The organism is Cellulosimicrobium sp. I38E (assembly GCF_001647255.1).
Taxonomy (GTDB): domain Bacteria; phylum Actinomycetota; class Actinomycetes; order Actinomycetales; family Cellulomonadaceae; genus Cellulosimicrobium; species Cellulosimicrobium cellulans_E.
On sequence record NZ_LUAZ01000001.1, the window covers coordinates 1 to 57671 of the forward strand.

48 protein-coding genes (1 of these 48 running past the window's edge) are annotated in these 57671 nt (G+C 73.7%); 26 read left to right on the forward strand and 22 right to left on the reverse strand.

Annotation, left to right across the window (positions count from 1 at the left end; translation table 11 throughout):
• Positions 1 to 268: 268 nt before the first annotated feature.
• Complete coding sequence (locus tag A0J59_RS00010; RefSeq protein WP_082918607.1) at positions 269 to 1012, reverse strand: response regulator transcription factor; 744 nt, start codon at positions 1010 to 1012, stop codon at positions 269 to 271.
• A complete protein-coding gene (locus A0J59_RS00015; protein ID WP_064314837.1) occupies positions 1009 to 2574 on the reverse strand; it encodes a sensor histidine kinase in 1566 nt (521 codons plus the stop codon). Before A0J59_RS00015 ends, A0J59_RS00010 begins: the two co-directional genes overlap by 4 nt.
• A gap of 105 nt (positions 2575 to 2679) precedes the next feature.
• Between A0J59_RS00015 and A0J59_RS00020 the strand changes: the two genes are divergently transcribed.
• Both A0J59_RS00020 and A0J59_RS00025 read left to right on the forward strand, forming a co-directional pair.
• Positions 2680 to 3363 (forward strand): response regulator transcription factor, encoded by a 684-nt coding sequence (locus A0J59_RS00020; protein ID WP_031316534.1) that lies wholly within the window; start codon positions 2680 to 2682, stop codon positions 3361 to 3363.
• 43 nt (positions 3364 to 3406) lie between these two features.
• Complete coding sequence (locus A0J59_RS00025) at positions 3407 to 4738, forward strand: ATP-binding protein (protein ID WP_047232099.1); 1332 nt, start codon at positions 3407 to 3409, stop codon at positions 4736 to 4738.
• 30 nt (positions 4739 to 4768) lie between these two features.
• Here the strand turns inward: A0J59_RS00025 and A0J59_RS00030 are convergent, their stop codons facing one another.
• Complete coding sequence (locus A0J59_RS00030) at positions 4769 to 5293, reverse strand: GtrA family protein (RefSeq protein WP_231581746.1); 525 nt, start codon at positions 5291 to 5293, stop codon at positions 4769 to 4771.
• Between the two features lie 138 nt (positions 5294 to 5431).
• Here A0J59_RS00030 and A0J59_RS00035 point away from each other — a divergent pair, with 138 nt between their 5' ends.
• Positions 5432 to 6685, forward strand: coding sequence for a 5-(carboxyamino)imidazole ribonucleotide synthase (locus tag A0J59_RS00035; protein ID WP_064314838.1), 1254 nt, complete (start codon positions 5432 to 5434; stop codon positions 6683 to 6685).
• Positions 6682 to 7200, forward strand: a complete 519-nt coding sequence (purE, locus tag A0J59_RS00040) for a 5-(carboxyamino)imidazole ribonucleotide mutase (RefSeq protein WP_064314839.1) — start codon at positions 6682 to 6684, stop codon at positions 7198 to 7200. The genes A0J59_RS00035 and purE overlap by 4 nt, the downstream gene beginning before the upstream one ends.
• 91 nt (positions 7201 to 7291) lie before the next feature.
• Here purE and A0J59_RS21045 read toward each other — a convergent pair whose 3' ends face one another.
• On the reverse strand, positions 7292 to 8740 hold the full coding sequence (locus tag A0J59_RS21045) for an LCP family protein (RefSeq protein WP_082141067.1): 1449 nt from the start codon (positions 8738 to 8740) through the stop codon (positions 7292 to 7294).
• Positions 8741 to 8744: 4 nt separating this feature from the next.
• Entirely contained in the window at positions 8745 to 10031 is a 1287-nt protein-coding gene (locus tag A0J59_RS00050; RefSeq protein WP_082918608.1) for an LCP family protein, read from the reverse strand.
• Positions 10032 to 10237: 206 nt separating this feature from the next.
• Here A0J59_RS00050 and A0J59_RS00055 point away from each other — a divergent pair, with 206 nt between their 5' ends.
• Genes A0J59_RS00055 through A0J59_RS00065 form a run of 3 tightly spaced genes read left to right on the forward strand, consistent with a single transcriptional unit; the run spans position 10238 to position 13537 of the window.
• Positions 10238 to 11716 (forward strand): hypothetical protein, encoded by a 1479-nt coding sequence (locus tag A0J59_RS00055; protein WP_064314840.1) that lies wholly within the window; start codon positions 10238 to 10240, stop codon positions 11714 to 11716.
• Between the two features lie 10 nt (positions 11717 to 11726).
• Positions 11727 to 12710, forward strand: coding sequence for a glycosyltransferase family 2 protein (locus A0J59_RS00060; protein ID WP_064314841.1), 984 nt, complete (start codon positions 11727 to 11729; stop codon positions 12708 to 12710).
• Positions 12707 to 13537 carry a glycosyltransferase gene (locus A0J59_RS00065; RefSeq protein WP_047232103.1) on the forward strand — a complete coding sequence of 277 codons (831 nt, stop codon included), beginning with the start codon at positions 12707 to 12709 and terminating at the stop codon, positions 13535 to 13537. Before A0J59_RS00060 ends, A0J59_RS00065 begins: the two co-directional genes overlap by 4 nt.
• A gap of 15 nt (positions 13538 to 13552) precedes the next feature.
• Here the strand turns inward: A0J59_RS00065 and A0J59_RS00070 are convergent, their stop codons facing one another.
• Both A0J59_RS00070 and A0J59_RS00075 read right to left on the reverse strand, forming a co-directional pair.
• Positions 13553 to 13948, reverse strand: coding sequence for a DUF2304 domain-containing protein (locus A0J59_RS00070; protein WP_053370060.1), 396 nt, complete (start codon positions 13946 to 13948; stop codon positions 13553 to 13555).
• A 16-nt stretch (positions 13949 to 13964) separates the two neighbouring features.
• Complete coding sequence (locus A0J59_RS00075; protein ID WP_064314917.1) at positions 13965 to 14696, reverse strand: glycosyltransferase family 2 protein; 732 nt, start codon at positions 14694 to 14696, stop codon at positions 13965 to 13967.
• A gap of 148 nt (positions 14697 to 14844) precedes the next feature.
• Here A0J59_RS00075 and A0J59_RS00080 point away from each other — a divergent pair, with 148 nt between their 5' ends.
• The gene (locus A0J59_RS00080; RefSeq protein WP_220084414.1) at positions 14845 to 17754 is read left to right on the forward strand and encodes an FG-GAP-like repeat-containing protein; all 2910 of its coding nucleotides are present in this window, start codon (positions 14845 to 14847) and stop codon (positions 17752 to 17754) included.
• Between the two features lie 43 nt (positions 17755 to 17797).
• Here the strand turns inward: A0J59_RS00080 and A0J59_RS00085 are convergent, their stop codons facing one another.
• The gene (locus A0J59_RS00085; RefSeq protein WP_064314843.1) at positions 17798 to 19822 is read right to left on the reverse strand and encodes a SpoIID/LytB domain-containing protein; all 2025 of its coding nucleotides are present in this window, start codon (positions 19820 to 19822) and stop codon (positions 17798 to 17800) included.
• Between the two features lie 168 nt (positions 19823 to 19990).
• On the opposite strand from A0J59_RS00085, the gene A0J59_RS00090 reads away from it, so the two are divergent.
• Entirely contained in the window at positions 19991 to 21052 is a 1062-nt protein-coding gene (locus A0J59_RS00090; RefSeq protein WP_064314844.1) for a hypothetical protein, read from the forward strand.
• Here A0J59_RS00090 and A0J59_RS00095 read toward each other — a convergent pair whose 3' ends face one another.
• From A0J59_RS00095 to pseB, 3 genes are read right to left on the reverse strand one after another with little or no spacing between them, the layout of a single operon-like run.
• Positions 21053 to 22495: a lipopolysaccharide biosynthesis protein gene (locus A0J59_RS00095; RefSeq protein WP_064314845.1), complete on the reverse strand. Its 1443-nt coding sequence runs from the start codon at positions 22493 to 22495 to the stop codon at positions 21053 to 21055.
• The gene (pseC, locus tag A0J59_RS00100) at positions 22492 to 23640 is read right to left on the reverse strand and encodes a UDP-4-amino-4,6-dideoxy-N-acetyl-beta-L-altrosamine transaminase (RefSeq protein ID WP_255364841.1); all 1149 of its coding nucleotides are present in this window, start codon (positions 23638 to 23640) and stop codon (positions 22492 to 22494) included. Before pseC ends, A0J59_RS00095 begins: the two co-directional genes overlap by 4 nt.
• Positions 23637 to 24611 carry a UDP-N-acetylglucosamine 4,6-dehydratase (inverting) gene (pseB, locus tag A0J59_RS00105; RefSeq protein WP_255318725.1) on the reverse strand — a complete coding sequence of 325 codons (975 nt, stop codon included), beginning with the start codon at positions 24609 to 24611 and terminating at the stop codon, positions 23637 to 23639. Before pseB ends, pseC begins: the two co-directional genes overlap by 4 nt.
• A 115-nt stretch (positions 24612 to 24726) precedes the next feature.
• Between pseB and A0J59_RS00110 the strand changes: the two genes are divergently transcribed.
• Both A0J59_RS00110 and A0J59_RS00115 read left to right on the forward strand, forming a co-directional pair.
• Positions 24727 to 25440, forward strand: coding sequence for a cytidylyltransferase domain-containing protein (locus tag A0J59_RS00110; RefSeq protein ID WP_255364842.1), 714 nt, complete (start codon positions 24727 to 24729; stop codon positions 25438 to 25440).
• Positions 25437 to 26918, forward strand: a complete 1482-nt coding sequence (locus A0J59_RS00115; RefSeq protein WP_064314847.1) for a bifunctional UDP-2,4-diacetamido-2,4,6-trideoxy-beta-L-altropyranose hydrolase/GNAT family N-acetyltransferase — start codon at positions 25437 to 25439, stop codon at positions 26916 to 26918. Before A0J59_RS00110 ends, A0J59_RS00115 begins: the two co-directional genes overlap by 4 nt.
• A gap of 57 nt (positions 26919 to 26975) precedes the next feature.
• Here the strand turns inward: A0J59_RS00115 and pseI are convergent, their stop codons facing one another.
• On the reverse strand, positions 26976 to 28040 hold the full coding sequence (pseI, locus tag A0J59_RS00120; RefSeq protein ID WP_064314848.1) for a pseudaminic acid synthase: 1065 nt from the start codon (positions 28038 to 28040) through the stop codon (positions 26976 to 26978).
• A 224-nt stretch (positions 28041 to 28264) separates the two neighbouring features.
• Here pseI and A0J59_RS00125 point away from each other — a divergent pair, with 224 nt between their 5' ends.
• Both A0J59_RS00125 and glf read left to right on the forward strand, forming a co-directional pair.
• Positions 28265 to 30271 (forward strand): DUF6541 family protein, encoded by a 2007-nt coding sequence (locus A0J59_RS00125; protein ID WP_064314849.1) that lies wholly within the window; start codon positions 28265 to 28267, stop codon positions 30269 to 30271.
• Positions 30272 to 30332: 61 nt separating this feature from the next.
• Positions 30333 to 31520, forward strand: coding sequence for a UDP-galactopyranose mutase (gene glf / locus A0J59_RS00130; protein ID WP_064314850.1), 1188 nt, complete (start codon positions 30333 to 30335; stop codon positions 31518 to 31520).
• Positions 31521 to 31588: 68 nt separating this feature from the next.
• On the opposite strand, the gene A0J59_RS00135 is transcribed toward glf, so the two are convergent.
• A complete protein-coding gene (locus tag A0J59_RS00135; RefSeq protein WP_064314920.1) occupies positions 31589 to 32386 on the reverse strand; it encodes a TIGR03089 family protein in 798 nt (265 codons plus the stop codon).
• Between the two features lie 179 nt (positions 32387 to 32565).
• Between A0J59_RS00135 and A0J59_RS00140 the strand changes: the two genes are divergently transcribed.
• The 3 genes from A0J59_RS00140 to A0J59_RS00150 all read left to right on the forward strand — a co-directional run bounded on the left by A0J59_RS00140 (position 32566) and on the right by A0J59_RS00150 (position 38163).
• Positions 32566 to 32895: a WhiB family transcriptional regulator gene (locus A0J59_RS00140; protein ID WP_082141085.1), complete on the forward strand. Its 330-nt coding sequence runs from the start codon at positions 32566 to 32568 to the stop codon at positions 32893 to 32895.
• 131 nt (positions 32896 to 33026) lie between these two features.
• Positions 33027 to 36392 carry a glycosyltransferase gene (locus A0J59_RS00145; RefSeq protein WP_082918611.1) on the forward strand — a complete coding sequence of 1122 codons (3366 nt, stop codon included), beginning with the start codon at positions 33027 to 33029 and terminating at the stop codon, positions 36390 to 36392.
• Positions 36393 to 36396: 4 nt separating this feature from the next.
• Positions 36397 to 38163 carry a DUF5719 family protein gene (locus A0J59_RS00150; protein ID WP_064314851.1) on the forward strand — a complete coding sequence of 589 codons (1767 nt, stop codon included), beginning with the start codon at positions 36397 to 36399 and terminating at the stop codon, positions 38161 to 38163.
• A gap of 14 nt (positions 38164 to 38177) precedes the next feature.
• Here A0J59_RS00150 and A0J59_RS22585 read toward each other — a convergent pair whose 3' ends face one another.
• On the reverse strand, positions 38178 to 38756 hold the full coding sequence (locus A0J59_RS22585; RefSeq protein ID WP_082141074.1) for a metallopeptidase family protein: 579 nt from the start codon (positions 38754 to 38756) through the stop codon (positions 38178 to 38180).
• A gap of 112 nt (positions 38757 to 38868) precedes the next feature.
• Here A0J59_RS22585 and A0J59_RS00160 point away from each other — a divergent pair, with 112 nt between their 5' ends.
• Positions 38869 to 39222: a DUF3499 domain-containing protein gene (locus A0J59_RS00160; RefSeq protein ID WP_047232115.1), complete on the forward strand. Its 354-nt coding sequence runs from the start codon at positions 38869 to 38871 to the stop codon at positions 39220 to 39222.
• 4 nt (positions 39223 to 39226) lie between these two features.
• Here the strand turns inward: A0J59_RS00160 and A0J59_RS00165 are convergent, their stop codons facing one another.
• Positions 39227 to 39844, reverse strand: a complete 618-nt coding sequence (locus tag A0J59_RS00165; protein ID WP_064314852.1) for a dTDP-4-dehydrorhamnose 3,5-epimerase family protein — start codon at positions 39842 to 39844, stop codon at positions 39227 to 39229.
• Positions 39845 to 39881: 37 nt separating this feature from the next.
• On the opposite strand from A0J59_RS00165, the gene rfbD reads away from it, so the two are divergent.
• Complete coding sequence (rfbD, locus tag A0J59_RS00170; protein WP_064314922.1) at positions 39882 to 40784, forward strand: dTDP-4-dehydrorhamnose reductase; 903 nt, start codon at positions 39882 to 39884, stop codon at positions 40782 to 40784.
• Here rfbD and rfbA read toward each other — a convergent pair.
• A complete protein-coding gene (rfbA, locus tag A0J59_RS00175) occupies positions 40757 to 41620 on the reverse strand; it encodes a glucose-1-phosphate thymidylyltransferase RfbA (RefSeq protein ID WP_047232117.1) in 864 nt (287 codons plus the stop codon). The genes rfbD and rfbA overlap by 28 nt on opposite strands.
• 123 nt (positions 41621 to 41743) lie before the next feature.
• Here rfbA and rfbB point away from each other — a divergent pair, with 123 nt between their 5' ends.
• From rfbB to A0J59_RS00195, 4 genes are all read left to right on the forward strand, one after another.
• The gene (gene rfbB / locus A0J59_RS00180) at positions 41744 to 42739 is read left to right on the forward strand and encodes a dTDP-glucose 4,6-dehydratase (RefSeq protein WP_053370046.1); all 996 of its coding nucleotides are present in this window, start codon (positions 41744 to 41746) and stop codon (positions 42737 to 42739) included.
• A gap of 54 nt (positions 42740 to 42793) precedes the next feature.
• The gene (locus A0J59_RS00185) at positions 42794 to 44266 is read left to right on the forward strand and encodes a phosphomannomutase/phosphoglucomutase (protein WP_064314853.1); all 1473 of its coding nucleotides are present in this window, start codon (positions 42794 to 42796) and stop codon (positions 44264 to 44266) included.
• Complete coding sequence (locus A0J59_RS00190) at positions 44263 to 44451, forward strand: Trm112 family protein (RefSeq protein WP_047232120.1); 189 nt, start codon at positions 44263 to 44265, stop codon at positions 44449 to 44451. Before A0J59_RS00185 ends, A0J59_RS00190 begins: the two co-directional genes overlap by 4 nt.
• An 88-nt stretch (positions 44452 to 44539) precedes the next feature.
• Positions 44540 to 45238, forward strand: a complete 699-nt coding sequence (locus A0J59_RS00195; protein WP_255364845.1) for an NTP transferase domain-containing protein — start codon at positions 44540 to 44542, stop codon at positions 45236 to 45238.
• 71 nt (positions 45239 to 45309) lie between these two features.
• Here the strand turns inward: A0J59_RS00195 and A0J59_RS00200 are convergent, their stop codons facing one another.
• The 3 genes from A0J59_RS00200 to A0J59_RS00210 are packed head-to-tail and all read right to left on the reverse strand — an operon-like array spanning position 45310 to position 48111.
• Positions 45310 to 46239 (reverse strand): glycosyltransferase family 2 protein, encoded by a 930-nt coding sequence (locus A0J59_RS00200; RefSeq protein ID WP_047232121.1) that lies wholly within the window; start codon positions 46237 to 46239, stop codon positions 45310 to 45312.
• A 51-nt stretch (positions 46240 to 46290) separates the two neighbouring features.
• Positions 46291 to 46524, reverse strand: a complete 234-nt coding sequence (locus A0J59_RS00205; protein WP_047232122.1) for a DUF6752 domain-containing protein — start codon at positions 46522 to 46524, stop codon at positions 46291 to 46293.
• Between the two features lie 12 nt (positions 46525 to 46536).
• The gene (locus A0J59_RS00210) at positions 46537 to 48111 is read right to left on the reverse strand and encodes a methyltransferase domain-containing protein (protein WP_064314854.1); all 1575 of its coding nucleotides are present in this window, start codon (positions 48109 to 48111) and stop codon (positions 46537 to 46539) included.
• Positions 48112 to 48381: 270 nt separating this feature from the next.
• Here A0J59_RS00210 and A0J59_RS00215 point away from each other — a divergent pair, with 270 nt between their 5' ends.
• The 4 genes from A0J59_RS00215 to A0J59_RS00230 all read left to right on the forward strand — a co-directional run bounded on the left by A0J59_RS00215 (position 48382) and on the right by A0J59_RS00230 (position 54019).
• Complete coding sequence (locus tag A0J59_RS00215; RefSeq protein ID WP_082918613.1) at positions 48382 to 50235, forward strand: glycosyltransferase; 1854 nt, start codon at positions 48382 to 48384, stop codon at positions 50233 to 50235.
• Positions 50236 to 50313: 78 nt separating this feature from the next.
• On the forward strand, positions 50314 to 51132 hold the full coding sequence (locus tag A0J59_RS00220; RefSeq protein ID WP_231581751.1) for an ABC transporter permease: 819 nt from the start codon (positions 50314 to 50316) through the stop codon (positions 51130 to 51132).
• Positions 51132 to 51884 (forward strand): ABC transporter ATP-binding protein, encoded by a 753-nt coding sequence (locus A0J59_RS00225; RefSeq protein WP_172819983.1) that lies wholly within the window; start codon positions 51132 to 51134, stop codon positions 51882 to 51884. The genes A0J59_RS00220 and A0J59_RS00225 overlap by 1 nt, the downstream gene beginning before the upstream one ends.
• 137 nt (positions 51885 to 52021) lie before the next feature.
• Entirely contained in the window at positions 52022 to 54019 is a 1998-nt protein-coding gene (locus A0J59_RS00230) for a hypothetical protein (RefSeq protein WP_064314856.1), read from the forward strand.
• 58 nt (positions 54020 to 54077) lie between these two features.
• On the opposite strand, the gene A0J59_RS00235 is transcribed toward A0J59_RS00230, so the two are convergent.
• The 3 genes from A0J59_RS00235 to A0J59_RS00245 form a co-directional block, all read right to left on the reverse strand.
• Positions 54078 to 56237 carry an acyltransferase family protein gene (locus A0J59_RS00235; RefSeq protein ID WP_172819984.1) on the reverse strand — a complete coding sequence of 720 codons (2160 nt, stop codon included), beginning with the start codon at positions 56235 to 56237 and terminating at the stop codon, positions 54078 to 54080.
• 74 nt (positions 56238 to 56311) lie between these two features.
• Positions 56312 to 57256, reverse strand: coding sequence for a glycine betaine ABC transporter substrate-binding protein (locus A0J59_RS00240; RefSeq protein WP_047232126.1), 945 nt, complete (start codon positions 57254 to 57256; stop codon positions 56312 to 56314).
• 103 nt (positions 57257 to 57359) lie between these two features.
• On the reverse strand, positions 57360 to 57671 hold the final stretch of the coding sequence (locus tag A0J59_RS00245) for a proline/glycine betaine ABC transporter permease (RefSeq protein WP_053370040.1). 558 nt of this gene lie beyond the right edge of the window; only the last 312 of its 870 coding nucleotides appear in the window; its start codon lies beyond the right edge, outside the window — the gene reads right to left on this strand; its stop codon occupies positions 57360 to 57362.

Consider the following 57671-nt stretch of genomic DNA (forward strand, 5'->3'; position numbering starts at 1 on the left):
GCGGTACACGGTCGTGTCCACGGCATCTCCTGGGTACGTCGGGGGTCGTCGTCGGGTCCGTCGCACGCTCACGCCGACCAGGTCGGAGGCGTGCGCCGGGATCGTGGACGACGCTACGGAGCGGGCCCGCCCCGCCGCGTCCGGCGAGGGTCGGGTCCTGCACGGGAGGCGGGTCATCCCGTGGTCGTACCCGGCCCGCGCCGAGGGCTGACACGACGGCGCCCCACGGGTCCGGGGACCGGTGGGGCGCCGACGGGACGGGCGGGAGTCAGGCGCCCGGGCGGACCAGACCCGTCTCGTAGGCCGTGACGACGGCCTGGACGCGGTCGCGCGCGCCGAGCTTGGCGAGGATGCGGCCGACGTGCGTCTTGACCGTCGCCTCGGCGACGAACAGGTCGCTCGCGATCTCGGTGTTGGAGCGGCCGCGCGCCATGAGGACGAGGACCTCGCGCTCGCGCTCGGTGAGGCCCTGGACGGCGGCGTGCGCGGGGGAGTCCTCGACCTGCTCGGCGGGCAGCGCGGTCACCAGGTGCTCGAGCAGGCGCCGCGTGGACGACGGCGCGATGACGGCGTCGCCGCGGTGCACCGTGCGGATCGCCGCGAGCATCTCCTCGGGCGGCGCGTCCTTCAGCAGGAACCCGCTCGCGCCGGACCGGATGGCCTCGAGCACGTACTCGTCGAGGTCGAACGTGGTGAGGACGATGACCTTGGGCGCGTGCCCGCCGTCGGCCGCCGCCGCCGTGAGCCGGGCCGTGGTCTGGAGCCCGTCGAGGTGCGGCATGCGGACGTCCATGAGCACGACGTCGACCGGGTGGTCGGCGAGCAGACGCAGGGCCTGGAGCCCGTCCCCCGCCTCGACCGCGACCGTGAGGTCCGGCTGCGAGTCGATGACCATGCGGAAGCCCGCGCGCACGAGCTGCTGGTCGTCGACGAGCGCGATGCGCACGGGCTCGAGGGGCTCGAGCGGGTCTGCGGCGTACGCCCCGTCGGGGACGGGGAAGGCGTCGGTCATGATGTCCTGTCGGTCGGTCGGTCGAGGGCCGGGTTCGAGGAGTCGGCCCCGACCGGCGGTGGTGGAAGCGGGGGCGTCACGGCGGACGGGCGGCCCGGAGCCATCCTGCCCGACGGCGCGGGCGGCGGTGCGGGGACGGGCTGTCCCGGAGGCCGGGGGACGGCGCCCGGAGCGGGCGCGGCGCCCGGCAGGGCCGGCACGGGGATGCGCAGGTGCACGCGGAAGCCGCCCCCAGGACGCGGACCCACCTGAACGGACCCGCCGAAGAGCGCGGCGCGCTCGCGCATGCCCAGCACGCCGTAGCCGCCGGGCCGGGAGTCCTGGCGCGCCACGGCGGACGTCGACGCGCCCCGCCCGTCGTCCTCGACCTCCAGGTCCAGGGTGGCGGCGCCCCACCGCACGACGACGGTGACCTCCGGGTCGGGACCGGCGTGCTTGAGCACGTTGGTCAGCGCCTCCTGGCACACGCGGTAGACCGTGAGCCCGGCCCCGGGCGGCAGCGGGCGCGCCTGGCCGACGCGGACGAACGACACGCGCATGCCGCTGTCGCGCACCTGCGCGACGAGCGTCTCGAGGTCCGCGGTGTCCGGCTGGGGCGCGCGCTCGAGCGCCGCCGTCGCGGCGCTCGCGGGCGCCGGGTGCCCGGGTGCGGCGGGCCCGTAGGGCGAGCCGTCGGGCGGTGTCCCGGCCGCGCCGCGTCCCGACGGCAGCGCGAGCGTCCCGGCCGGCCCGACGGCGGCGCCCGGGGGCACGACGACGCGCGGCGGCTCCGACCGGAGGACCCCCAGGAGCCGGCGCATGTCCGCCAGCGCCGTGCGACCGGTCTCGGACACGGTCGCGAGCGCGCGCGTCGCGGCCTCGGGGTCGTGGGCGGCGGCGTACCGGCCGCCGTCGGCCTGGGCGATGACGACGGAGAGGGAGTGGGCGACGATGTCGTGCATCTCCCGCGCGATGCGGGCCCGCTCGGCGGCGGTCGCGATCTGCGCCTGCTGGTCGCGCTCGACCTCGAGCCGTTCCGCGCGGTCGACGAGCGCGGCGATCGTCTCGCGCCGGGAGCGGCGGACGAGGCCGAACGCCCACACCGCGAGGAAGGTCATGCCGCCGAACGCGGACGTGAAGAAGACCATCGTCGCGAGGTCGGTGAGGCGGCCCGACAGCAGCCCGAGCGCGATCCCGAGGACGACCGCCCCGACGAGGGAGGCCACGATGGCCGTCCGGTGCGCCCAGCGGGGACCGTAGACCGTCACGGAGTAGAGCGCGACGAGCACCGCGAAGTCGGCGGGGAAGATCACGAGATAGCCGGCGAGCAGGTGCACGAGCGCGACGGAGTACACCGTGATCGCCGACGCGAGCGGGCGGGAGCGGCGCCAGGGCAGCGGGGCGAGGAGCAGCAGCGCCCAGAACGCGGCCCACCCGCCGCTCGTGCCCGTACCGCCCGCGCCCATCGACGTGAACGCCGCGGACGCGGGCACGAACACGACGGCGAGGACGAGCGTGACGGTGAGGTCCACACCGAACCGGTGCTCGTCGGACCACTGCCCGAGGCGCTCGTACCATCCCATGCGTTCCAGCCTAGGCAGAGGGCGGCGACGGGGCGTCCGACCAGGGTCGCAGAGTTCACGAGACACGATGGGACCGAAGTCGTAGTGATGCCCTAGCATGAGCGAATGACCCACGTACTGCTAGCGGAGGACGACCCGGCGATTGCCGAACCTTTGGCGCGCGCACTGACACGTGAGGGTTACAACGTCGTCGTCCAAGGAACTGGTCAAGGGGCGATCGACTCCGCGAGCGGTGCGGACATCGTGGTGCTCGATCTGGGCCTTCCGGACATGGACGGCCTCGACGTCGCGCGCGAGATCCGTCACAAGGGCCTCACCACCCCGGTGCTCGTGCTTACCGCCCGGGCCGACGAGGTGGACCTCGTCGTGGGCCTGGACGCCGGTGCCGACGACTACGTCACGAAGCCGTTCCGGCTCGCCGAGCTGCTCGCCCGGGTACGGGCGCTCCTGCGCCGCTCGCACGGCGAGCAGGTGGACGAGGAGGAGCTCGCCGCGCAGGACGTGCGCATCGACGTCTCCGCGCACCGCGCGTTCCAGGGCGAGCGCGAGCTGCACCTGACCACCAAGGAGTTCGAGCTGCTGCGCGTGCTCGTCGCGAGCGCGGGCTCGGTCGTCGTGCGCGACGCCCTCATGCGCGACGTGTGGGGCTCCGAGCCGGTGGGTTCGACCAAGACGCTCGACATGCACGTGTCGTGGCTGCGCCGCAAGCTCGGCGACGACGCGAACGCGCCGCGCTACATCTCGACGGTCCGCGGTCTCGGTTTCCGTTTCGAGACCGGCGAGAGCTGAGCGACCCCGGCCAGGGGACCAGGACACGGGAGCGAGGAGCAGCGTGCGGCGTCGGATGCTGCAGGCCACGGTGGCGGCCGTGGCCGTCGCCGTCATCCTCCTGGGCTTCCCGCTCGCGTTCTACGGCGCGCGGTTCGTGCTCCAGGGCGAGGTCGACGACGTCACGTCGCGCGTCGAGCGCCTCGCCCGCTCGATCGACGCCCGGCTCGCCGCCGGCGACGACATCCCGGACTACGTCATCGAGGACGCGGTCCAGCCCCGCGCGAGCGACCCGCCGGCCCAGGTCTACGTCACGCTGCCCGACGGCACCGTCCTCACGGCCGGCCCGGAGGTCACCGGGCGCGGGATCGAGCAGCCCCTGCACTCCGAGTCGGGTGCGCTCGTCACGCTCACCGTCTCGTACTGGGACGCCTACCTCCAGGCCGCGCAGGTCGTGCTCCTCGTCGTGGCCGCGGCCATCGTCGCGTTCGCCGCGGGCATCGGCATGGCGGTGTGGCAGGCCAACCGCATCGCCGCGCCCCTCGTCTACCTCGCGGCCTCCGCCGAGCAGCTCGGCTCGGGACAGGTGCGCCCGCGGCTCGAGCCGTCGGGGGTCGAGGAGATCGACCTCGTCGCCGCCGAGCTCGCCCGCAGCTCCGACCGCCTCGCGGGGCGCCTCGCCGCGGAGCGTCAGTTCGCCGCTGACGCCTCCCACCAGCTCCGCACGCCGCTCACGGCGCTCAGCATGCGGCTCGAGGAGATCTCGATGGCCTCGGACGACCCTGCCGTGCAGGAGGAGGCCCGGATCTCGCTCGAGCAGGTCGAGCGCCTGGTCGGCGTCGTCGACGACCTCCTGGCGTCCTCGCGTCGCGCCCAGGGCGGCACGACGGAGGCCGTGAACCTGCTCGACGTCGTGCACCAGCAGGAGGAGGAGTGGGTCCCGACGTTCGCCAAGGCGGGACGCGAGCTCGTCGTCGACGTCCCCGCGGAGTACCAGGTGCTCGCGACGCCCGGGGCGCTCGCACAGGTCCTGGCGACGCTCATCGAGAACTCGCTCAAGCATGGCGGCGGGACGACGACGGTCCGCGCGCGCCCGTCCGGCACGAGCGGCGCGATCGTCACGGAGGTGTCGGACGAGGGCGCCGGCGTCCCCGACGACCTGGCGCCGCGCATCTTCGAGCGCGAGGTGACCTCCGGCGCCGGGACCGGGCTCGGGCTCGCGCTCGCGCGTGACCTCGCGGCGTCCGACGGCGGCCGGCTCGAGCTCGCGCAGCGCCGCCCGGCCGTGTTCGCGCTCTTCCTCGCGGGTGTGCCGCGACGTCTGGACCCGCGCGTCGTCCTGCCCACGGGGGTCGCGGTCTCCGCGCACGGTCGGCGTCGGCGCCGCCGCGGCTGACGCCCCGCCGCGCGTGCTGTGCCGGGCCCGTCAGCGTGCCGCGGCGTCCTGAGGCGCGGTGGGGGCGTCCTGCGCACGGTCGCCCGTGAACACGAGGCGCCGGTAGGCGACGTAGCGGAACGCGGTGCCGAGCGCGAGCCCGACGACGTTCGCCGAGATGTTCTTCGCGAGCGGCGACGTGAGGCCGAGCGCGTACGTGGAGATCGCGAGGCAGCCGACCGCGATGAGCATGCCACCGACGTTGACCACGACGAAGGCCGCGAGCTCGCGACCGCGCGCCTGGGTGCGGCGTGCGGAGAAGGTCCAGTACCGGTTGCCGACCCACGCGACGAGCGTCGCGACCGTGACGGACACGATCTTGGCGGTGAGCGGCTTGTGCCCGAGGAGCTCGCCCGGCCCGAAGCTGAGCAGGTTGAACAGGCCCAGGTCGACCACGTAGGCGACCGCGCCGACGGACCCGAACTTCGCGAGCTCCCGCACCCGGGCGAGGACGCGCTCGCGGCGCGGCAGGGCCGCCGCGTCCGCCTCCGCTCGGCGGTCCAGGTCGCTCGTCACCCCACGAGGCTACCGGGCGCTCCTGAGCGTCGCCCGGGTGCCGTCGTTCGCCACGGGGTGGACCGGCCGACCTCCCGGGCGTCCCGGTACGCGGTCCCGGCGTGGTCCCGTGGCGCCCAGGCACTAGGGTGGGTGCACGTGGCAGCCCCAGTGATCGCCGTGGTCGGCGGAGGACAGCTCGCACGCATGATGGCCCCCGCGGCCGGAGAGCTCGGCGTGCACCTGCGCGTGCTCGTGGAGGCCCCGGACTCGTCCGCGGCCCAGGTCGTGGTCGACGCCCCCGTGGGCGTCGCGTCCGACGAGACCGCGATCCGCTCCCTCATCGCCCCCGCGGGTGCGACCCCGGCGGACGTGCTGACCTTCGAGCACGAGCACGTCCCGAACGCGCTGCTCACGGACCTCCTCGAGCACGGTACGCCCGTGCGTCCCGGACCCGACGCGCTCGTGCACGCGCAGGACAAGATCGTCATGCGCCGGCGGCTCACCGAGCTCGGCGTGCCGTGCCCGCGCTGGGCCGCGCTCCCCACCGCGCCCGACGCCGCCCGCACGGCTCTCGCGGACTTCCTCGCCGAGGTCGGGGGCGAGGCCGTGGTGAAGACGGCGCGCGGCGGGTACGACGGCAAGGGAGTGCGCGTCGTGTCGGTCGCCGAGGGCGGCCCCGAGCAGGTCGCGGAGTGGATCGAGGCGGCCGCCGCGGGCGGCCCCGAGCTGCTCGTCGAGGAGAAGGTGCCCTTCACGCGCGAGCTGGCCGTCCTCGTGGCGCGCCGTCCTTCCGGGGGGATCGACGGTCGGGGTGAGGTCCGGACCTGGCCCGTGGTCGAGTCGATCCAGCGCGACGGCGTGTGCGCCGAGGTGATCGCGCCCGCGCCCGGGCTCACCGACGCCGAGGCGGAGCGCGCGCGCGACGCGGCGGTCCGGATCGCCGAGGGTCTCGGCGTCACGGGTGTGCTCGCCGTCGAGATGTTCGAGGTCGCGGGCGCGGACGGGCCGCGCGTGCTGGTCAACGAGCTCGCGATGCGCCCCCACAACTCCGGGCACTGGACCATCGACGGCGCGGTGACGAGCCAGTTCGAGCAGCACCTGCGCGCGGTGCTGGACCTGCCGCTCGGCGACACGACGGCCAAGGCGCCCTGGACCGTGATGGCGAACGTGCTGGGGTCGACGCTCGTCGAGCTCACCGACGCCCTGCCCGCCGTCCTCGCCACCTTCCCCGACGCGAAGGCGAACCTGTACGGCAAGGGCGTGCGCCCCGGGCGCAAGCTCGGGCACGTGAACGTGAGCGGCGACGACCTGGCCGAGGTCCGGCGTCGGGCCCTGGCCGCGGCCGCGATCCTGCGGGGCGAGCGTCCCGCGAGCACAGACGAGGCCACCGAGAACGAGGAGCGAGCATGAGCGAGAACCCTGTCGTCGGCATCGTCATGGGGTCGGACTCCGACTGGCCGGTCATGGAGGCCGCGGCCGACGCGCTCGCCGAGTTCGGTGTGCCCGTCGAGGTGGACGTCGTCTCCGCGCACCGCATGCCCGTCGAGATGATCGACTACGGCCGCACGGCCGCCGCGCGCGGTCTGCGCGTGATCGTCGCGGGCGCCGGGGGAGCCGCCCACCTGCCGGGCATGCTCGCCGCCGTGACGCCGCTGCCGGTGATCGGCGTCCCCGTGCCCCTGCGACACCTCGACGGCATGGACTCGCTCCTGTCGATCGTCCAGATGCCCGCAGGGGTCCCTGTCGCGACGGTCTCCGTCGGCGGGGCGCGCAACGCAGGCCTGCTCGCCGCGCGCATCCTCGCGGCCGGGACGGACGACGACGCCGCGCGCCTGCGGGACAAGATGGTCGCCTTCCAGGCGGACCTGGGCGACCAGGCGCGCGCCAAGGGTGCACGGCTGCGTGCGTCGCGGTCGGACGCCTAGAACTCCGCCCGTCCCGCGAGATCGGCCCGCACGTCCCGGATCGACCTTCTGACAGCCGACGGACGACCTGCGGGTCGACCTCGTCGCCGGGCTACTGCGGGAGCCCGCCGACCTGCCCCGCGGGCAGGTTGCCGTCCCGGATGTCGACCCAGAACTGGCCCACGGTCTCGGGGTCCAGCTGCACGGTCGACCCGACGTTGCCTCCCGGGCGGTAGTCGGGGTTCGAGATCGGCGGCGTGCCCGTGATGCCCTCCGGGCCGTTGGCCTTGCGGAACGCGAGGGCGAGCCTGCCCAGGTCGATGATGCCGGTGCTCTGGTCGACCGTGAGCGACCCGAGGCCGGAGTCCAGGAGCGAGACCTGGTCGCCGGGGCGGAACAGGATGCTCGGGTTCGCCGCCTTCGAGCTGATCGCGCCGATCACCTGGCGCTGGCGCTCGGCGCGGCCGATGTCGCCCTTCGGGTCGGAGTAGCGCATCCGCGAGAACGCGAGCGCGGTGTGGCCGTCGGCAACGTGGCACCCGGCCGTCCAGACGAGCTCGCTCTTCGGGTCGTCGACGTCGTAGTCGAGGCACAGCTCGACGCCGCCGACGGCGTCGACGATGCCCTCGACCCCGCCGAACCCGACCTCGACGTAGTGGTCGACCGTGAGGCCGGTGAGCTGCTCGACGGTCTGCACGAGCAGCGGCGGGCCGCCCCACGAGTATGCCGAGTTGAGCTTGCTCGCGCCGTTGCCGGGGATCTCCGCGTACGTGTCGCGCGGCAGGCTGATGAGGGCGACGGGGCCGCTGGGCGGGGCGTGCAGGACCATGATCGTGTCCGTGCGCGCGCCCTCGGTGCCGTCCTCGCTGATGCCCTCGCCCCGCGCGTCCGAGCCGGCGAGGAGGTAGGTGTTCCCGGGGGTGCCGGGTGCGCCGGAGAGCGCTTCGACGTGCTGGATCTTGCCGTTGGCCCAGATGAGCAGGCCCACCGGCCAGGCGAGGAGCGCGACGATCACGACGCACGCGACGAGCCCGACGACGCGGCCCTTGCGGACGCGGAAGCCGCCGCTGCCGGTCCGTGGCGCCGCCGTGCCCGACGGCGGTCGCCCGCTCCCACCCCCGGCCCGGCTGCCGCTCGGCCGGGGCGCGGCGCCCGGACGGCTCCGCGGCGTCGCCGGCACGGCCTGGGCACCCCCGTGGGGCGACGACGAGACGCGCGGGGGCGTCGCCGCCGCCTGGCGAGGCTGGCGGGACGGGGCGACCGACGGAGGGAGCGCCGACGCCGCGGCGTCCGCCCGCGGGCGGGTGGCGCGCGCCGGAGGTGCCGGCGGGGGAGTGCCCCTGCGTGCGGGGGTCACGGGGATCTCGCGGGACGACTGGCGCTTGATGCGCGGCTCGAGGCGCACGGCGTCGTCGGGCACGGCGGGGCGGGGGCGCGCCTGGGCGCGCCCGCTGTTGCCCACCGCGATCGCGTCGTCGACGGACGACGGCCGCGGTGCGCGGCCGCCCTGGGGGGTGAAGCTGGGCGGGAGCGACCGGGGGTCGCGCGACGGGTCGGTCATGGCGTCACCCGCACTGCGCGGTCTCGTCGGCGGCGGAGAACGCCTCCTTGCCGGCTTCCTTGGTCTGCACCGGGGCAGGCTCGGAGGACGCGTCGGTCGGCGCGTCCGCGCCGGACGGGGACGGCGGCTCGGCGGCCTCGACGGCGGCGCCGGACCCGCCTGCGGTCCCGTCGGCGGCGGGTGCGGGCGCGACGATCGGCTCGTCGGCGCGCACCTTCGCCCACAGCTCGTCGGCCTCTGACGTCCAGACGACCTTCGCGTCGGGGTCCTGCGGGTCCGGCGCGTTCGGAACGGTCATGAAGGTGATGTTGCCACTGGTCGCGCCCTTGAGGCTGAAGGCGAGCCCGGCGAGGCTCGGGATCGACGAGAGGTTGTCGCTCATGGTGAGCGACTTGGTGCCCGCGTCGACGAACCCGTAGATCTGCCCGAGGTCCGAGAGCACGTTCTTCGAGAGCACCTGGTTCACCGTCGCGGCGAGTAGCTGCTGCTGACGGCCGATGCGACTGAGGTCCGACCCGTCGCCGACGCCGTAGCGGGCCCGCGCGAACCCGAGCGCCTGGGCGCCGTCGAGCGTCTGCATCCCCGCGTCGAGCCTGAGGTCCGCCTTGGGCGAGTCGATCGCCTCGGGGATGCAGATGGGGACGCCCCCGATCGCCGTGACCATGTTCTGGAAGCCGGCGAAGTCGACGACGACGAAGCCGTCGACGAACACGTCGGTGAGGCTCTCGACGGTCGTGATCGTGCACGCAGCCGCTGAGTCGACGTCGCCGCCGACCGTCGCGCCGTTCGCGAACGCGGCGTTGAACCGGGTGTTCGCGGGTGCGGTCGTCCTGCCGCTCGTCGTGTTGCACGCCGGCACGTCGACGCGCGAGTCGCGCGGGATCGAGACCATCTCGACGCGTGAGCGGTCCGCGGAGACGTGCACCAGGATCGTCGTGTCCGAGCGCATGCCCTCGACGCCCTCGACCTCGTGGCCGTTCTCGCCGCCCCGCTCGTCCGAGCCCATCACGAGGATGTTGAGCGGCTTGCCGGCGTTCGGGTCGGTCGGGTCGGGCTGCTCGGGGCGGTCGGTGAGCAGGCCGTCGATGTTCGAGCTGGTGATGTTGCCCTGGATGTTCGACAGCGCCGACGCCCCGCCCACCGCGCCGAACGCGAGCACCGCGGTCGCCACGAGGCCGACCGTCCGAGCGGCGCCGTGCGTACGGAGCGCCCGCGCGTGCGACGGGCCGCGCGACTGCCGGTCGGCAGCCGCGGCACGAGCCTGGGCACGGGAACGAGAGGTCACGGGCATCGAGCATAAGCGGCGCGTGCGGGGCCACGGCGCGGGGGGCGGGCTGGGCGCGTGGAGGAGTTGTGTGAGCAGCCGTCCGGGTGTGGTGACGGGCGTGCGCACGGCCTCTCCTGCGTCGACTATCCTTCGCTTCGTCGGGGGGCGAGGAAGCCCTTCGTTCGTCCCGCCCCATGCTGGAGATGCCGGTGCGCAGTGCTCGTCAGGTCGTGACCACCCTCCGGTCGCTCGCGCACCGCCTCGTCCACGTCGACGAGGTGACGGAGAGGGTCGGCGAGGTGACGCAGAGGATGGAGTCGGCGCTGACCTCCTTGAGCCGGACGACCGACGCGCTGAGGGTCGAGCACGCGGCGCTCCAGCGACGCCTGGACGCCATGGAGCGAGCGACCGCAGAACGCGACCGGCAGGGCGCGCGTGCGGTCTCGGCGCTGAACGACACGGTCAACCTCGTGTCCCGCCGTGGCGCCTTCGTGCGTCCGGTGACGCGCGTCGTCCTCCTCGTCCATCACGTCGAGGCCTGGGACAGTCTCGACGACCTGGTCCGGCTGATGGAGATCTCGGAGGACTTCGACCCGGTGGTGGTCACGATCCCCCGGCACTTCGGCGGCCAGGGGGAGCTGCGGGACGAGGAGCTGGTGCACGAGGGTCTCGCCGCTCGCGGGATCTCGCACCTGCGCGCGACGGCGGACCGCGTCGACGACGTGCTCCGCCTCGTCAAGACCCTCGAGCCGGACGTCGTCGTGCGCCAGTCGCAGTGGGACCAGGACGTCGACCCGCTGTTGTCGACGGCACTGCTCGACTTCGCGCGGCTGTGCGTCGTCCCGTACGAGACCATGAACCTGGTCGTCAACGTCCCTGGCCCCGGCACACCGGGCGTCAACACCGCCGTGGACGCGGGCCTGCACCGGGCGGCGTGGCTCGTGTTCTGCACGAACGCCCAGACCTTGGCCGCTGCCGAGCGGGACGGGGTCCGCGGCGCCGGACACTTCCGGGTGACCGGCCACCCCAAGCTGGACGTGCTGCGGGCCGCCGAGCCCTCCTGGCCGGTCGTCGGGGGAGAGTCGCGGCGCCCCCGCGTCGTGTGGTCGTCGCACCACTCGATCGGCGCGGGCTGGACGAGGTTCGGGCTCTTCCCCGAGCTCGCCGAGGACATGCTGGAGTGGGCGCGCCAGGGCGAGGTGGAGATCGTCTGGATGCCCCACCCCGCACTCGTGCCGTACATGGCGCGCGAGGTGTCCCCCTACACGACGTCGCAGTACGAGGACTGGCTCATGCGCTGGTCCGCGCTCGGGAACACCTCGGTCGTGCAGGGCGGCGGCTACGCGCCCGTGCTCGCCGCCGCTGACGTCATGGTGACCGACGGGCTCAGCATGCTCGCGGAGTTCCAGGTCCGGCGCAAGCCGGTCGTGTTCGTCGAGCGTGACGACCACCGTCCCTTCACGGACCTCGGTGAACGGATCGTGGCCGGTACGCACGTCGTGGGCGACACGGCCGGTGCCCGCGCCGTCGTGGAGCACGTCCTGCGAGACGGGGACGAGCTCGCGCCGGTCCAGGAACGCAACGTCGAAGAGCTGTTCGGGCCGCCCGGCGCGGCTGGCCGGATCCTCGACGTGCTGCGGGCCGAGATCGCCGCCGTGCGCCTCGCAGCGGGCCTTCCCGAGGCGGCCCGCGCACCCCGGCTCGGGTAGCCTGCTCGCCGTGCCAGCAGATCCGAGAACCGCGTCCGAGTTCCCCCGTGTCGTCGCGGTCGTCGTCGCGTACAACCGCCGTGACCTGCTGGTCGAGGCGCTCGACGCCCTGGCGGCGCAGACGCGGCCCGTCGACCAGGTGGTCGTCGTCGACAACCGGTCGGACGACGACTCCGCGGTCGTCGCCGCTGAGCACCCGGTCGGTGCCGACGTCGTCGAGCTGAGCCGGAACACGGGGGGTGCCGGTGGCTTCGCGGTGGGTCTCGCGCACGCCGTCGACGTCCTCGACGCGGATCTCGTCTGGCTCATGGACGACGACACGATCCCCACCCCGGACGCGCTGCGGGCGCTCCTCGAGGCGCGGGACGAGTACCCCGGCCCGGTCGCGCTCCTCGGCAGCCGCGTCGTGTGGCACGACGGACGCGACCACCCGATGAACACGCCCCGGGTCCGTCCCGGGGCCTCCGGGGCCGAGATCGCCGCCGCGCGGGCGGCGCGCGCCGTGCCGGTGCGGTCGTCGTCGTTCGTCTCGATGCTCGTCGACGCACGCGCCGTGCGGCACCACGGGCTGCCGGTCGCGGACTACTTCATCTGGAACGACGACTTCGAGTACTCGGCGCGGCTGCTGCGGCGCGGGACGGGGCTGTCCGTCCCGGCGTCCGTCGTCGAGCACCGCACCAAGGCGTTCGGCTCGACCGACGCCGACCCCGGCGAACGCTTCTACTACGAGGTGCGCAACAAGATCTGGATGATCACCCGGTCGTCGTCGCTCGACCCCGTCGAGCGGCTCCTGTACAGCGGGGCGAGCGTGCGCCGCTGGGCCCGCACGTTCCTGCGGAGCGAGCGCCGTGACGTGCTGCTCCGCGCGGGAGCGCGCGGTCTGCGGGACGGAGTCCTGCGTGCCCCCCGCCCGTCGGCGCAGGTCCTCGACGGGTCCGGCCCCGAGGCTCGTTCCGTCGCGGCGGTCGACGCGGGAGCGGCGGGAGCACGGTGACGTCCTTCTCCGTCCTCCTGCCGGTCTACCACCGCGACGACGTGGCGTTCCTGCGCCGGTCCTTCGCGTCGGTCACGACGGAGCAGGAGCTGGCCCCGACGGAGGTCGTCGTCGTCGAGGACGGCCCGCTCGGCGAGGCGCTGGACCGCGCGCTCGACACGCTGGAGAGCGAGTCCCCGGTCCCCGTGCGCCGTGTCCGGCTGCCGCGGAACCGTGGGCTCGCCGTCGCGCTCGAGGAGGGCCTGGCGCAGTGCGCCCACGAGATCGTCGCGCGCCAGGACGCGGACGACGTCAGCCGCCCCGAGCGGTTCGCGGTCCAGGTACCCCTGGTCGAGGGCGGCCTCGACATCGTCGGGTCGGCCATCGAGGAGTTCGAGGCCGACGAGCCGGCATCGGGCGCCGGCGCCGGCCTCGTCCGCGTTCCGCCGCTGAGCGCCGAGGAGATCGACCGTGCTGCGCGGTTCCGCTCACCGTTCAACCATCCGTCGGTGGTGTACCGCCGCTCGGCCGTCGCGGCCGTCGGCGGGTACGAGGACCTGCCGCTGATGGAGGACTACTGGTTGTTCGCGCGGATGCTGGCGAACGGGGCCCGGGCTCGTAACGTCCCCGAGCCCTTGGTCCTGTATCGCGTGGGCGCCGGCGCGTACGCGCGGCGAGGCGGGTCGCAGCTCCTGCGGTCCGAGCTGGAGCTCCAGCGTCGTCTGCACGGCATCGGGTTCACCACGACGCTCCAGGAGATCCGCAACTCCGTGCTGCGCGGCGGCTACCGCCTCGTGCCGGAGGTGCTGCGCCGCGGCGCGTACCGCGCCGACGCCCGCCGTCGTTGACGGGCGTCGAGCGGGTCAGGCCTGCTCGGCCCGCGCTTCCGTGCCGGTCGTCTCCTCCAGCCGGTCGACCGACTCGTCGACCGCCGAGAGGCGTGCCTCGGCGAGGCTGAGCTCGCGCGTCAGGAGCGTGATCTTGCGGCTGAGCTGGTTGGACCGCCGGTGGCTCGTCGCGATGTAGCTGACGAACGCGATGACGAGCGCGTAGAGCAGGAGGTCGGTGCCACGGCCCACGCCGACCGCGTTGGCCAGCACCGAGAGGGCGTCGGGGAAGATGATCGCGAGCACTGCGGCGACGACGAACCCGGCGAGCAGGAGCCGCCGGATCGCCTGGTGCCGGGCGTTCGCCGTCGAGCGGGTGAGCATGACGGTCACGATGACGACCGCCAGGATGAGGATGACCTGGATCAGCATTGTTTCGGTTCCCCGCTCACTTGAAGATGAGGTCGACGAGGATGTTGACCGAGTTCCACACGGACTGGCCCTTCCCTCGCGAGTAGTCCGTGTACAGGACGTGCACCGGGGCCTCGCGCCACGGCAGGCCGCTCTTGGCGAGCTGGTCGACGATCTCGCTCGCGTGCGCCATGCGGTCCTGCGTCATGTTCACGGCGAGCGCCGCGTCGCGACGCAGGACACGGAGCCCGTTGTGCGCGTCGGAGAGCTTGAGGCCGGTCGTGGCGTTCGTGAACCACACGGCCGCGCGCAGGACCACCCGCTTGATCAACCCCGGCTTGGTCCGCTCGTCGAGGAAGCGCGACCCGAAGATGATCGCGACGTCCTCCGAGCGCGCGAGCTCGACCATGGCGACGGCGTCCGAGACCTGGTGCTGCCCGTCCGCGTCGAAGGTCACGAGGTACGTCGCGCCGGGCTGCTCGCGCGCGTACTCGATGCCGGTCTGCAGCGCCGCGCCCTGGCCGAGGTTCACGGCGTGGCGCAGCACGATCGCTCCCGCCGCGCGCGCCTGCTCGATCGAGTCGTCGGAGCTGCCGTCGTCGACGCACACGATGTGCGGGAACGTCGGCAGGGCGTCGCGCACGACGTCGCCGATGACCGAGCCTTCGTTGAAGAGGGGGATGACGAGCCAGGCGTCGTCGACAGGAGCCGGAGCCACGGCGTCCGGGGCGTGGGCAACCGCGTGCCCACGCGTCTGTGGCGGATGCATGACCCCCATTGTGACAGTTCCCGGACCGCGGCACGCACGCCCGCGCGCGGGCGCAACTCGCGCGGATCGGGCGAAGCCGTGCACATACTGGCGACCGTGGGCGAGCACAGGGGCGTCGCCCGGTCGGAGGTGACGCGGGGTGTTCCGGGTGCGCAGGGCGACGTCGGTCGTCGCAGGGGTCTCGGCATGGGTGACGATGGCGGTGGGCTCGGTCGGCCTGCCCGTCCTCGACGGGGAGGCGGCGGCGTCGCCCGGGGGCGGAGCGCCGTCGGTGCCGCTCACGACGGTACCTTCCGCGTTCGTCGCCGCTCAGGACACCGAGGGCGAGCCCGTCCTCGAGGAGGTCCCGCTCGAGCCCGACCCCGCGCTCGGCAGCCCGGACGCGTCCACGGCGCCGGACGCGGTCCCGTTCGACGGTGGGGCTGCCGACGACGGCACCGGCTCGTCCGACGTCGTCCTCGCCGCCGAGACGACGGCAGCCGGGGTGGTCGTCGTCGGCGTGACGTGGGAGCAGGGCTCCGCGCCGGCGGACCTCGCGGTCGAGATCCGCACGCGGTCCGCCGGCGGGTGGGGCGTGTGGACCGCGCTCGAGGCCGACGACGCGGAAGAGGGCGAGGGCGACGGGAGCCCGCTCGCCGGCGTCCGGGACGGTACGGAGCCGTACCTCGCCGGCGAGGTCGACGCGGTCGAGGTCGCGCTGCGCCATGCGGCCGGGGACGGCCCGGTCGACGCGCGCCTCTCGGTGGTGGGCACCGCGTCGCCCGACGCGGCGGCGGGCACCGACGCCGACGCAGACCCGGGGACGACGGACCCGGGCACGTCGGACGCCGAGTCCTCGACCGATGCGAGCCTCGGCGCGGAGACGCTCGGAGAGGTGAGCCAGGTCTCCCTCGACGTGCTCGGCGCCGACGCCTCGGCGGTCGGGACCTCGACGGAGGCCGCGCTCGCGGGGGCAGGGGTGGCCGGGGCGGCTGTCGCCGCGGCCTCGTCGCCGCGACCGACGATCTACAGCCGCGCGCAGTGGGGCGCGGACGAGTCGATCTCGACGTGGACCCCGCAGATCGGCAAGGTGGTCGCCGCCACGGTGCACCACACGGCGGGCACGAACAGCTACACCTCGGCCCAGGTCCCGGCGTTGCTCCGGGGCATCTACACGTACCACGCGCAGTCGCGCGGCTGGGGCGACATCGGCTACAACGTGCTCGTCGACAAGTTCGGACGGCTCTGGGAGGGCCGCAAGGGTGGGCTCGACCGCGCGGTGATCGGCGCGCACGCGTCGGGCGTGAACTCCGCGGCGTTCGGCGTGTCGTTCCTGGGCAACTACGACACGACGGCGGTCCCCACCGTCGCGATCGACGCCGCGGCCCGGGTCATCGCGTGGAAGTTCGCGCTCCACGGCGTGACCGCCGGTGCCTCCACGGTCATCAACGGGCAGCGTCTGCAGACGGTGTTCGGCCATCGCGAGGTCGGGCAGACGTCCTGCCCGGGGCGGTATCTGTTCGCACGCATGCCCGAGCTGCGGTCCAAGGTCAAGGGGCTCGAGGGCGACACCGCCTCTCGGGCCTACGCGCCGCGCGACCTGTCGGGCGACGGATTCGCGGACCTCGCCCTCCGCGGCTCGTCGTCGGCCGACCTCGCGTCCGCGTCCGGCGCGGGCTGGCGGCCCCCGACGTCCGTCGGCATGGGTTGGACGGGATCCCGGACGATCGGCGCGGGCGACTGGACGGGCGACGGGCTGCCCGATCTCATGCTGATCGACGCGAGCGGTCGGCTCTGGCTCTATCCGGGCCGCTCCGACGGGGGATGGGCGGCCCGGCGAGCGATCGGGAACGGCTGGCACGTCATGACCCTCGTGACCGGCGGGCACGACTGGGACGGCGACGGTCGGCCCGACCTGCTCGCGCGGCACAGGGACGGCAGCCTCTACCTCTACCCGTCCAACGGCAGGGGCGGCTTCGAGCCGCGTCGCCGCATCGGCTCGGGTTGGCAGTCCATGGCCGCCGTCGCCATGACGGGCACCCTCGCCGACGGCCGGCCCGCGCTGGTCGCTCGCAGCGGGGTCACGCTCTACCTCTACCGCGGTGACGGGAGAGGCGGTTTCAGCGGCTCGCGCACCGTGGTCGGCACCGGCTGGCAGACCATGACCGCCATCGTCGGCGTGGGCGACATGAACGACGACGGCCGGAGCGGCGACATCGTCGCGCGCGACACCGCGGGGCGCCTCTTCCTCTACCCGGGGACCGGCACGGGCGGGGTGCGGGGCCGGTCGCAGATCGGTGCCGGCTGGCAGTCCTTCTCGGGGATCGTCTCGGCGAGCCGGTCGGGCCGCGGCCAGGACCTGTTCGCCGTGCGCTCGGGGAACGGCGAGCTCCTCCGCTACTCCTACCAGGGCCAGGGCGACTTCCAGCGCGTCGTCGCGACGGGCGTCGCCGGTGGCTCCGGCGTCGCGGAGCTCGTCCCGACGGGCGACTTCGACGGCGACGGGCGCCGTGACCTCGTCGTGCGCCGCACCAACGGCGACCTCTACCTGCACCGCGGGACCGGCGGCGGGCGATACGCCGCGTCAGGCACCCGCATCGGCACGGGGTGGCAGGTCATGCGCCAGGTCGTCGACGGCGGGAACTTCCTCGGTGACGGTAACCCCAGCCTGATCACGCTCGACACGAGCGGCCGGATCTGGCTGTACCCCACGACGGGAACGGCGCGTTTCGGCGCGCGGGTCCTCCTCGCGTCCGGCGTGTCGAACGTGGACATGATCGTCACCGCGGGGATGTGGTCGGGGGGACGGGTCCCGGACCTCCTCACGCGCGACTCCCGGTCGGGGGACCTCCAGCTGCGGCGCGGCAACGGTGCGGCGCTCCTCGGCAACCCCACGACGGTCGGCACGGGGTGGGGCGGGCTGACGCGCGTCGTCGGCGTCGGCGACGTCGACGGGGACGGCAAGCACGACCTCGTCGCTAGCCGGCCGGACGGGACGCTCGTGCTCTACGCCGGGAACGGCTCGGGAGGCTTCTACCCGTGGCGCACGTACGGGTCGGCCAGGGCCCCGATCTCGTGAGCGCCCGGCAGGGGACGCCCTCCGGCGTCCCCTGCCCGGCCGCTCACAGCAGGCGGTCGTACACGGTCCAGCCCTGCCCGATCGTGCGTCGCGCCGAGAACGCGCTCCCGTTCCACGGGTAGAGGTAGAGGGCGCCCGAGCCGTCGGAGGCCAGGACGTCCGGACGACCGTCGCCCGACCAGTCGCCGTGCACGGTCAGCATCCGCATCGACTGCCAGCCGTTGCCGATGACCACCGCGCCCCGGACGGTGCCGTCGCCGCGCCCTCGGTAGAGCAGGAGGCGACCCGCGGAGTCTCGCGCGACGACGTCGGCCGTGCCGTCCCCGTCCATGTCGCCGGCGCCCAGGACCGCGGTCATGACGTGCCAGCCGGTGCCGATGGCGCGGCGGGCCGTGACTCTGCCGGCCCCGTCGCCGGGATACAGCCAGAGCGTGCCCGCGCGGTCGACCGCCAGAAGGTCGGCGCGTCCGTCACCCGTCATGTCCCCGGGTGTCGCGAGGAAGGACATGACCTGCCAGCCGGTGCCCACCTGGTGCCGCGCGCCCAGCCCGCCCGCGCGGTTCGAGGGGTAGAACCAGAGCACGCCCCCGTCGTCGATCGCGAGGACGTCGCCGTTCCCGTCTCCGTCCAGGTCGGCGCCGTCCGTGACGAGCCGCATCACCTGCCACCCGGTGCCGATCCGTCGCGCCGTGGTCGCGAAGCCGCCGGAGCGATCTCCCTCGTAGCTCATGAGCGCGCCACCGGGAGTGCGTGCGGTGAGATCGGGGCGGCCGTCGGCCGTGGTGTCCGGCTCGAGCCGCGAGGTCCCGGTGACCTTCCACCACGCGCTCCGCAGGCCGAAGGCCGTCCGGAAGGCTGCGCCCGTGACGGTCGTGGACCCCGTCGAGCCCGCGAGCACCACGCTCTCGACGCGTCCTCCCCACTCACCCGGACCGGTCCTGCTCACCACGGTGAGGGACCGCGGCGTCCCGATCACCGGGTACGCGGCGCGGAGCTGCGCCGCCGTGATCCGCACGCTCCACGCGTGCACGGGGTTGCCCTGAGCGTCCCACGGGTCCCGCTTGGCCACGAGGTACGGAGCGCTCCCTGCTGCCGTCCACCCGCCGTTCGAGGCGCTGAACTGGGTGAAGGCGGGCGTGCCCCCGTAGTAGAGCGTGACGCCCGACGTCGCGGACACCGCAGCGTCGGTGGCGGCCGCCTCGTGGGGGGTGACGGTACCCGCCGCGCTGAGTGTGCGCACGCCCTTGTAGACCTGGCACGCGGTGTCGTCGCACGTGTGCCAGGCGCCGGCGGGTCGGGACGCCCGGTTCTGCGAGGCGTAGGTCCGGGCCGCGACGGCCTGGGCGCGGAGCGCGTTCGCGGGCCAGCTCGACGGCATCTCCGCGGGCACGACCGACCGCAGGTAGTCCTCCATGCGCACGGCGTTGACGGAGGCCAGCCCGGGAGCGGCGCCGTCAGCGACGGCGCGGACGGACCCGCGGTACTCCCGGCGGGAGCCGTCGGGCAGGACCACCTGGACGGTCGTCGCAGGAGACGTCGAGAGCGCGATGAAGCCAGGCGAGGCGCTCTGCGACCACAGTCGCCACGTGGAGCCGACGAGCCCGAACAGCACGAACCCCGTGTCGTTGGCGTTGCGCAGCACGCGCCACTGGCTGACGGTCGCGCCGGAGAACCCGATGGGCGTCGCGACGCCCCGTGCGTCGGACATGACCATGCCGGGCGCGGCGACGACGCGGAGGTCGTCGTCCGAGTCGGACTTGAGCAGGACCCGCAGCTCGGTGCTCGCCTGGGTCGTGGCCGTGGTGCCGGGGTAGTAGAAGTCGAGGATCTGCCGGTACGTGGAGCCTGCGGCGGCCGCGGCGCGTGCCCCGTACTGCGACATCCCGATGCCGTGGCCGAACCCCCGGCCCGCGATCGTCACGGTGCTCGTCGCCGTGAGCGTCACACGCTCGGTCGTGGTCACCGACGCCTGTGCAGGTGGGCCGACCGCAGCCACCGGCGCGAGCAGCGCCGCGAGCAGGACGGCGACGAGACGGGATCCACGCCGCCGGAGTCTGGACATGTCCATGTGCACCGACCTCCTCTTCCTCCAGCCAGGCTAGGCACGGCGTCCGGGGGCCGCACCCCGCACGCAGGACGGTCGGTATGCTGGGCGCGCGTCGCCCGGGAGCTGCTCGGCGACGCGCCCCGTCCGTCGGCGCGCACGTCGACGCGTGCCCGGAACCGGAGAGGCTGGATGGAGTCCCAGAACCACTACTACGGTCACAGTCGTGCCTTCGCGCACTACCTCGGCGAGGACAGGCCGCGGCACATCGCCGGACTCGTCCAGCACGGCTGGACCGCGCTGTCGCCGGTGACCACGCACTTCCGGGACTTCCCGTGGCTCGCGAGCCCGACGTACCGCGGACCCAACCGGCTCCTCGTGTGGAGCCACCGGTCGCGCGCGTGGGACCCGGCCTCGAGCGCGCCCACGACGGCGGTCGGCGCGCCCTTCGCGTACGAGGCGGTGAGCCGCGGCCTCGAGAACGGTCCGCGGGGTGAGGGCGCCGTGATCCTCCCGGTCCACGGGATCGAGACGCAGGCCATCTCCGGCGACCACCACGCAGCAGCACGGCGGTGGTTCGATTCCGAGGGGCCGTCCACCGTCTCCATCTACTGGAGCGACGCGCGCGACGAGCGGCTCGTCGACGCCTACCGCGAGGCGGGCCACCGGTGCGTGACGCTCGGCGCCCGCACCGACCCCGACTTTCTCGCGCGGCTCGTCGGCCTGATCGCGAGCAGCGCCCGCGTCGTGTCGAACCGCCTCTCGACGCCCGTGGTGTACGCGGCGTGGCTCGGGCGCTCGGTCGGCGTGTACGGCGACCCGATGCTGCTCGACTCGGAGGACCAGAGCGCTCTCGAGCGCCTCGAGCGGAAGTGGCCCGAGCTCTACGGGTACGAGACCGACGACGACGCAGCGCGCGCCGTCGCGACCGACGAGCTCGGGGCGGGAGACCTCCTCGCGCCGGACGCGCTGCGTCGCGCGCTCGGCTGGGAGCGCCGCCGCGTCGCGCCGTTCGCGCGACACTGGACCACGTCTCCGGTCGAGCGGGCCCTGGTCAACGTACGCCGACGGAGCGCTCCCGCGCCCGCGGCACCGAAGCCCGTCGGCGGAGAGCAGAAGCCGGCCCCGGTCTCGTCCGGGATCGACCTCGCGTGGCTGCGCGCCGCCACGTCCTACCTGCCCCGGCCCCTCGGCGGCGCAAGGGCGTCGTCGTCGCAGCCCATCGAGCTCGACGGGTCCGCCCCCGCGGCCTGACTACCGTCGGAGGGCGGTGCGCAGCGGTGCGAGGAGGACCGCTGCGGCGAGCAGCGCGACCGCCGCGCGGAGCACGGTCCACCACCCGGTCGTCGTCGGCAGCAGGATCGCCGCCGCGGCGCACGCGAGCACGACGACGAGCGTGACCGGAGCGAGCGGCGGTCGCCACGGGCGGTCCACGAGGACGGCCTGCGCGACGGTCGTGAACAGCGCGAGCAGCACGTACATCACGGCGTACGACGCCCCGATCGCCACGAGCCCCCACACCGGCGCGGCGAGCACCGCCGCGACGATGCCGAGCCCGACGGCGGCCGGCGTGGAGACCGACAGCACGCCTGTCCGGCCGCGCACGAGGATGAGGTGGCTGCTCGCGAGGTAGTAGACGGAGGCGACCGCGGAGAACGACGCGAGGACCACGGCGGGCACCATCGCCTCGTGGTCGTACGTCGGCGGCGACGCGATCTGGACGAGCAGGGGCGCCGCGAGGCAGACCGCGGCGACGAGGGCGCCGACGACGCGGAGGATCACGCGCGTGGTGCTCGTGAGGCGCGCGTGGCGCGTCGCGGGCGGCTCCTTGTAGATGAGCGGGGCCCAGGCGTTGTTCAGCGCACCCGTGAGCACCGTCGCCCCCGCACCGAGCGTGAGGACGATGTTGGCCGTGCCGCCCGCGTCGAGCAGGCGGTCCGCGACGACGACCAGACCGGCGATCGCGACGTAGATGGCGATCTGGTGCGGCACCGTCGGGGCTCCGAGACGTAGTGCGCGCCGCAGGCCGGCCCAGCTCGTGTCGCGGGGGCCCGACCGCAGCGTCACCCACACGCCGGCCAGCGCCGAGAGCACGTAGCCCGCGGCGAGCGCGGCGAGGTACGCCGTGCCCGTGCGCTGTCCCAGGAGGACGATCACGAGGCCCACGGCCGGGCCCACGAGCGTCCCCCCGGCGGCGAGGAGCACGAAGGGCACCGGGCGCTCCGCGCCGCGCAGGTAGGCCTGGATCACGATCACGATGCCGCCACCGAGCGACGCGACGACCGCGAGGGCGAGCGCGGCGTCCCAGGGCCTGCCCAGCAGGGCCGGACCCCACACGGGGCCGAGCGCGAGCGCGAGCCCCGCGATGAGGACGCTGATGAGCGAGGACTGGACGACGAGTCCCCGGGCACCGCGGGCACCCGCCTCACCGAGGATGTACTCGCGGGTGATCGCGGCCCCCATCCCGAGGGCGACGAGGATGACGCCCACCTGCACGACGACCGTCCCGAGCGCGACGACGTCGTACTCGCGCTGCGAGAGCAGACGCGTGATGAGGGGGATGACGACCAGCGAGGCGAGGGCCGGGGCGGCGCTCCCGGCGGTGTAGATCGCCGCGCGCGACGCGACTCGGCGAGGGCTGTCGCCCGTCGGCCCGGCCGCGGGCTCGACGCCCGTGCCGTCGTGCCCCGTGGTCACCGCGCGGTGGCGAGTGCGTGCCGCGTGGCGTGGACGACACGCTCGACGTCGGCGTCCGTCAGGCCCGGGAACATCGGGAGCGAGATCTCGCGCCGGTAGTAGTCCTCGGCGACAGGGCACTGGCCGCGCCGGTAGCCGAGGTCCTCGAACACCGGGTGCCAGTAGGCGGGGATGTAGTTGACCTGGACCCCGACGCCCTGGGCACGCAGCGACTCGAAGATCGCCCGGCGACGGTCGGCGGGAACGCGCAGCGGGTACAGGTGCCACGCGGGCGCGGCGCCCTCCGGTCGGACCGGGAGTTCCACCTCGTCGAGGTCGCGGAACGCCTCGTCGTACGCGGCCTTGACCTCGGCGCGGCGTGCGACGAACGCGTCGAGGCGCGCGAGCTGGCTCGTGCCCACCGCGGCGAGCACGTCGGGCAGCCGGTAGTTGAGGCCGAACGCGTGCACCTCCTGGTGCCACGGACCTTCGTCGGGGTATCGCTGGGCCGCGCGGTCGCGCACCAGACCGTGGTTCTTGAAGGACCGCGCCCGTGCGGCGAGCCCGTCGTCCGCCGTCACGACGGCACCGCCCTCGGCCGTCGTGAGGTTCTTCGTCGGGAAGAACGAGTACGTCGTGAGGTCGGCGAGGGAGCCCACCGGGCGGCCGTCGAGCGTCGATCCGATCGAGTGGGCCGCATCCTCGAGGAACAGCAGGCCCTTGCGGTCGGCGAGATCGCGGAACGCGGCCGCGTCCACCGGCACGCCCGCGTAGTCGACGCCCGTGACGACGCGCGTGCGCTCCGTCACCGCGGCCTCGGCCGCGCGGGGATCGAGGTTGCCCGTCCCGGGGTCGACGTCCGCGAAGACGACCGTCGCGCCCTGCAGCGCCGCGGCGGCCGCCGTCGCGACGAAGGTCAGCGGCGTCGTCACGACCTCGTCACCCGGGCCGACCTCCGTGGCCGCGTACGCGACGTGCAGCGCGGCGGTGCCCGAGGTCACGGAGACCGCGTGCGGGACGCCGGCGCGGGCTGCGACGGCGGCCTCGAACCGCTCGACCTCGGGCCCGGTGGTCAGCCACTCGCTGCGCAGCGCGGCGACCGCGGCCTCGACGTCGGTCTCGTCGATCGACTGCCGGCCGTAGGGCAGCATCGGATCCGCGCTCACGACAGCTCGAGGAGCTCGCGGATGTCCTCCACGGAGAGCCACTGGTCGTTCGTGTCGGACTGGTAGGCGAACCCGTCGGCCACCGGCTCGCCGTCGGCCGGCGTCTCGTAGCCCCAGCCGCCCACGTACGGCATGACGACGTAGCGGTCGCCCAGACGCACGGTCCGTCGCGAGTCGTCCGGAGCGATCATCTCCTCGTGGAGCTTCTCGCCGGGCCGGATCCCGACCTCGTGCTGCGCGGCGCCCGGCGCGATCGCCTCCGCGAGGTCGACGACCTTCATGCTCGGGATGCGAGGGACGTAGAGCTCGCCGCCCTCCATCATCTCGAAGGAGTCGAGCACGAACTTGACGGCCTGGGGCAGCGTGATCCAGAAGCGGGTCATGCGCTTGTCCGTGATCGGCAGCGACTCGCCCGCCTCGGCGAGCGCCTTGAACTTCGGCACGACGCTCCCGCGGGAGCCCATGACGTTGCCGTAGCGGACCACGCAGAAGCGAGTCTCGTAAGCGGCCGCGTAGTTGTTGGCGCTGACGAACAGGCGGTCCGCGCAGAGCTTGGTCGCACCGTAGAGGTTGATCGGGCTGGAGGCCTTGTCGGTCGACAGCGCGACGACCTTCTTCACGCCGGCGTCGATCGCGGCTTCGACCACGTTCTGGGAGCCGGTGACGTTGGTCGCGATGTACTCGAACGGGTTGTACTCCGCGGTGTCGACCTGCTTGAGGGCCGCCGCGTGGACCACGTAGTCGACACCGTGCATCGCCCGCTCGAGGCGGCGGCGGTCGCGCACGTCGCCGATGAACCAGCGCAGGCGCGGGTCGTCGCCGAACTGCGCCCGGACCTCGAACTGCTTGAGCTCGTCGCGGCTGAAAACGACGATGCGGCGCGGATCGTGATTGTCGAGCACCTCGCGCAGGAACGCCTTGCCGAACGAGCCGGTGCCGCCCGTCACGAGGATCGATGCGCCAGTGAGCATGGACATACGGAACTCTTCCCGTCAGTCGGAGGATTCTCGCCGGACCGGCTTCGCCGCGGCCGAACGCATGGAGCATTATGGCACGGTGCATGAGACCCCTCTGAAGGTAGTCGCCGTGATCCAGGCCCGGACGGGGTCGTCCCGTCTGCCCGGCAAGGTCCTGCGGCCGCTCGCTGGTCGGCCCGTCCTCGCATGGATGATCCGGGCGGCCTCGGCCGCCCGAGGCGTCGACGAGGTGGTCGTCGCCACCTCCACGGCGCCCGGGGACGACGCCGTCGCCGAGCTCGCCGGATCGTCGGGCGTCCGGGTGGTCCGCGGGAGCGAGGACGACGTGCTCTCGCGCTTCGTCCTGGCGCTCGAGGAGACGGGGGCCGACGCGATCGTCCGACTGACCGCCGACTGCCCGCTCGCCGACCCCGTGCTCGTCTCCCAGGTCGTCGCGCTGTGGCGGGCCGACCCGACGCTCGACTACGTGGCGACCACGCTCCAGCGCACGCTGCCGCGCGGTCTCGACGTCGAGCTGGCGTCCCGCGACGCCCTGCGAGCCGCGGACGCCGAGGCGCGCGACCACCACCGGGTCCACGTGACGTCCTACCTCTATGCCGCGGACCGCGAGTTCCGGCGGTTGGGGATCGTGGTGGCGCCGGCCGCGAACGACCTGCGGGTGACGCTCGACACTCCTGAGGACGCGGCAGCGATCGAGGCGGTCGTCGACCGGCTCGGCGACGCGCCGCCGCGGTGGCAGGAGGTCGTCGACCTCCTGCGTGCGAACCCGGACGTCGTGGCGACGAACGCGTCGGTCCAGCAGAAGGCGCTGACGGACGGATGAGCCACGCGCTGCTGCGGTGCGACGCCACGCCCGAGGGCGGCGTCGGGCACCTGGTCCGTGCTCTCGCCGTGGCGCGCGCGGCCCGGCGCGCCGGGTGGAGCGTCTCGCTCGCGGGCGAGGTGAGCTCGCCGCTGGGGCACGACCTCGTGCGAGAGGCCGGTGTGGAGCACGTCGACGTCCCCGCCGAGGGCCTGGCGGTCCTCGCCGCCGAGCAGGGGGCGGTCCTCGTCCACGTGGACGACTACGCGGTCGGACCGGACGCGCGCGTCGATCTCGGCCGGGCCGGCGCCCTGCTGTCGTCGATGGAGGACGGGACCTTCGGTCGTCGACCGGCGGACGTCGTCGTGGACTCGACGCTCGGCGCGGAGGACACGGCACGTCCCGACGACGGTTCCGGTCGCGTCCTGCGCGGGATCGGCTTCGCGCCGATGCGCGACGCGGTGCTGCGCGCGCGCGGACGGCGGGCGGCCCGGGCTCCCCGCGACCCGGCCGAGCCGCTGCGCTGCCTGGTCGTGGCGGGCGGCACGGACGCGGTCGGCGCGGCCGCGGTCCTCGCCGGGGTCGCGCGAGCGACGCGGGGTGTCGGTGAGCTCGTCGTGGTCGCGCCCCGCGGTCGCTGGGCCGACGTGCGGGCAGCGGCGGGTGGCGACGTCGACCTCCGTGAGCCGTTCCCCGGAGTCCTGGACCTCGCCGGAGACATGGACCTGGTCCTGAGCGCAGCGGGCACGACGGCGTGGGAGCTCGCGTGCGTCGGCGTCCCCACCGTCCTCGTCGCGGTCGTGGACAACCAGGTCCCGGGCTACGAGGCGGCCGTCGCGAGGGGGTTCGCGCTGGGACTCGGCACGCTCGCCGAGCTGCGCAAGGACGTCGCGGACGGAGCGGAGCGCCTCGAGCGCATGCTCGACGACCTCCGGTGCTACGAGCGCCCCGACGGCGTCGACGGTGGTGGTGCCGCGAGGATCGTCGTCGCGTGGGACGACGCCTTCCGGTCGCGCACCGAGGGACTCTCGCCGGGCGGGCTGGTCGCCAGGCGTGCCACGGGCGACGACGCGCTGGTGCTCCTGCGCTGGCGCAACGACCCCTCGGTGCGGGCGGTGTCCCGTTCCTCGGAACCCGTCCCGTGGCGCTCCCACCGGACGTGGCTGGCCCAGGTGCTCGACGATCCGGGGCGTCGGCTCTACGTCGTCGAGCACGCCGACGTCCGGGTGGGGACCGTGCGGTTCGACCGGCGGGACGAGGGGGAGTGGGAGGTCTCCATCACCCTGTCCCCGGAAGCCCGAGGGCATGGGTTGGCGGGAGCAGTGCTAGCGGTGGCGGAGGACGCGTTCGCCGCCGAGGAGCCCGCCGCGACGCTCGTCGCCGCGATCCTGCCCGACAACGCGCCGTCGCAGCGCCTGTTCGTGCGGGCCGGCTACGCGCACGTCCCGGACCGCAGGGACGGTGACTTCGACGTGCTCGTCAAGGACCGGAGACGCTGAGAGCGGGCGTCGTCCGGCTGGACGGCGCCCGCTCTCGGCGGTGGCTGACGGGTCTGCTCAGACGAGGTCCCACGTGAGCGGCGTCCCGCGCACGACGTCCGTGCTGAACGTCCGGCCCAGGACCGTGTCGAGGTGCACCGGCTCGAGGCCGCCCGCGGGGCGGATGGACCGGACGTTCGCCGAGGTGACCTCGTCGCCGGCACGGACGTCCTCGACCACGAAGAGGGAGCGGCGCAGACGGCGGCTCTCCGCCTCGCCGGCCGTCGGGCCCACGTGGACGGAGCCGAGGGCGAGCCAGGCACGCTCCGTCTCCGCGGCGAGCGCCGCGAGCTCGTGAGGCTCGAGCGAGAAGTCGGAGTCCACGCCGCCGTCGGCCCGGGAGAGCGTGACGTGCTTCTCGATGACGGCTGCGCCGAGCGCGACCGACGCGACAGCCACCCCGATCCCCATCGTGTGGTCGGACAGGCCCGCGACGACGTCGAACGTGTCGCGCAGGACGGGGATCGTGCGCAGGTTCGACTCGGCGGGCGAGGCCGGGTAGGACGACGTGCAACCCAGCACGACGATCTGGTCGTTGCCCTCGCCGCGGATCGTGCGCACGGCGAGGTCGACGTCGGAGATGTTCGCGGCGCCGGTCGACAGGACGACGGGCTTGCCCGTGCGCGCGACACGGCGCAGGAGCGGGATGTCGCCGATCTCGAGCGACGCGATCTTGTACAGGGGTGCGTCCAGCTCCTCGAGAAGGTCGACCGCCGTGTCGTCGAACGGGCTGGAGAACGGCACGAGGCCGTGCTCGCGCGCGCGCTCGAAGATCGGCGCGTGCCACTCCCACGGGGTGTGCGCCTCCTCGTACAGCTGGTAGAGGTTCTTCCCGCCCCACAGCTCGTGACCCTCGCTCACGCGGAACGACGGGCCGTCCGCGTCGATCGTGATGGTGTCGGCGCGGTACGTCTGCAGCTTGACGGACTGGGCGCCGCTCTCGGCGATCATGTCGACGATGGCGAGGGCGCGCCCGAGGTCGCCGTTGTGGTTTCCCGACATCTCGGCGACGACGAACGGACGGTGCTCCTCCCCGATCTGGTGCTGGGCGACGGTGAGGCTCCGCGAAGGCGTGGTGGGCATGGGGCAGACTCTATCCGAGCGCCCGGGCCGTTCCGAGGGCTCTACCGCCAGCGTGCGCTCGCACGGCACGACCCTCGAGGTGTTCACACCGCGACCTCCGACGGACGCACCCCGTCCACCGGACGGCCACAGTCGGTTGGTACGCTGCGCGAGTTTGCCCGGAGCGAGCGGCTCGAGGGACCCCACCCGGACGGGTACACGTCCGGACGACTGCAGGAGGCGTTGTGCTCGAGTGGCTCCCGACGGCCTGGATCGGGCTCCTGGCGGTGCTGTTGCTGTGGCTCCCGGGACTCGCGGTCGGCTACGCGGGTGGTCTGAGGGGGCTCTTCGCCTGGGGCTCTGCTCCGCTCGTGTCGTCCGCGCTGATCGGAGCGTCGGCGATCGTGGCGGGAGCCGTCGGGTTCTCCTGGTCCGTCCTCGTCGTGCTCGGGGCGACGGTCCTCGCCGTCGGGGTGGCGTGGGGCGTCCGCGCGGTCGCGGGAGGCTGGCGGTCCCCTCGCGTCGACCGGGGCCGTGCGGTCTGGCGCCAGGTGCTGGTCACGGTCGTCGTGAGCCTGGTGGTGGCGGGCGCACTGCAGGCTCGCCGGCTCATGGCCGCGATCGGGGGGCCCGACCACTTCTCGCAGACGTTCGACGCCCCGTACCACCTCAACTCGGTCCGGCTCATCCTCGAGTCCGGCGACGCGTCGTCGCTCCACATGACGCTGACCGCCCCGGACGCCACCACGTCCTTCTACCCGGCGTTGTGGCACGACGTCGTCTCTCTCCTGGTCCAGCTGTCCGGCGGGACCGACATCGTGGCGCCCGCGAACTGGACCACGCTCGTCATCGCAAGCCTCGTCTGGCCGGCGTCGATGCTCGTTCTCGCGCGCGGGCTCTTCGGCCCGCGGCCGGTCATGCTCGGGCTGACCGTCGCGGTCTCGTTCGCGATGACCCAGTTCCCGAACCAGCTCACGGGGTTCGGTGTCCTCTACCCCAACCTCCTGGCGTACGCGGTGCTGCCGGCGCTCCTCGGCCTCGCCTGGCTCACGCTGTGGCGTGCGCGCGGGCGTGCGCGCCTGGCGCCGCTCGCGTTCGTGGGGGTCGGTGCGGTCGCCGTGGCGCTTGCTCAGCCCAACGGTCTCTTCACCCTGGGTTACGTCGCCGTCCCGCTCCTGGCGCACTACGTCGCGCACGTGAGCGTGCGTGCCTGGCGGCTGCGCCGCAGCGTCGTCGGTGCGGTGGTGCCGGGCGTCGTGCTCGTCGTGCTCTGCGTGGTGGCGTACTGGGCGGCGGGCCAGGTCTCGCTCGTCGAGGAGTTCCGGACCCAGGTCTCCTGGCCCGCGCGCATGTCGACGGGCGAGGCCGTCAACGACGCTGTGACGCTCGCGGCCATGCATCCCACAGGCGCGAGCAACATGCTCGTCGCCGGGCTCGTCCTCGTCGGTGTCCTCGTCTCCGCGTTCGTCGCGCGCTGGCGGTGGCTGCCGATCGCCTACGCGCTGCTCGCGTGGCTGTTCGTCGTCGCGGCGAGCGCCTCCGGCGAGACGCGGGCGCTGCTGACGGGCTACTGGTACGGCGACGTGCAGCGCCTTGCCTCGCAGCTCCCGCTGCTCGCCGTGCCGCTGGCCACGATCGGGCTCACCGTCGTCGTCGCAGGCGTCGCGAGCCTGGTGCAGGGTTCGGCGGGCGCCGGCAAGGTCGCTCGAGCCGTCTTCTCGGTACCCGTGCTGGCGGTGCTCGCCGCTCTGGTGCTCGTGGTGGTCCTGCCGCGCACGACGCTCTTCAAGAACTCGTACGACTATGTCGCTCACCGCTACGAGCTCTCGCCGGAGTCGACGACGGGCACGCTCGTCGACGAGTCGGAGATGCGGATCCTCGACGAGGTCGACCGGATCGTCCCCGAGGACGCTGTCGTCGCCGGACAGCCCTGGGACGGGAGCGTGCTCGTGTGGGCGCTCACGGACCGGGAGACGCTCTACCCGCACCTTCGCATGCCGCTCGAGGGCGACCGGGCCGTCGTGGCCGACCGGCTCAACCAGGCCGGCGAGGACCCGGAGGTCTGCGAGGCCGTCACGCGGCTCGGGCTCGAGTACGTCCTCGACCTGGGCGGCGAGAACTTCTGGGGCGACGACGGCGCGCGGTTCGCCGGGTTGGACGGCCTCGTCGCGGCGGGGGTCGCCGAGGAGGTCGCACGCGTGGAGGACTCGCGGCTCCTGCGGATCACGGCATGCGCGGGCGCCGAGGGCTGACGACCGGGCACCGTGACCGGGATACGCTGTGCGGCGTTGAGACCGAGAGCTAGGAGTGTGTGTGGACGCGGATCTTGTCGTCGTGGGATCGGGCTTCTTCGGCCTGACCGTCGCTGAGCGGATCGCCGAGGAGTACGGCCGGAAGGTCCTCGTGATCGACCGTCGGCCGCACATCGGCGGCAACGCGTTCAGCGAGGCCGAGAAGACGACGGGGATCGAGGTGCACCGCTACGGGGCGCACCTCTTCCACACGTCGAACGAGCGCGTGTGGGAGTACGTCAACCGGTTCACGGCGTTCACGAGCTACGTCCACCGCGTGTACACCACGCACCGGGGCGAGGTGTTCCCGATGCCGATCAACCTCGGGACGATCAACCAGTTCTTCCGGTCCGCGCACGGACCCGACGCCGCGCGCGAGCTCGTCAAGGAGCTCTCCGCCGAGCTCGGGGGCAAGAAGCCGGAGAACCTCGACGAGCAGGGCGTCTCGCTCATCGGGCGCCCGTTGTACGAGGCGTTCATCCGCGAGTACACAGCCAAGCAGTGGCAGACCGACCCGCGTGAGCTGCCGGCGTCGATCATCTCCCGCCTGCCCGTGCGCTACACGTACGACAACCGGTACTTCAACGACGCGCACGAGGGTCTGCCCGTCGACGGGTACACCGCGTGGCTCGAGCGGATGGCGGACCACCCGAACATCGAGGTCCGCCTCGGGGTCGACTTCTTCGACGAGTCGCAGCCGGTGAGCAAGGGCAACGTCGTGGGGAACGTCCCGGTCGTGTACACGGGGCCGGTCGACCGCTACTTCGACTACGCCGAGGGCGACCTGTCGTGGCGCACGCTCGACTTCGAGGAGGAGGTGCTCCCGGTCGGCGACTTCCAGGGGACCTCCGTGATGAACTACGCCGACGCGGACGTGCCCTACACCCGCATCCACGAGTTCCGGCACTTCCACCCGGAGCGGGACTACCCGACGGACAAGACCGTCATCATGCGCGAGTTCTCGCGGTTCGCCGAGCGCGCCGACGAGCCGTACTACCCCGTGAACACGGCGGCCGACCGTGAGCGACTCCTCAAGTACCGCGACCTCGCCGCGGCGGAGCGGGACGTGCTCTTCGGTGGGCGCCTGGGCACGTACAAGTACCTCGACATGCACATGGCGATCGGTGCCGCGCTCTCGATGGTGGACAACAAGCTCGCCCCGCACTTCGGTCGGGGCACCGCGATCGAGAGCGGCGGCGTCGACGCCTGACCTCCCACGTCGCCCGCGCGACGTCTGCGTCCGGTGGCGCGCACCCGCAGGGGTGCGCGCCACCGGCGTCAGGAGACCGTGATCCGCTCGGTGGCGACCAGCCGCGCCAGCGCGGCCTCGTCCACGGCCAGCGCCTGAGCGCGGCCGGGGGAGAGCTGTACGACGGACCCGTCGTCGGCCAGGACGGCGAGCACCGTGCGGAGCGCCTCCTCGAGGGAGGTTCCGCCTCGTGCCAGGACGCGGGCGCCCGTGGACGCGCCCTCCGGGGACGGAGAGCCCGGGACCAGGTCCGCGTGCGAGACGACGGTCCCGGCGGCGCTCTCGAGCGCGGCCGCCCCGCGGTCCGGCTCCGGAGCCCAGCCGACCTGGTCCCCGTACGTCATCACGGCGGACGCGGCGTCGACGGCGCCGGCCGGGAGGTCGCCGTCGAAGCGACGTGCCAGGGCGGGGAGGGCGACGGCCACGAGCTCGGCGCGGGTGCCGGTCCAGCGGTCGGGTCGGGTCGTCACGACGACGTCCGGTCGCGTGCCGTCCGTACCCGTCGTACCGTCGTCCTCAGCGGGCGCGAGCACGACCGTGGTTCCGACGCGCCATGCGGCGAGCGCCCAGACGACGGTGCGCCAATGCACGGGAAGGTCGAGAACGACGCGCGTGCCGGGGCCGGCGTCGAATTCTTCGACGAGAAGGTTGGTCGTCTTGTTGACCCAGTTCTCGAGCACGGCGCCGGAGAGCTCGACGCGTTCGCCGTCGTCGCCGTACCACGTGAGCCGCGGCCGGCCCGGGTCTCGGGTGACGAGACGTAGCAGGTCAGAGACGTGCGCCGGGCGCTCGGCGCGAGGTCCGGAGGGATGGGGAGCGGTCACCATGGACACCACCCTAGAGTGCTGGTATCCGCTCCCGACATGTCGGAATTTCACCCCTCGCCTCCTCCTCGCTATCACATTTCGGCTTGACGCCTGAGGACGACACGCGTGTAATTTCTTCAATGCAGTTTCCGGCGGGGTTCTCGCCACGAGGCCCGGCGAACGGCATGAAGGGGCGCACGATGTGGAACATGCTGGACGGGACGGGAGGGGTCTTCCCCTCCGACGCTGAACGAGAGGTGGAGCGCGTGGCACCGGTGCTGCCGCTCTTCGGTGAGCCGGTCGACGACTCGCTCATGGGGTGGCAGGAGCGGGCGCTCTGCGCCCAGACGGACCCGGAGGCCTTCTTCCCGGAGAAGGGCGGGTCCACGCGCGAGGCCAAGAAGGTCTGCACGGGCTGCGAGGTCCGCGCGGAGTGCCTGGAGTACGCGCTCGAGAACGACGAGCGGTTCGGCATCTGGGGCGGTCTCTCGGAGCGCGAGCGCCGCAAGCTCAAGCGCCGCGTCGTCTGACGACGAGCGCACCGCGGGCGGTTCCTCGTACGGGTCGCCGAGCCGCACCGTGACGGGGTCACGACACCCCGCCACACCGGGGCGCGCAAATGCCGCGCCCGGAGCCGTGTCCGTCGCATGATCGACGGGACATGACTTCCTCCGACCTCACCACGTCCGCGCGCAGCGCCCGCCCCGGCGATCTCACGCCGGGGGCGGCCGCGCGTGCTGCTGCCGTGCCGGGCGTCGTCGCGGCACCCGAGATCGTCGCCGCCGTCACCGGGGCGCTGCCCGTCGTCACGACCGTCACGGCCGTGGTCGTCACGCGCGGGAGCACGCCGTTCCTCGCGCACACGATGGCCGCGCTGCGGGCCCAGACGACGAGCCCGCACGGGGTCGTCGTCGTCGACGCCGCGACCGGCGACGCGACGCGCGAGCACCAGGGCCTCCAGTTGGGGGATGCGCGGTTCGTCGCGGCCCCGCGGGCCCGGTCGTTCGGGGACGCGGTCGACACCGCGCTCGCGCACGTCGAGCCGGGCACGTGGCTCTGGTTGCTCCACGACGACTCGGCGCCCGCGCCGGACGCGCTCGCCGAGCTCCTGCGCGCGGTCGAGCACTCGACCGCGGTCGCAGTGGCGGGGCCCAAGCAGGAGCGGTGGACGGTGGGCACGGGGAGCGGTCCCGCCGCGCCGTTCGAGCCGGGCACGGCGAGCCGCCTCGTCGAGGTCGGCGTCACGACGACGCCGCTGGGCCGGCGCATGACGGGGATCGACGACGACGAGATCGACCAGGGTCAGCACGACGCGCGCGACGACGTGCTCGCCGTCGGGCTCGCGGGCGCGCTCGTGCGCCGCACGGTGTGGCAGGAGCTCGGTGGGACCGACCCCGAGTACGGGCCGTTCGGCGACGGACTCGACCTGTGCCGCCGGGCACGGCTCGCCGGGCATCGCGTGATCGTCGTGCCGTCGGCGGTGGTGCGGCACGCGCAGGCGTCGCTCCTCGGGCTGCGGGACCGGCGGCGCGGCGCGACCACGCTCCCCGCGCCCGACCCCGACTCCTCGTCCGCCGCCCGGCGCCGGTCGCAGCTCCACGCGCGGCTCGTGGGTGTGGCGGCGCCCTGGCTGCCGTTCGTCGCTCTGGCGATGGTGCTGGGCGCGCCGTTCCACGCCGCGTACCGGCTGCTCGTCAAGCAGCCCGGCCACGCGCGGGACGAGCTGCTCGCCCCGCTGTGGGCGCTCGTGCGGGTCGGGCCCGTGTGGCGCGCGCGGCGCGCCGCCCGGCGCACCCGAAGACTCCCGCGTCGTGCCCTGCGCCCCTTGCGGGGCACGTGGCGCGAGGTCCTCGCCGAGCGCCGCGACCGTCGTCTGGCCCGGGCGGAGCAGCGGCGCACCGCGTGGGCCCCGACCGACATCGAGCGACGGGAGCTGCGCGCCCTCGCCCTGCGGCGACGAGCGGGGCTCGCGGCGACGGTCGTGGTCCTCGGGGCCTACACCGCCGTCGTGTTCGGCCCGCTCGCGGGGGCGCTGCTCGCCGGCGGGCGCCTCGTCGGCGGCTCGCTGCTCCCCGCGACGGGGACGCTCGGCGACGTCTGGCGCGCCGCCACGACCGGGTGGGTCACGACCGGCCTCGGCGCGCCGGCGCCGGCCGACCCCTACGTCACGGCGCTCGTCCCCGCCTCCCTGCTCGCGGGGGGCGCGACGCAGACCGCCGTGAACCTGCTGGTGCCGGCGTGCTTCGTCGCGGCGGGGCTGGGCGCCTGGTTCGCCGCAGGCGCCCTCGTCCGCTCGGTCCCGGCGCGTGCCTGGGCCACGCTCGTGTGGGTGGCCGCGCCGGCGCTGCTCACCGCCGTCGGTGCGGGCCGGGTGGGCGCGGTGCTCGTGCACGCCACCCTGCCGTGGCTCGCGCTCGCGATCGTCCGCGCCCTCGGGCTCCAGCGCGTCGACGCGGTCGCGCCGGCCACGCCCGACGCCGCGCGTCCTGCCCCACGGCGCGAGCCGGGGTCGCTCGCCGCGGCCGCGACCGCCGGCCTGCTCTTCGCCGTCGTCGTCGCCGGCTCGCCCGTGCTCCTCCCGGTCGGCGTGCTCGTGCTCGTGGTGGCCGCGGTCGGGGTCCCCGCGCACCGCCGCTACCTCGCGCTCGTGCCCGTCCCCGCCGTCGTGCTCTTCGCGCCGTTCCTCGTGCACGTGGTGAGGACCGCGGGGGACGGCGGGTGGCGCCTCCTTCTCGCCGACCCCGGCGCGCCCGTCGCTGCCACGGCCGCGTCGCCGTGGCAGCAGCTCTTCGGCCTGCCGGTGACGCCGGACGCATGGTTCGGCCTCGACGGCTCGGGCGCCGTCGACCTGCTCGCGCGGTGGGCGCCGTTCGCGGCCGGCGCGGTGGTCGTGGCGCTCGCCGCCGTGGCCGTGCTCCGCGGCCGTCGCCTCGCCGTCGGCGCGTGGTTCGTCGCGGCGATCGGCCTCGCGACAGCCGTCCTCGCCGGCTCGACGGTCGTCGCGGCCGGGACGACGCCGGACGCTCCGGTGACCGGCTGGCCCGGGGCGGGCATCTCGCTCGCGCTGCTCGCGCTCCTCGGTGCCGCTCTCGTCGGGGCGCCGCGGCTGCCCGACGGCGGCGCCCCGCCCTGGCGGTCGGGCGCCGTCGTCGCGCTCGGTCTCGTCGTGACGCTGCTCCCGCTGGGCGCCGCGGCGTCGTGGACGGCGGGCGTGCTCGACCGGGACGACGCACGGGTCGGCGCGGTCCGCGCGACGACCCAGCCCGTCGTCCCGCCGGTCGGTCGACAGATGCAGTCCTCCCCGCGCCAGGCCCGGGTCCTCAGCCTCGAGCTCGCTCCGGGCGGGGTCGTCGAGTACGCGGCCCTGCGCTCGGACGGGCCGCAGGCCGTCGACTCCTCGGTCGTCGTGGAGGCGTGGCGGGCCGCGGACCCCGGCGCGACCGAGGGCGAGCTGCCCCGGCTCGTCGCCGACCTCGTCTCCGGGACGTCCGCCGACGTGGCCGACGGCCTCGGGCGCCTCGGCGTGGGCGCGGTGCTCCTGCCGGCGTCGGCCGAGCAGGACCAGGCGCGCGCGGAGCTCGTGGCACGGCTCGACACGGTGCCCGGGCTCGAGCGCATGACGGAGGGCCAGGCGGGACTGGTGTGGCGCGTGGCGCCCGAGGGGGTCGACCCCGCCTACGCGCGGGTCGAGTCGTCCGCGGGGACGCAGCCGCTCGACGCCGACCGTGAGGCGCTCCGACCGGTCGACACGGCCGTGCCGGCGGGGTCCGAGGACCGTGTCGTCGTGCTCGCGGAGGACGCCTCCTCCGGGTGGCGGGCGACGCTCGACGGCCGCCCCCTGGAGGTCGTCGACCCGTCGACCACCGGCGGGCTCCAGGCGTTCGCCCTCGGTGCCGCCGACGGGCACCTCGAGGTGTACCACGCGGCGGACCACCGGTCGGGCTGGATGACGGTGGCAGGGGTGACCCTGCTCGTGTACGTGCTGCTCGCGGTGCCGGTACGGCGTCGGCGGGCGGGGACGAGGTAGCGCGGTGACGACGCAGGACGAGACGGGTCAGGGCCAGGCGGCCCCCGACGAGGCGGGCGCCGGGACGTCCCGCGGCAGACGGCGCGGGGTGGTGCGGCGCGTCACGACGACGGGCGCCGGCCTGGTCGGGATGCTGGCGGCCGGTGCCGTGGCCGCGTTCGGGAGCACGGGCGCGACGCTCGTCCCCGCGGCGCCGGCCCCGGTCGACGCGGTCGAGCACGTCGCGGTCGAGCCGGGCCCGGAGGTCACGGTCTGCCCGGGCCCCGCGCGGCTCACCGACCCGGAGACGGTCGGCGACGCGCAGTTCGGCCCGGCGCCGGTGGGCACCGAGAGCAGTCTGCGCGCCGTCGTGGAGGGCGACGGGTCGGCCGAGCTCGGCGCGTTCGACGGCACGGCCGCGCGCGCCGACGCCCGGACGCTCGAGCGCGCCCCCGACGCGGACGCGACGGTGAGCACCGTCGAGGACCCCGCCGCGGGGACCGTCCTGACCGTCCGCCCGGGCGAGGGCGCCGGGCCGCGGGTCGCGGCGTCGGTCGGGTCGGTGACGACCGCCGGCGACCTGCGCGGCCTCGCCGCGGCGAGCTGCGCACGGCCGGGCATCAGCCAGTGGCTCGTGGGCGGGAGCACCCAGATCGGCAGCAGCACGCAGCTCGTGCTCCAGAACCCCGGCCTCACGCCGGCGGTCGTGCAGGTCGACGTCTGGGGCCAGGGTGGCGCGGCGGTGCTCTCCGGGGGCGGGCAGCAGCTCGTGGGCCCGGGCGAGGAGGTCGTGACGCTCGTCGAGGCCGCCGCCCCCGAGCAGCGGCGCCTCGTCGTGCACGTCTCGGCGACGGGCGGGCTCGTCTCCGCGTACCTCCAGCACTCCACGCTCGACGGGCTGGTCCCGCTCGGCGTCGACTACGTCGTGCCGGGCGCGGAGCCGGCGCACGATCTGGCCCTCTCCGGCGTCGCGAGCGTCGGCGAGGCGGTCGAGGACCCGCACGCCCCGCAGCTGCGCCTCCTCGCCCCGGGCGACGCGGCCGGGACCGCGCGCGTGACCGTCTTCGGCGCGGACGGGCCCGTGCCACTGCGCGGCGTGGAGGACGTCGCCCTCACGCCCGGGGTCGTCACCGACGTCTCGCTCGGCGGTCTCCCCGCCGGGTCGTACGCCGTGGCCGTGCACGCGGACGTCCCCGTCGTCGCGGGGGCGTCGGTCGACCGGCGCGGCGAGGCGGACCCCGACCTGCTGCACGAGGAGCGTCAGTACGACCGGGCGTGGATCGCGGCCCGTGCGCTGGCGCCCGCCACGAGCGCCCCCGCGGGCGGGGACGCGCCCGTCGACGAGGACGGCGCGCGGGCCGGTCAGGTCGCGCTCGTCCCCGGGACGTCGTCGGCGCTCACGCTCGCGGCGGTCCCGACGACGGAGGCGGCCGAGGACGGCGACGACGCGGCCGGACGCCTCGAGCTGCGCGTCCGCGCCTACGACGAGGACGGCGCCGAGGCCGGGACGACGACCGTGACGCTCGCCTCCGGCACGGCCCAGACGCTCGACCCGTCCACGCTGCGGGCCGAGGGCTCGGAGGCGGTGGTCGCGGCCGTGACCGTCGACGTCGTCGGTCCGCGCGGGGACCTGGACCCGGTCTGGTCGGTCACGGCGAGCGCGGGTCCCCCGAGCGGTGACGACGGCGACGAGACGCCGAGCCTGCTGTCGGTCCTGCTGCCCGTCGTCGACGCGCCCGCACCCGGCGAGGTCGCGGTCCGCGCGTCGGACACCGCGGGGCTCGGGGACTAGGGACCTGCGCCGGCTCAGCGGTCGCCGGTGTACCGGGGGTCGATCTCCTCCGGGGTCCGCGCGAGCAGGTGCGCGACCTGCTCGACGAGCACGTCGCGGACGAGGTCCTCCAGGTCCTCGGCGTCGAACGCGCGCGCCTCGACCGGGCGCCGGTAGACGACGACGCGTGCGGGCTGTCCCGACTCCGCGGGGAAGCACCGGCCGAGCGGCACGCCGCCGTCCTCCCAGGGTGCCGGGTCGGAGGGCGGGACGTCCTCCACCGCGAACTCCGTCCCGCGCAGCTGCTTGGCCCATGAGCGCTCGACCCGCTCGACGACGTCGACGACGACGTCGTCGAACTTCTCCGCCCGGGTGCGGCTCGCAGGTGCGGTGGGGGGCAGGAGCGGCCCGCGGATCCCGCGACCACGGCGGTCGCGGCGTCGCGGCACCGGCCCGTGGCCGCCCGGGCCCGGTGCACGGGGCGGGATGACGAGCTCGTCGAACGAGACCGGGGGCGGGGCGGCGGCGCCACGCCGCGACCAGCGGTCGCGGGCTCGGCGCCCTGTGCCGGCGGGCTCTGGCCGCGAGCCGGGAGAGGGAGTGTTGCCACGCACACGACGACTGTAGCCCGCCGACGCCCGGCGCAGCGCGCCCACCTGCGGCGCCACGGGGTCCGGACGGCGTGTGCCGACCCCACGACACGCCCGGAGGGCGTAAGGTCAGCGCGTGAGATCCGTCAGGCAGTGCTCGCGCACGGCGTGCGTCCGTGCCGCCGTCGCGACCCTCACCTACGTCTACGCCGACTCCACGGCGGTCCTGGGCCCGCTCGCGCACCTCGCCGAGCCGCACAGCTACGACCTGTGCGCCGAGCACGCGGAGCGCCTCACCGCGCCGCGCGGCTGGGAGGTCGTGCGCCTCTCGCCGCAGTTCGTCGAGACCGGCCCGAGCGACGACGACCTGTCGGCGCTCGCGGACGCGGTGCGCGAGGCGGGCAAGGTCCGGACGGAGCCCGAGCCGCCGGACGTCACCGAGGTCGGACGACGCGGCCACCTGCGCGTGCTGCGCGCCGAGGGCGACTGACCCGTCAGGCCCTGAGCGTGCGCACGAACGCGTCGACCTCGTCGGCGCGGGGGAGCGCACCGGCCTCGAGCGCGGCTCGGAGCGACGGGGCCGCGGCGTCCTTCGCGGAGAACGACGGGACGAGCGCGCGCCCGTGCGGCCCGGTCGTCGGCCAGTCGATCGCCAGGTCCGGGTCGGTCGGGTCCACGCCGTGCTCACGCTCGGGCGCGTAGCCGCTCGAGCAGAGGTAGACGACGGTCGACCCGTCCTCGAGCGCCATGAACGCGTGCCCCACGCCCTCCGGGAGGAAGACGGCGCGGCGCTCGTGCGCGTCGAGGGTCACCGCGTCCCAGCGTCCGAACGCCGGGGAACCGACCCGCAGGTCCACGACGACGTCGAGCACGGACCCCGCGACGCACGTCACGTACTTCGCCTGACCGGGCGGGACGTCGGCGTAGTGCACGCCGCGGACGACTCCGGCGGCCGACACGGAGGCGTTCGCCTGCGCCAGGGCGAGGTCGCGTCCGGTCGCCTCGCGCAGGGCCGAGGCCGTGAACCACTCGAGGAAGACCCCGCGCTCGTCGGCGTGTTGGCGCGGCGTGAGCTCCCACGCGCCGGGGACGGTCAGCTCACGGGCGTTCATGCTGCTCCTCGGTAGGGTGCGTGCGGAGGTGGTCGCGGTGCGATGGACGGTCACGGGTGCCGGAGGGATGCTCGGCACGGACCTCGTCGCCCTGCTGCGCTCGCGCGGCGAGGACGTGCGAGCGCTCGACCGTGCGGGGCTGGACGTCACCGATGCCGCGGCGGTCGACGCCGCGGTGCGGGGGGCGGACGTGGTCGTCAACGCCGCCGCGTACACCGCGGTCGACGCGGCGGAGGACGACGAGGCACGAGCGTTCGCCGTGAACGCGGTGGGGGCGCAGCACGTGGCCCGGGCCGCGGCCCGGCACGGGGCCCGGCTCGTCCACGTCTCGACCGACTACGTGTTCGACGGCGGGGCGAGCGGCACGGACGCGAGGCCCTACGCCGAGGACGCCGCGCTCGCGCCGCGCTCCGCGTACGGGCGCTCCAAGGCGTCCGGGGAGTGGGCGGTGCGGTCCGCGCACCCCGGCGCCCTGGTCGTCCGCACCGCGTGGCTCTACGGCGCGCACGGCGCGTGCTTCCCCCGCACGATCGCGCGCCTCGTGCGCGAACACGGATCGGTCGACGTCGTCGACGACCAGGTCGGTCAGCCGACGTGGACCGTGGACCTCGCCGACCTCGTGGTGCGTCTCGTCGGCGCGGGAGCGCCCGGCGGCGCCTACCACGGGACGGCCCAGGGCCAGGCGTCGTGGTGGGAGGTCGCCCGGGAGGTGGTCGTGACCGCGGGGCTCGACCCGGGGAGCGTCCGGCCGACGTCGAGCGCGGCCTTCGCCCGGCCTGCGCCTCGTCCCGCGTGGTCCGTCCTGGGCCACGACGCGCTGCGCCGCCTCGGGGTGGAGCCGGTCGGGGACTGGCGCGCGCGGTGGCGTGCCGCCGCCCCGCGCGTCCTCGCCGGGCTCGAGGACGCCGGCGCTCACGTGTCGAGCAGCGACAGCAGGTAGGTGCCGTAGCGCGACGGCGCGAGCGCGGTCGCCCGCTCGCGCAGCTCCTCGTCCGAGAGGAACCCGCGTCGCCACGCGACCTCCTCCGGCGCTCCGATCTTCAGCCCCTGCCGGTTCTCGATCGTGCGGACGAAGTCGCTCGCGTCGAGCAGCGAGTCGACCGTCCCGGTGTCGAGCCAGGCCGTCCCGCGCGGCAGGACCTCGACCTGGAGCCGTCCCTCGCGCAGGTAGTGCAGGTTGACGTCGGTGATCTCGTACTCGCCGCGGGCCGACGGCCGGAGCGAGCGCGCGACGTCGACCACGTCCGCCGAGTAGAAGTAGAGGCCGGGGACCGCGTAGCTGCTCCGAGGCCGGGCCGGCTTCTCCTCGATGCTCAGCGCGCGCCCGGACCCGTCGAACTCGACCACGCCGTACGCCGTCGGGTCGGCGACGCGGTAGGCGAACACGGCGCCGCCGTCGATCCCCGCGAAGCGCTGGAGCCGGTCCCCGAGACCCGGCCCGTAGAAGATGTTGTCGCCGAGGACGAGCGCCGCCGAGTCGCCGTCGAGGAAGTCGGCCCCGAGCACGAAGGCCTGGGCGAGGCCGTTCGGCTCGGCCTGCACGGCGTAGGAGATCGAGACGCCGAGCTGCGACCCGTCCCCCAGCAGCCGGTGGAACGCCGCCGCGTCGTGCGGGGTCGTGATGACCAGCACGTCGCGGATGCCGGCGAGCAGGAGCGTCGACAGCGGGTAGTAGACCATCGGCTTGTCGTAGACGGGCAGCAGCTGCTTGCTCACCCCGAGCGTGATCGGGTGCAGGCGCGTGCCCGCGCCACCTGCCAGGACGATCCCCTTCATCCCGGCAGGCTCTCACGAGCAGGAGGGGCGGGGGAGGGTGAAATGCCGTGCGACGCGCCGGTGCGCGCGGACCTCCGTCGCTAGACTCGCGGGCGGCAGGGGAACGGGTCGAGGAGGTCGTCGGTGCGGGTGCTCGTGACCGGCGGGGCCGGCTTCATCGGGGCGAACTTCGTGCGACGCACGGTCGAGACGCGGCCCGACGTCGACGTCGTCGTGCTCGACGCCCTCACCTACGCGGGCGACGAGCGGTCGCTGGACCCCGTGCGCGACAGGGTGGCGCTGGAGGTCGGGGACGTGGCCGACGCCGCCGTCGTGGACCGGCTCGTCGGGTCCACGGACCTCGTGGTGCACTTCGCCGCCGAGTCGCACAACGACAACTCGCTCGCCGACCCGGCACCGTTCGTCCGGACCAACGTCCTCGGGACGTTCACCCTCCTCGAGGCCGTGCGTCGTCACGGGGTCCGGCTGCACCACGTCTCGACCGACGAGGTCTACGGGGACCTCGAGCTCGACGACCCGGCCCGCTTCACCGAGTCCACGCCGTACGACCCGTCCTCGCCCTACTCGTCGACCAAGGCGTCGAGCGACCTGCTCGTGCGGGCGTGGGTGCGCTCGTTCGGCGTGCGCGCGACGATCTCCAACTGCTCCAACAACTACGGCCCGTACCAGCACGTGGAGAAGTTCATCCCGCGGCAGATCACCAACCTCCTCGACGGTGGTCGGCCCAAGGTGTACGGCGCGGGCCAGAACGTCCGGGACTGGATCCACGTGGACGACCACAACGACGCCGTGTGGGCGATCGTCGAGCGAGGTGTCGTCGGCGAGACGTACCTCGTCGGGGCGGACGGCGAGCGGTCCAACCTCGACGTCGTGGGTGACCTGCTCGAGATCTTCGGGCGTGACCGCGCCGACTACGACCTCGTCGCCGACCGAGCCGGGCACGACCTGCGCTACGCGATCGACGCCACGCGGCTGCGCACCGAGCTCGGCTGGGCGCCGCGCTACACGTCGTTCGCCGAGGGGATCGCCCGCACGGTCGACTGGTACCGCGACAACGAGGCGTGGTGGCGCCCCGCGAAGGCGCGCACCGAGGCGCGGTACGCGGCCGGTGGGCAGTAGCGGGCGCGCCGCCGACCGGCGGCGACGGACGCGGGCGCCGATAGGCTGGGGCGCGTGACGACCGACCTCTCCCACCTCATCAAGGCGTACGACGTCCGCGGCACCGTCCCGGACCAGCTGAACCCCCAGGTGGCGAAGGCCATCGGTGCCGCGTTCGCCCGGACCGTGGTCCTGCCCGAGGCGAGCGGCGGTGCCGACGACGCGCCGGGCCGGGCGCGCGTCGTCGTCGGGCACGACATGCGCGACTCCGGGCCCGAGCTCGTGGACGCGTTCGCCGCCGGACTCACGGAGGCCGGGGTCGACGTCGTGCGGATCGGCCTGTGCTCCACGGACGGGCTCTACCACGCGTCCGGCGCGCTGGGCGTACCGGGCGCCATGTTCACGGCGAGCCACAACCCGGCCGTCTACAACGGGATCAAGCTGTGCCGCGCGGGGGCGCGCCCGGTGGGTCAGGACTCGGGGCTCGCGGAGGTCCGCCGGCTCGCGGAGGGGTATCTCGACGACGGCCTCCCGGCCGCCGCGGACGAGCCGGGATCGGTCACGGACCGCGACACGCTCGCCGACTACGCGACGTTCCTGCGCTCGCTCGTCGACCTGTCGGGGATCCGGCCGCTCAAGGTCGTGGTCGACGCCGGGAACGGGATGGGGGGCCACACCGTGCCGGCCGTCCTGGGCACCGGCGCGGGCCTGCCCGCGCTGCCGCTCGACGTCGTGCCGCTGTACTTCGAGCTCGACGGCACGTTCCCGAACCACGAGGCGAACCCGCTCGACCCGAAGAACCTGCTCGACCTCCAGGCCGCCGTCGTGGAGCACGACGCCGATCTCGGGCTCGCGTTCGACGGCGACGCGGACCGCTGCTTCGTCGTCGACGAGCACGGCGACCCGGTGTCGCCATCGGCGATCACGGCGCTCGTCGGGCTGCGCGAGGTCGCCAAGGAGGTCGAGGCGGGGCGCACGCCGACCGTGATCCACAACCTCATCACCTCGCGCGCCGTCCCCGACTTCCTCGGTGCCGCGGGCGCCCGGACCGTGCGCACGCGCGTCGGGCACTCGTTCATCAAGGCGCAGATGGCCGAGAACGACGCCGTGTTCGGCGGCGAGCACAGCGCGCACTACTACTTCCGCGACTTCTTCTTCGCGGACACGGGGATGCTCGCGGCGATGCACGTGCTCGCCGCGCTCGGGTCGCAGCCGCACCCGCTGTCGGCGCTGGGGGAGATGTACGAGCCGTACGTCGCCTCGGGGGAGATCAACTCGACCGTGGCCGACGTGCCCGCTGCCCGTGCGCGCGTCGTCGAGGCCTACGTGACGCAGCAGGGCGGTGGTCCGGTCGAGGTCGACGAGCTCGACGGGCTGACCGTCTCGCACTGGGACTCCCACCCGCAGTGGTGGTTCAACCTCCGTGCGTCGAACACCGAGCCGCTGCTGCGGCTCAACGTCGAGGCGGCCGACGAGGACATCATGGAGAAGGTGCGCGACGACGTCCTGTCGCTCGTGCGCACCCACGACGACGAGGAGCGAGCATGAGCCTGCAGATCGACCCCTGGGTGCGCGAGGCCCTGCGCTGTCCCGTGACCGGCGCCCGCCTCGTGGACGGTACCGGCCCGTCCGGAGAGCCGGAGCTGCACTCCACGGATACCGACCGCCCGCTCGCGTACCCGGTGCGCGACGGCATCCCGGTCCTGCTGGAGGACGACGCGCGCGAGCTGTGACGCGGCCGGACAGGAGGGGCGCAGTCGGTAGAGTCGGTCCGGTGCTCCGCTCGTCGGCGAGCCGGAGCGAGAGACGAAAGGACACACCGTGAGCAACGCGCCCCAGGTCGTCATCCTGGCCGCCGGGATGGGGACCCGCCTCGGGCGGCCGTTCCCCAAGCCGCTGACCGAGCTCAAGGACGGGCGCACGATCCTCGCCCAGCAGCTGGGCAACGTCCGCGGCGCCTTCGGCCGCGACGTCCAGGTGCTCGTCGTCGTCGGGTTCAAGCTCGAGCAGATCCTCGAGGCGGCACCCGACGTGACGTTCGCGTACAACGAGATCTACGACCAGACGAACACGTCCAAGAGCCTGCTCAAGGCGCTGCGCGTGACTGGCGACCGCGGGGTCCTGTGGATGAACGGCGACGTCGTCTTCGACCCGCGCGTCCTCGAGCGGCTCAAGCCGTACATCGAGTCGGGGCAGTCGTTCGTCAGCGTCAACACGGCGGCGGTCGGCGACGAGGAGGTCAAGTACACCGTCGACGCCGACGGCCGGATCGACGAGCTCTCGAAGACCGTCCAGGGGGCGCTCGGCGAGGCGGTCGGCATCAACTTCGTCGCCCCTGCCGACAAGGCCGCGCTCGTGACGCGGCTCGCCGAGGTCGGCGACCAGGACTACTTCGAGCGCGGCGTCGAGGTCGCGATCGAGAAGGACGGGCTCCACGTGGTCCCCGTCGACGTCTCCGACCTGTACGCCGTCGAGGTGGACTTTGCCGAGGACCTCGAGCGGGCGAACGAGTTCCTCTGAGAGGACCGTCCCAGGACGCGCGAAGGGCCGGTCTCCGCACGGGGGGAGACCGGCCCTTCGTCTGCTCGGCGTCAGCTCGCGCTCGGCGCCTTCGGCGACGTCCGGGGGAACTGGGGCTGCGGGTTGAAGCGGATGCCGGCGAGGAGCTGCCGGACCATCTGGACCTGGAGGCTGCGGGAGACCCCGCCCTGGCGCATCTTGCCGACCACGTTCTTCACGTAGGTGATCCACGAGAGCTTGCCCTCGTAGTGCCAGCGGTACGACGACTGGTTGCGCGCGCCGTACTTGAACTTCCAGACGTTCTGCGCGGTGATCTGGCCGTAGTTGACGCCCTTGTTGTCGCCCATGTCGTGCACGACGTAGCTGTCGAGCACCTGGATGCCGGGACGCGTGCGGCCCGACAGGCGCTTCGTGTACTCCTTGTCGTCGTACCAGATGAAGTACTCGGCCAGGGGCAGCCCGTGCTCCTCGACCGTCCACCGGGGCAGCAGGACGGAGACGAACGTGCACTCGCGGACCTTGACTGCGTTGAGTCCCTGCACCAGGTAGCGGGGCCAGTCCCAGGTGGTCACGGCCTCGTTCATCTCGCACAGCTGACCGTCGACGAACTTGACGACGGAGCAGGCGAAGGGCACGCGGTCGTGGACGTGCTCCTCGACCGCACGGTGCTCGTCGAGGAGCCGCTCGAGCGCGTCCGGCTCCGGGTAGCAGTCGTCGTCCATGATCCAGAAGAAGTCCGCCCCGAGCTCGTGGGCGCGGCGAAGGCCGGCGGCGAACCCGCCGGCGCCCCCGACGTTCTTCGGCAGCGACAGGACGTGGATGTCCTCGTCGTCCGCGATGGTGCGCAGGTAGTCGCCCGTGCCGTCCGTGGAGTCGTTGTCGACGAGCAGGATCGTCTGCGGGGGGACGCTCGACGCGCGGATCGCGGCGATGCCCTTCTTGAGCTTCTCGAGACGGTTGAACGTCACGACGACTGCTGCCACGTGGGGGGTCTGGGTCATGGGGAGTGCTCGCTGTTCCGTCGAGGTGGGGGCCGGGGCGGCGCGGGTCGGTCAGTCCACCGACCGGGGCGCGGCGAGCCGCGCCTCGACGATGTCGGTCAGCTCGGCGATGCGGACGTTGTCCCGGCGGCACTCGTCGATCTCCGCGCGCAGGTCGCGCACGTCCTCGCGCAGCTGCGCCAGCTCCTCGAGCACCTGCGCGTGGTTCGGGAGCGGCTTGCCCCGCAGGCGTGCCATGAGGGAAGGCGCCACGCGGTCGCCGACGGCGATGATCTTCTGCTTCATGTCGTCCTCGTCTCAGCTCTGGGCTGCGGTGGTCAGGTAGGTGAGCACGGGTCGCCGGACGTCGTCGCGTGCGGTCCCGCGCAGGGGCGTCGTCCCGTCGAGGGAGAGCCCCAGAGGGGCGAGCTCCTGCTCGATCTCCTCGAGCGTCAGGTGCCAGGTCGTCGGGTCGCGGAACGTCACCTCGGGGTCCGGCACCGTGTCGACGACGAGCGCCACGACGCTCCCGGCTCGTGCGTACTGGCGCAGGGTACGCCAGACGGTGGCCCTGCCGTGGTGCCCGAGACGCTCCAGCAGGTGGTTGGCGAGCACGTGGACACGGCCCTCCTCCTCGGCGAGGAGGGCGATCACGTCCGCGGCCTCGCGGAAGTCGATGAGGTTGCGACGCAGCCACGTGACCCGCTCCGCCTCGGCGTCGTCGGTGAGGCCGCGGGCGCGCAGCAGCGCGGACTCGGCGTAGTCGACGCCGACGACCCGACGACCGTGCGCGGCCAGGTGCCGTGCCGCCGCACCGGCTCCGCAGCCCAGGTCGACCACCACGTCGCCGTCGTCCGTGCGGGCGAGCAGGGCGTCCGCACCGCGCAGGTCCGTGCCGCTCCCGCTCGTCGGGTCGTAGAGGTAGCGGTCCTCCCAGAAGTCGCGCTGGAAGTTGTACGAGCCGAACCAGTTGCGGAAGCGGCGGGCCGTCGCGCGCGGGGTCCGGAGCTTGTAGCCCGGGAGCGGCGTGCGCCAGTTCTCGTCGTAGTTGACGACGAGCCAGTCCTCCGGGACGGCCGGTGCCGGGTACGAGCGACCCTCGAGCGTGACGGTCGAGAACGGCAGCATCGAGTCCTGGCGCATCGGCCCGCGCACGTGGAACGGCTGGTTGATCTGGCCGTCCGGCGTGAAGAACGCCGTGAAGATGTCGATGTAGCCGTCGACGAGACCGTCGTCGCGGCGGAACGTGATCTGCAGGTGCGCGTTGCTGTGCCGGACGATCTCGTACCCCCGCGACGTGAGGTCGGCCGCGATCCGGGCGTTCTCCAGGGAGAGGTCCGCGGGGTGGCTCAGCTCCGACAGGTAGGCGAGGTCGGCATCGTCGTCGTGCGGCAGGATGTGGCCCGAGCGGACGGCGCCGAGCAGCGTGCCGCCGACCACGAAGGGCCGCAGGCCGAGCGCGTGCAGGAGATCGACGAGCACGTCCAGGCGGTCGAGCAGACGCTGCTGCAAGCCCTCGTCCGCACCGTCGAACGTCTTGCCCAGCCGCCCCCACTTGTTGAGCGCGACGTGGCGTCCCAGGGCGTCCACGACCTCGACGGGCCGCTCGCTCCTGCCGAACCGGACGGAGGTGCTCCACAGGACGTCCCCGGTCGTCGAGTCGGCGACGTCGATGCGCGCCGTGCCGTCGAGGAACGGCGTGATCGGTGCGGGCCACGGGTGGTCGAGACGCTCGCGGACCGCGTCGTCCGAGACGAGGTCGATCGACCACACCCGGTGACCGTTGAGGAGGACGTCCAGGGAGGAGACATGGTCCGGGACGCGTGCGGGGAGGCGAAGACGGGTGCGGCTCGCGCGCAGCTCGCGGGACGTCGTGGCGGGACGACGCGGCATGGGGGCCCTTCGGATCGGGGTCTCGAGGAGTGCCGCGGGAGCGGGTGGACCGCCCCGAGGCCGACCCGAGTTTACGCCAGCGTCGTCCGGCGGACGCGTCACCGACGCGTTCGTGAACGCGATCTGCACATTCTGTGAACCAGGCCGATTTCGCCCGTCCCGAGCGGTCGGGCCGGTAGCCTGTGCCATCGGGCCGACGCGCCGCCCCAGCGGGCGCTGCGCACGTCTTCGGCCGTCCGGATCTTCGACCCATCCTGCGAGGCGCCCACCGTGATCACCGTCCAGCACGTCGTCTACCCCACGGACCTGGACAAGCTCCCGCTGTACGTCGAGAGCCCCCGTGGAGCGACGTCGTCGATCGACGTCGTGTCGCGTCGCACGGCTCGTCTCGTCGCCGGGAGCGACGTGTCGTTCGCCTCGTACTTCAACGCCTTCCCCCTGATGCACTGGGCGGCGAACACCGCGGTGAAGACCGTGACGCTGGAGATCGAGCTCGCGGGACGTGGGCAGGTCCGCCTCGTGCGGACAGACGCGCGCGGGCACGCCACGCGGCTCGAGGCCGTCCGGTTCGACGGCGAGCAGACCGTCCGGCTGGACGTGGCCACGGCGGGCTCGGCCGACGGCGGCTGGTGCTGGTTCGAGATCACGGCGTCCACGGACGTCGAGATCGGTCCAGGACGATGGGAGGTCGACGGTCCCTCGGCGGACGGCACGGTGACGGTGGCCGTGACCACCTTCAACAAGCCCGACTACTGCGTGCGGACGCTGCGCGCGCTCGGTTCCGACGAGGACGTGCGGCAGGTGCTGGATCGCGTCGTGGTCGTGGACCAGGGCACCCAGAAGGTCGCGGCGGAGCCGGGCTTCGAGGAGGCGCGCGAAGGCCTCGGGGACCGCCTGAAGATCGTGGACCAGCCCAACCTCGGCGGCTCGGGCGGCTTCTCGCGCGGCATGCTCGAGGCGGTCGCGCTCGGCTCCACGCACGTCATGCTCCTCGACGACGACGTCGCGGTCGAGCCGGAGAGCATCTTCCGCGCCGTGCGCTTCGCGGACGCCTGCTCGCGGCCCACCATCGTCGGCGGACACATGTTCGACATGTACCGCCCCACCAACCTGCACGCGGTGAGCGAGATCGTGCAGCAGTCCAACTTCATGTGGGGCCCCGCGGACCCCGACCACCGTCTCGTGGACTTCTCGGACGAGTCGCTGCGCGCGACGCGCTGGCTGCACCGCAGGCCGCGCGCCGACTACAACGGCTGGTGGATGTGCCTGATCCCGACGGCGGTCGTCCGCGAGATCGGGCTGTCGATGCCGTACTTCATCAAGTGGGACGACGCGGAGTACGGGCTGCGCGCCAAGGCGGCGGGCATCCCGACGGTCTCGCTCCCGGGCGTCGCGCTGTGGCACATCACGTGGCAGGACAAGGACGACGCGATCGACTGGCAGGCGTACTTCCACGCCCGCAACCGCGTGGTCTCGGGGCTGATCCACTCGGGCGAGGAGCACGGCGGCGCGCTGCTCGCGGACAGCAGCCGGCTCAACCTCAAGCACCTCCTCTCGATGCAGTACTACGCCGTGACGCTCCGCAACGCGGCCCTCCGCGACGTGCTGAAGGGCCCGGGCGAGCTCCACGCGACGATGGGGACGCGGCTCGGCGAGCTGCGGGCGCTGGCCAAGGAGTTCGGCGAGGCCAGGAGCTACACCGTCGACGCCCCGGCCCCCGTGCCGGCCCGCAAGGACGTGCCGCCCACCGCCCGCAAGCACGGTCCCCGAGGTGCGGCGCTCGCGGTCTTCACGCTGCGCTCCGTCGCACGCCAGCTCCTCGTCCCCGTGCGCCCCGAGAAGCGGAGCCGCCCCGACGCCCAGCTCGAGCGGGGCCAGGGGGTCTGGTGGGAGCTTCCGCGGTACGACAGCGTGCTCGTCCTGGCCGGCGAGGACCGCACGGGGAACTGGTACGTGCGAGACCGCAAGGCTTTCGTCGCGCTCTGGCGGGAGTCGCTCGCGCTGCACCGCGAGCTCAAGCGGCGCTGGCCCGAGGTGCAGAAGGCGTACCGCGACCAGGCGTCGGCGCTCGTCGCCCCCTCGGCATGGCGCGCGACGATCGGGATCACCGATGGCGACGACTGACCGTCCGTCCGCGGGTTCCCGCGACGGTAGGGTGTGCGACGGCCTCGGGTGCGAGGCGTCCAGCGCGTGGAGGAACAAGTGAGTGATACAGGCGTCGTCGCGGCCGTGAACAGGCCGATGGCGCTGTGGAAGGCCCGTTCCGTCCTGGGCCTCCTGGTCCGGCGTGACCTCAAGGTCCGGTACGCGGACTCGCTGCTCGGGTACTTCTGGTCGATCCTCGACCCGTTGCTCATGGCGGCCGTCTACTGGTTCGTCTTCACCAAGATCTTCCCGCGCTCGGTCGGGGAAGAGCCCTACATCATCTTCCTGCTGGCCGCGCTGCTGCCCTGGACCTGGTTCCAGAACTGCGTGGGCGACAGCGCGAACTCGCTCCAGCACGACTCCCGCCTGGTGCGGTCGACCCGGCTTCCCCGTGAGGTCTGGCCGTTGCGCGTGGTGATGTCGAAGACCGTGGAGTTCGGGTTCTCGATGCCGGTGCTCGCGGTGTTCCTCCTCATCTTCCAGCCGGAGATCAACGGCCACATCTGGCTCTTCCCCGTGGCGATCCTCATGCAGCTCGTCCTGCTCGCCGGGGTCGGTCTCCTCCTGGCGCCGCTGCAGGTGCTCCTGCGCGACATCGAGCCGCTCATCCGGGTCGCGATGCGCGTGCTCTTCTACGCGTCGCCCGTGCTGTACGGGATCCAGGACGTCTACAACGCGAACATCCCGCAGCTCCTCAAGACGCTCTACCTGCTCAACCCCATGAGCGGGATCATCACGGCGTTCCGGGCGGGGTTCTTCCCCGACGCCGTGCACTGGGACGCGATCGCGATCGCCGGCGGGGTCTCGGTGTTCACCCTCGTGCTCGGCTGGATCGTCTTCGCGCGGACCGAGCGTTCCATGCTGAAGGAGCTGTGATGGCAGCGACCACGTTCTCCGGGCTGCCCGACCCCATCATCTCGGTGAAGGACGTCGGCGTGCAGTTCGACCGCGGCCGCCGCAGCGCGGGCCTGCGGCAGATGATCCTGCGCCGTGACAAGGGACCGGCCCGCGACTCGTTCTGGGCTCTGCGCAACGTCTCGTTCGACGTCTCGCCGGGCGAGGCGATCGGCGTGATCGGTCGGAACGGGCAGGGCAAGTCGACCCTCCTCAAGGTCGTGACGGGCGTCCTCCTCCCCGACGAGGGCCGGGCGACGGTCAAGGCCGACGTGTCCCCGCTCATCGAGATCACGGGAGGGTTCGTCCCCGACCTCACGGGCCGGGAGAACATCTACCTCGCCGCGGGCCTGCACGGGATGTCGAAGAAGGAGATCGACGAGCGCTTCGACGAGATCGTCGACTTCGCCGAGATCCACAAGTTCCTCGACTCGCCGTACCGGCACTACTCCTCGGGGATGCAGGTCCGTCTCGCCTTCTCCGTGGTCTCGCAGCTCGACGGCCCCATCCTGCTCGTGGACGAGGTCCTGGCGGTCGGGGACAAGGCGTTCCGCGACAAGTGCTACCAGCGGATCGGCGAGCTGCTCTCCGCCGGGCGCACCCTGTTCCTCGTCTCGCACAACAACGACGACCTGCGGAGGTTCTGCACCCGCGGGCTCTACCTGCGCGGTGGTGAGCTGCGCGCCGACGGGCCGCTCGACGACGTCCTGGAGCAGTACGCGCGGGAGCACTGACACCGCGACCGGAACGATGTCGTGGGCGCGGGTGAATTCCGCGCAGATCGAGGCTACGGGGGCCGTGAGCGCTCCGCCGTCCACTACGGTTCTCTCGCCGGTCAGGCCGACCGGACCCGCCACCGCCTGGAGCTCTCGTGGTCATCATCTCGCACGACGCCGCGTCGTCCCGTCGCCGGCTGGTCGTCCCTGCCCTCGTCGCCGCGCTCGTCCTCGCCCCTCTGGCAGCGGTCCCCGCGGTGGCTCACGAGCCGGCCGCGGCGCTCGTCGTCGAGCCCGGGACGGGCGAGGTGATCGCCCCTGACGAGACGGACGCGACCACGCCCGACGTGGCGGACGTCGTGATCGCGCCCGCGACCGACCCGGTCATCGTCGGCGAGGCGCGCGTCGGGGGGACGCTGAGCGTGTCCTCCGACCCGTGGGGGCCGGAGGGCGTCGAGCTCGCGGTCTCCTGGTACGCCGACGGGACGCTGCTCGACGGGGTCGTCGGCTCCGACCTCGCGCTGCCGCCGGCGCTCGTCGGGGCGCGCGTGCACGCGGAGCTCGTCGGCTCCCTCCCCGGTGCCGAGCCCGTGACCCGCGTGACCGCCGCGACGGACCCCGTGGTGGAGGGCACCGTCGCCGGACCGGACCCCGTCGTCGAGGGTGCCGCCGCCGTCGGGAGCACGGTGGTCGCCGTCGTCGACTGGGGCGAGGACGTCGCGCTGACCTACCGCTGGCTGCGTGGCGGCGTCCCCGTCGACGGTGCGCTCGACGCGGCCTACACCGCCTCGCCCGCGGACGAGGGTCGGGAGCTCGTCGTGGAGGTGACCGGGACCAGGGCCGGCTATGCGACGCGCACGTCGTCGAGCGCGCCCGTCACCGTCGCGGCGGGCACGCTGCTCCCGCAGGTGCCGGTCGTGACCGGTACGGCCCGCGTGGGCGCGACGCTCGTCGCCTCTCCCGGGACCTGGTCGCCGTCGGCCACGTTCTCGTACCAGTGGCGTCGCGGTACGACGGCGATCGGCGGGGCGACGGGCGTGTCCTACGTGCCCTCGGCCGCCGACCTCGGTCAGCAGCTCAGCGTCGTCGTCACCGGGACGTCGCCGGGCTATGCGCCGCGCGAGGCCGCGAGCGCGGCGACGGCGAAGGTCGTCGCCGGTGTGCTCATCGCGCCGATGCCTGTCGTGTCGGGGACCGCGCGCGTCGGCTCGCGGCTCACGGTGGGTGCGGGGTCGTGGACGGCGGGCACGCGTCTGGCCTACCAGTGGTCCGTCGGTGGGGCGAAGGTGACGGGTGCGACCGGTGCGACGTTCACCCCGCGCGTCGCCGACCGAGGCAAGACCGTCATCGTCACCGTGACGGGGACGAACGCCGGGTATACGACCCGTGCGGTGACGAGCAAGGCGACCGCGAAGGTCGCGGACGGTGTCCTGGCTCCCGGAGCGGTCAAGATCTCCGGGACCGCGAGGGTCGGGTCCGTGCTCAAGGTCACCGCGGGCACGTGGACGCCGAAGCCCACGCTCTCCTACCAGTGGAAGCGCAACGGGGTCGCCATCAAGGGGGCGACGAAGACCTCGTACACGCTCGCCGTCGCCGACCACGGGAAGCGGATCACGGTGACGGTCACCGGTCGTGCGACGGGGTACACGGCGCGGAGCGCGACCAGCGCCGCGACGGCTGGGGTCGTCCGGGCGTTCGTGCGCACGGTCGTCCCCGTGATCGCCGGCACGGCGCAGGTCACCAAGACCCTCACCGTGCGGCCGGGTGCCTGGTCGCCCGCAGCGACCTTCGGCTACCAGTGGAAGCGCAACGGGGTCGCCATCCCCGGCGCGACCCGGTCGACCTACAAGCTCGTCGCCGCGGACCAGGGCAAGAAGATCACCGTGACCGTGACGGGCAAGAGGGCGGCCTGGGTCACCGCGTCCCGCACGAGCGCCGCCACCGCCGCGGTGAAGGCCCCGCCGCGACCGTCGCGCACGACGCCGGTGAGCACCTGGAACTGCCCCTCCTGGGCGCCGATCAAGGGCAACCGGAACAGCATGATCTACCACGTCCCGGGTGGCCGCTACTACGCGGCGACCAAGCCGGAGGAGTGCTTCACGACGGCGGCCGCCGCGCGCGCGGCCGGCTACCGCGCGTCGAAGAACGGATGACCGGACCGCACCGTCGGCCGCGCGGCGGCCCCCTCCGGGACGACCGGCGGTCCTCTCGTCAGCCCTGGCGTGCGACGATGCCGGCGATCTCGTCCTCGAGCCCGAGCGCGTACTGCTTGTTGAGGTGGTCGCGGTCGGCGTACACCGGCAGCCCGCCGACCACCGCGTAGCAGCGCTCGGCGTCGCAGAAGCGGTCCGTGAGGTCGACCGGGACGAGGCTGCCTGGACCGTCCGCCGGTCGGCTCGCGGCCTCGAGCATGGGGTCCGCGGGCTGGGCGACGCCCCGGTCGACCGCGCACTCGATCGGTGACTCCGGATTGAGGATCGCGCAGTCCTTGTCGCGGACCATGCCGTTCATCGGCGGGTCGCCGAGCACGTACACGTCGGTCCCCGCCTCGAGCCATGGCTGCCAGAACGAGCGGAACCCGGCGACGTACTGCTCGGTCGCGCTCCGGCCCGTGCCGTCGTCGACCTGCTCCGCGCGGGCGAAGCTCGACGTGAACACCATGTCCGGCTTCTCGGTCGAGATCTCGTCGTGCACGGCGTCGCGCCACTCGTCGCACTGCGCGAGCTTCTCCCCGGTCGCAGGGTTCCCCCGGTACCCGACGTACTCGACGTCGGCCGGCGGGCACGCGCCCAAGAAGCTGAGCGTCACCTGCCAGCCCTGCTCGTCGGCGATCTCCAGGAGCGGCGCCTGCCACTGCTGCGCGTGGGAGTCGCCCATGACCCACACCCGGGGTGCGTCGGGCCCGCCGCCGAAGTCGCACCGCACGGTCGTCTTGGTGCCGTCGATCTCCAGCCAGGACCCGGCCTGCCCGCACGCGTCCGGGTGGTCGAGGACGTAGTACTTGCTGTCCTCGCCCAGGACGGGGTTGACGGCAGGGCCGAACGGGTCGTCGCACGGCGCGCCGGGGGCGAGCGCGGCCGGCCCGTGGCACGCGGCGTCGGCGGCCGCCGCCTCCTGCGCGGCGCGCTCCGCCTCGGCCGCGGAGTGTCCCGCGGCGGCGTGCAGCCCCAGGGCGAGCGCGCCGACGATCGCCATGCCCGCCAGCATGAGGACGAACGACCGGCGCGGCCGGACCGACGCCCAGCGCCATGACCGCCCCTTGTCCTCGACCAGGACCTTGGTGACCCACGCGAGCGCGACGGACGCGACGGCGATGCCCAGCTTGTCCACGGTCGTGAGCGACCGGCTCAGCGCGAACGGAGCCACGACGATCAGGGGCCAGTGCCACAGGTAGACGGAGTAGGAGACGTCGCCGAGGACCTGGACCGGGCGCAGCGCCGTGACCCGGTCGTGGAGCAGCGGACGCCGCTCGGTGCCCGCCAGGATCACGGCGGCCGTGCCGAGCGCGGGGACCGCGGCGAGCCAGCCGGGGAACGGCGTGGCGTGGTCGTAGACGAGCGCGGTGGCGGCGATCGTCGCGAATCCGGCCAGGGCGAGCACGTTCGCCGCCGCGCCGTTCAGCCGCACCCGGGTCGCACCGAGCGCGAGGAGGCCACCGAGCGCGAACTCCCAGAACCGGACCGGGGTGACGAAGTACGCCTCGCTCGGGGAGCGCACCGTCATGACGATGCTCAGCACGAGCGAGAGCGCGCCGACGACGAGGACCCCCGTCGCGACGACGCGCCGCGGCCGGGAGGCCCCCCGCGCCCCTCGGACGGCGAGGAGGTAGAGGCCGAGCAGCAGGAGCGGCCACAGCAGGTAGAACTGCTCCTCGACCGACAACGACCAGTAGTGCTGGGCCACCGTGGCGTCGTCGTTGAGCGCGGAGTAGTTCACGGAGCGCGCGGCGAGCGCCCAGTTCTCGACGTAGAACGCGGACGCTGCGATCTCCTGCGCGCTGCGTGACCACGCCGTGTACGGCAGGAAGGCCCAGACGGCGACGGCGGAGACCGCCAGGACGAGGAGCGCCGCCGGGAGGAGGCGGCGGACGCGGCGCGCGTAGAAGGTCGCGAGCCGGACGCGCCCTGTCGACAGCAGCTCCTTGAGCAGGTGCGACGTGATGAGGAAGCCGGAGATGACGAAGAAGACGTCCACGCCGACGTAGCCGCCCGGGAGCCGGCTCGGCCACAGGTGGTTGAGGACGACGGCCCCGACCGCGATCGCGCGGAGCGCCTGGACGTCCGTCCGGGGCGCTGCGGGCGTGCCGCCGGACGCACGGGGCGCGGCGTGCCGCGGAGGGTGCGTGCGGAGCTCGGTCTGGGGAGAGGTCACCGCACGATGATAGAGAGGCGGCGGCCGCCCCCCGTACGGGAGGCGGCCGCCGCGCTCGTGCTCTGTTCCGGGCGTCAGACGCCCGCGGACTCCTTGAGGTCGTCGACGAACGTCGGGTTCGCCTCGAGCCAGGCCTGGACGGCCTCCGCCTCGTCGGCGTACTCGTCGGAGTTGAACATCATGTTCTCGAGCGAGAAGAGCTGCTCGTCGTCCAGCGTGAAGGCGCCGAGAAGCTTGGTCAGCGTCGGGTAGCGCTCCTCGAAGTCGGACGAGCCCCACATGTGGATCTTCTCGGCCTCGCCGAGCGCGCCCTCGGGGTCCTCGAGGTCGCGGACGGGGAACTCGTCGTAGGCCCAGTGCGGGCGCCACAGGGTGACGGCGATGTTCTCGCCGGCGTCGGTCGCGCCCTTGAGCTCGGCGAGCATCGCGGGGGTCGAGGAGATGGAGTAGTCCATGCCCTCGAGCCCGTAGGTCGGGACGACCTGGTCCTGGGTGATCTCGGTGAGCCCGGCGCCGGCCTCGATCCCGACGAGCTTGTTGCCGTACTCGTCGGCCATGCCGGCGAGGTCCTCGAGCGACTGCGCGGGCGAGTCCTCGTTCACTGCGATGGTGAGCTTGGCGTCGTCGTACCAGTAGCCGAGGTCGGTGACCTCGTCGCCGTACTCCTTCTCGTACGAGGCGTGCGTGTAGGGCAGCCAGACGTCGAGCGTGACGTCGAAGTCGCCGCCGGCGAGGCCGGTGTAGATGACGCCCACGTCGGCGGTCTGGGAGGAGACGTCGTAGCCCTCCTCCTCGAGGATCGCCGTCCACAGGTGGGAGACGGCGATGCCCTCGTCCCAGCCGGAGGGGATGCCGATGGAGACCGACGTCTCGTCCTCCCCGGTGGAGCCGCCGTCCGAGCCGCCGGAACCGGAGTCGGAGGCGCAGGCGGTGAGGGCGAGGCCGAGGACGGCGGTCGCTGCGACGGCGGCGGTGCGGCGGACGGTGCGGCGGGTGGTGCGGGTACGTGCGGGGGTCATGCTGTCCTTCCCTGGGTCCGGGCGGACCCGGTCGGTGTGCCCGACGGCGGGGGCGCGGCGGGCGGCTTCCCGGCGCTGCGGCCGGGCACGGTGCGGGACGCGCTCAGACGCGCGCGGCGGCGAGGGCGCGCGAGACGGGCGCGCGGTCGCCGAGGGCCGAGGTCACGCGGTCGAGGAACATCGCGAGGATGACGACGGCCAGACCGGCCTCGAAGCCGAGCGCGACGTTGACGCGCTGGAGCGCGGCGACGACGTCGTTGCCGAGGCCGCCGGCGCCGACCATGCCCGCGATGACGACCATGGAGAGCGACAGCATGATGACCTGGTTGACGCCGGCCATGATGGTCGGGAGCGCGAGCGGGAGCTGGATCTGGCGCAGGATGCGCCCCGGGGTCGAGCCGAACGCCTGGCCCGC

What these genes read in the sequence shown, in the direction of transcription:
- A0J59_RS00010 (WP_082918607.1), bottom strand. Translation starts at nt 1,012, where the DNA reads ATGACCGACGCCTTCCCCGTCCCCGACGGGGCGTACGCCGCAGACCCG.
- A0J59_RS00015 (WP_064314837.1), bottom strand. Translation starts at nt 2,574, where the DNA reads ATGGGATGGTACGAGCGCCTCGGGCAGTGGTCCGACGAGCACCGGTTC.
- A0J59_RS00020 (WP_031316534.1), top strand. Translation starts at nt 2,680, where the DNA reads ATGACCCACGTACTGCTAGCGGAGGACGACCCGGCGATTGCCGAACCT.
- purE (WP_064314839.1), top strand. Translation starts at nt 6,682, where the DNA reads ATGAGCGAGAACCCTGTCGTCGGCATCGTCATGGGGTCGGACTCCGAC.
- A0J59_RS21045 (WP_082141067.1), bottom strand. Translation starts at nt 8,740, where the DNA reads ATGACCGACCCGTCGCGCGACCCCCGGTCGCTCCCGCCCAGCTTCACC.
- A0J59_RS00050 (WP_082918608.1), bottom strand. Translation starts at nt 10,031, where the DNA reads ATGCCCGTGACCTCTCGTTCCCGTGCCCAGGCTCGTGCCGCGGCTGCC.
- A0J59_RS00070 (WP_053370060.1), bottom strand. Translation starts at nt 13,948, where the DNA reads ATGCTGATCCAGGTCATCCTCATCCTGGCGGTCGTCATCGTGACCGTC.
- A0J59_RS00075 (WP_064314917.1), bottom strand. Translation starts at nt 14,696, where the DNA reads ATGCATCCGCCACAGACGCGTGGGCACGCGGTTGCCCACGCCCCGGAC.
- A0J59_RS00085 (WP_064314843.1), bottom strand. Translation starts at nt 19,822, where the DNA reads ATGGACATGTCCAGACTCCGGCGGCGTGGATCCCGTCTCGTCGCCGTC.
- A0J59_RS00090 (WP_064314844.1), top strand. Translation starts at nt 19,991, where the DNA reads ATGGAGTCCCAGAACCACTACTACGGTCACAGTCGTGCCTTCGCGCAC.
- pseB (WP_255318725.1), bottom strand. Translation starts at nt 24,611, where the DNA reads ATGCTCACTGGCGCATCGATCCTCGTGACGGGCGGCACCGGCTCGTTC.
- A0J59_RS00115 (WP_064314847.1), top strand. Translation starts at nt 25,437, where the DNA reads ATGAGCCACGCGCTGCTGCGGTGCGACGCCACGCCCGAGGGCGGCGTC.
- pseI (WP_064314848.1), bottom strand. Translation starts at nt 28,040, where the DNA reads ATGCCCACCACGCCTTCGCGGAGCCTCACCGTCGCCCAGCACCAGATC.
- A0J59_RS00135 (WP_064314920.1), bottom strand. Translation starts at nt 32,386, where the DNA reads ATGGTGACCGCTCCCCATCCCTCCGGACCTCGCGCCGAGCGCCCGGCG.
- A0J59_RS00140 (WP_082141085.1), top strand. Translation starts at nt 32,566, where the DNA reads ATGTGGAACATGCTGGACGGGACGGGAGGGGTCTTCCCCTCCGACGCT.
- A0J59_RS00145 (WP_082918611.1), top strand. Translation starts at nt 33,027, where the DNA reads ATGACTTCCTCCGACCTCACCACGTCCGCGCGCAGCGCCCGCCCCGGC.
- A0J59_RS00165 (WP_064314852.1), bottom strand. Translation starts at nt 39,844, where the DNA reads ATGAACGCCCGTGAGCTGACCGTCCCCGGCGCGTGGGAGCTCACGCCG.
- rfbA (WP_047232117.1), bottom strand. Translation starts at nt 41,620, where the DNA reads ATGAAGGGGATCGTCCTGGCAGGTGGCGCGGGCACGCGCCTGCACCCG.
- A0J59_RS00190 (WP_047232120.1), top strand. Translation starts at nt 44,263, where the DNA reads ATGAGCCTGCAGATCGACCCCTGGGTGCGCGAGGCCCTGCGCTGTCCC.
- A0J59_RS00200 (WP_047232121.1), bottom strand. Translation starts at nt 46,239, where the DNA reads ATGACCCAGACCCCCCACGTGGCAGCAGTCGTCGTGACGTTCAACCGT.
- A0J59_RS00205 (WP_047232122.1), bottom strand. Translation starts at nt 46,524, where the DNA reads ATGAAGCAGAAGATCATCGCCGTCGGCGACCGCGTGGCGCCTTCCCTC.
- A0J59_RS00210 (WP_064314854.1), bottom strand. Translation starts at nt 48,111, where the DNA reads ATGCCGCGTCGTCCCGCCACGACGTCCCGCGAGCTGCGCGCGAGCCGC.
- A0J59_RS00225 (WP_172819983.1), top strand. Translation starts at nt 51,132, where the DNA reads ATGGCAGCGACCACGTTCTCCGGGCTGCCCGACCCCATCATCTCGGTG.
- A0J59_RS00240 (WP_047232126.1), bottom strand. Translation starts at nt 57,256, where the DNA reads ATGACCCCCGCACGTACCCGCACCACCCGCCGCACCGTCCGCCGCACC.